The following is a 55074-nucleotide window of genomic DNA, read 5'->3' as shown; positions in this document are numbered from 1 at the left end:
AGATTTGAATGAAAAAGGGCGCCATTGGCGCCCTTTTTCATGTCACAAAGACATCCGCTCATATCATTTCCAGCGGCATTTTTCTGCCCGGTGGCGGGAAGGCTTGGTCGAGGATTGCCAGATCCTCCGTGGTCAGCTGGACCTCGACGGTTGCCCGGTTTTCGCGCACGCGTTCCGGCATTGCGGTCTTGGGGATGACGATGACACCGGGGTTGCGGATCAGGAAGGCAAGGGCGACCTGTGCGACCGTTGCCTGATGGGCCTTGGCGATGTGGATGAGGTCGGGATGGCGCATCAGCCGGCCTTCGTCGAGCGGCGAATAGGCCATGAGCGGTATGCCGCGCGCCTGATTGTCCTTCAGGAGGTCATATTCGATGCCGCGGCGGGCGAGATTGTAGAGCACCTGGTTGGCGGCGACGTTGCCCCCGTCGGGCACATTGAGAAGCTCCTCCATATCGTCGGCATCGAAATTGGAGACACCCCAGGCACCGATCTTGCCGGCCTGGCGCAACGCCTCGAAGGCTTCGACCGTTTCCGCCAGACGGTAGCGGCCGCGCCAATGCAGGAGATAGAGATCGATATGATCGGTGCCGAGCCGCTTCAGGCTGGCTTCGCAGGCCTTGATTGTACCGTTGCGGCTGGCATTGGTGGGCAGCACCTTGCTGACGATGAAGGCGTCATTCCTGCGGCCCTTGATAGCTTCGCCGACAATCCGCTCGGCACCGCCATCGGCATACATTTCAGCGGTATCGATCAGCGTCATGCCGAGATCAAGCCCGTGGCGCAAGCACTTGGCTTCCTCGGCGGCGCTCGCCTTGCGCTCGCCCATATGCCAGGTGCCCTGGCCGATCACGGGGATGGACGTGCCCGAAGGGAGGGATGTGGTGGGAATGGTGTCTTGCATCGGTATCCTCTTTCGGCGGCATGTCGGACCAACCGTAGGAATGGTCGATGTCTCATTTAAGGCGTATCGTGGTTGGGCAAAGGCCCAATGTCAAAAACTCTGTCGCGAAGGGGTCCTGTTCTTGTCACCCTGACAAGTTTCGGGTGGTCTTTGGAGATAGGTCAATTATCCTGACCTAAATATCGGGAGGACTTCATGCAGGCCGACACGCTTCTGGCGTTGTTTCTTTTTGCGTTCACCACATCCATCACGCCGGGGCCCAACAATATGATGCTGTTTGCATCGGGCGTGAATTTCGGTTTCGTCCGCACCATCCCGCATATGCTCGGCATCGGCATCGGCTTCTTGTCGCTGCTGGTTGCGGTTGGCCTTGGCCTCGGTGCGCTGCTGCATTCCGTGCCGATGCTCTACATCGCGCTGAAATTCGCTGGCGGCGCCTATCTCGTCTGGATCGCCTGGAAGATCGGCACGTCGCGGACGATGTCGGAGGGCAAGGCGGGCGCGGTGCCGATGACCTTTCTGCAGGCGGCGGCATTCCAGTGGATCAATCCGAAGGCCTGGGTCATGGCCGTGACGGCCATGGCGACCTACACGACCGAACAGAGCTATATCACCAGCGTGCTTATCGTCGGTGCCATCTTTGCGATCGTCAATGTTCCCAGTGTCTCGACCTGGGCGGGGTTCGGCTCGGCGCTCAGGCAATGGCTGTCCGAACCGGTGCGGCTCAAATGGTTCAATATCACCATGGCGGTCTTGCTCGTTCTTAGTCTTTGGCCGATGCTGCGCTAACGCGGCCGGTTTCGCGGCGGATGGGAGGCCAGCATGCCGGGCTTGGTTGTCTTGATCATTGACGGACTTGCTTTCGTGGCCGGCGCGCTTGTGATCGTCTTCGGCAGCTATTTTGCGGCGCGAAAATGTCTCAACCCTGGAGTGGAAAGCGACCGGACCCATGACGCGGCGGCGACCATTGCGGTACGGATTGCTGCCTTGCATGGTTTGATCCTGGCGTTGGTCTATGCCCAGGCGCTCGGTGACTACAAAGGCATTCGCAACAACCTGATGGAAGAAGCGGTGGCGATATCGGATGTGTTCAATGATGCCGGCCGCTACGGCGGCCCGGTGGTTGCTCCGGTCCAGAAGGAGCTGGCGAGTTATGTCGTCACCGTTGTCGGCGAGGAATGGGACATGCTGGGAAAACGGCAGGGCCTCTCGCCGAAGGCCTGGGCGCTGTGGAACGATGTTTATGAACACCTGCTCGACCTGGAGCCGCAAACCGATCGTCAACGCTTTCTCAGCAACAGGATGCGCGACCGGGCGGCAGCGATTGCACGCTTTCGAGAGATCCGCGAGCAAACGGCAGCCGGCGGTTTTGAAGGGATGTTCTGGGCACCGGCGGTGATCGGGCTCTGCCTTCTTTCCATCCCGTTCTATGTCTATCGTCCGAACCGGACACATCTGTTTCTGCTATCGATTTTCGGCGCCTATTCAGGCGTCGTCCTCTTCTTCATTTTCGCTTTTTCCAATCCGTTCGGACAACCGGGAGGGCTTGATCCCGTAGCCTTCCAAAGCCTGTTGCGCGGGGACATGGGCAACGGCCTGCCACCGGCTGCAACGAACTGAGAAACCAGACCGCGATATTCGAGGGTAGCATGCACGATCACGACCACGACGACCATGATCACCACGACAATCATTTTTCCGCCATGCAGGCGCGGGTGAAGGCGCTTGAAACGGTGCTGACCCAGAAGGGGCTGATCGATCCGGCGGCGATCGATGTGATCGTCGACACCTATGAAACGAAGATCGGCCCGCGCAACGGCGCTCGCGTCGTCGCCAAGGCGTGGAGCGAGCCGGACTTTGCCGACTGGCTGCGCACAGACGCTACGGCGGCGATTGGGAGCCTTGGCTATACTGGCCGTCAGGGCGAGCATATGCGCGCCGTGTTCAATACGCCAGAAACCCACAATCTTGTCGTCTGCACGCTGTGCTCCTGCTATCCGTGGGCGGTGCTTGGACTGCCGCCCGTCTGGTACAAGGCGCCGCCCTATCGCTCACGCGCAGTCATTGATCCGCGCGGTGTGCTTGATGAATTCGGCGTGACGCTGCCGCAGGGCCAAAAAATCCGGGTTTGGGATTCGACGGCGGAGCTGCGCTACATCGTCATTCCAGAACGTCCCGACGGCACCGATGGTCTTGATCAGAAGTCGTTAGCCGATCTCGTGACACGCGATTCGATGATCGGCACGGGACTGGCAAAATCGTCCGGAGATGTGCGATGAACGGCGCACAGGATCTCGGTGGGCAGCATGGCATGGGACCGGTGGCGCCGGAAAAAGACGAGCCGTATTTCCATGCCGAGTGGGAAAAACGGGCGCTCGGCCTGACGCTTTCCTGCGGTGCCTTCGGCGCCTGGAATATCGACGAGAGCCGGCATGCCCGCGAAAGTTTGTTACCGGCGACCTACCTGTCGGCCAGCTACTATGAAATCTGGACCCGTGGCCTGGAAACCCTTTTGAAACGGCATGGCTTCGTTTCAGCCGCCGAACTGGCCGCAGGCCAGATGCTGGATAAGGGCAGGGAGCCGAAGCGCATCCTGACGGCGGACATGGTGCCCGGCGTGCTTGCCAAGGGTGGGCAATGCGACCGGCCGGTTTCTGACCAACCGGTCTTTGCAGCCGGTGACCGGGTGCGCACGAAGAATTTCAATCCCGAGACCCACACGCGGCTGCCGCGTTATGCCCGCGCCAAGCACGGTATTGTCGAGGCCGTGCAGGGCTCGTTCGTGTTTCCGGACGACAATGCCCATGGCAAGGGCGAGAACCCGCAATGGGTCTATACCGTGGTTTTCGACGGGGAAGAAATCTGGGGTGAGGGCGCAGACCCGATGCTGACAGTGTCGATTGACGCCTGGGAGAGCTATCTTGAACGCGTTTGAACCCACCCTTAGCGGATCTCCGGGGCTGCCCAAATCGAACGAAGGCGATCCGGTTTTTTCGGAGCCCTGGCAGGCGGAAGCCTTTGCGATGACGGTGCGCCTGCATGAAAAGGGCGTGTTTTCCTGGAGCGAATGGGCCGAGGCCTTGTCACATGAACTGTACAAGCCCGGCCGGCGCGCGGATGCCAGTGACTATTTCGATTGCTGGGTGGCTGCACTGTCACGCCTTGTCACCGAACTGTCGATCACCTCGCCGGACCATCTCGAGCAACTGACGCAAAGCTGGCACAGGGCCGCAGAGGCGACACCACACGGCCAGCCAATCCTTTTGGAAAACGACCCGCAACGCTGAATTTGGGCACCGTGTTGATGAGGCCAGGCTGTTTTCGCAGCCTGCCCTTTCTTTGAAAGCGCGTCAGGTTTCGAACTGCCGGTAACATTCCTCGGCGATTTGCTGCAGCTTGGCGCGGCTGACTTCGCCGGTGACGGCGTAGCCGATGCTGCCGTCGATCCAGTAGAAGGTTTCGAGAGAGCCTGCAGATTCGAAGCGGAAGCTGGTTTCGGCGTTTTCCGGGTTTTTACCGAGAAGAACGGTCAGGCGCTGGCCAGCCGTATCCTGATACATCAGCATCGCTCCCGCCCTGCCGTTGACGGGCAAGAGCCTGCCGCCGACCAGCGAAAATCCAAGACCCTTGAGGTCCGGAGCAACCAGCTTGTAATCCAGCCGTTTGCCGAGCCAGGTGACCAGATGGTCTTCCTGATCAGCGCCGACTTCGACGGGGTGGCGCTTTTCGCTGGCATAAACAAGAAATGCTGTTTTCGATTGAGCGGGCAGGCTGTCGAGTGCGGCAGCAGTTTCGATCGTCACGGGGGGTGCCAGCAGTCTCTCGCCATAGACACCGGCCGCTGCGCCCGACAGGAAGAGTGTCAATGAAGCGGCGATGAGGGCACCTCTGCGCCACCAGGAGGGCGATGATGTTACCGCCGGAGAACTCAAGAGTTTGCGGTCGTTTTCGCTTGCCTGCGCGTAGCCTGACAATGCAGCTTTCATCTCTGCTGCCTGTACTTGCCATTGGCGGACCTCGGCTTCTTGCTCCGGATGGCCGTTCAGCCAGAGATCTACCTCGCGCCGGCGTTCCTCGTCGAGAAAACCATCAACATAGGCGTGCAGTTCAGCTTCGGTGACCGGTTTGTGGTCGTCTGTCATTTCGGTCTCCGCAGTGCCACGATGTTGTTTTCGGCTAGGTGTGCTGCCATCTGACGGCGAGCGCGCGACAGACGGGACATGACGGTGCCGATCGGGATCGCCAGCATGTCGGCGACATCCTGATAGCCATAACCCTCGACGACGACGAGCATCAGCACCGAACGATGATCCGGGCTCAGTGCATTCAGCGCGTTCTGCAGCCGGGTCTTTTCGAGTGGATCGCCAGAAACATCCTCGGCCATCAAGCCGAGCGTGTCATCGAACTCGACGGATGGATGCTGGGCATAGCGGCGGTGCCGGTCGCGGTAGAGATTGGTCATGATGGTGAATGCCCAGGCACGCAGGTTGATACCGCGCCATTGGCTGCGGCGCACCAGCACTTTCTCGACGCAATCCTGCAGCAGGTCTTCGCCGTCGCTATCGGATTTGGCGAGACTGCGGGAATAGCGCCGCAAGGACGGCACCAGCGATAGGATCTGGTTTTCGAACGTATCCGCGGAAGGGGGATGTGCCCCCTTCACACGGGTGTCCTGATCAGGGGCGTACGGCATCCCAGACCTTTCCTACACCGTCGCCGGTGGCGTCGCCCTTTTTCGCGTCCTTGACGAAGAAGTAGAGCGGCATGCCCTTGAGAGCCCATTGTTTCTTGCCATCCTTGCGCTCGACCAGCATATAGTCGCCGTCGGCCTTGGCGGATGCATCGCCGAGGTAGGGCGGCCAGTTGGTGGCGCATTTATCATAGCAGTAGGATTCGCCCTTTTCATCCTTCTTGTAGGTGTAGAGCGTCATGCCATTTTCGGCGGCGACAACCTTGCCCTTGCCGGTTTCGACCGTCTGGACTGCTGGGGCGGCGAAAGCGGAGACGGCGGATATCAGGGAGAATGCGGTAACGAGCGGAAGAAATCTCATGGGATGTGTCCTCTCTGGAATTGTCTGAACGAACCGCTGTTTCAGCTGGTTCGAACGTAAGACACATGAGGGCCGCTTCTTATTCCCGGTTCGTGCAAAAACTTATCGCGGCGAGATTGCTTTGGAGGCGACGAAGCGGGCAAGCGAGGGACCTATCGCCATGATCATCAGCAACCGGGCCGTCTGCAACGCCATCACGAAGGGCACGTCGACATTGCTGGAGGCGGCGATGATGGCGATCGAATCCATGCCGCCGGGGCTGGTGGCAAGATAGGCCGTCAGCGGATCGATGCCTGCGGCGTGCACCAGGATATAGGCCAGCAGCCCGGAAAAGCCGATTAGCACGAGAATCGAAATGATCGTCGGCACCAGCGCGCGACGGGCATGGGCAAGGATCGGGCGGGTAAAGCCGAGCCCGATATTCCAGCCGAGCATGGCATAGCTTAGCGCCAGCAGCCATTCGGGAATTTCGATGACCAGCAAGCCGCTGACGCTGAGGGCCGAGCCCAGCAGGAACGGCACCAGAAAGACGCCAGCCGGTATGCGCAGCCATTTGCCGAGGCAGCCGCCAGCAAGGGCAAGGGCGAGCGTCTCTAGGAACGGGACAAGGTGGATTGGCCCGAACCAGACAATTTCGGGTCCGGGTCCTTCGATCCCGGCCCAATAGCGCGCGACGATCGAGGCCGCGGCGGCGACAAAAACGACACGCAGATATTGCATGAAGGCAACCAGCCGGACATCGGCGCCATAGGCATCGGCCATCACCAGCATCGAGGTGGCAGCCCCTGCCGAGGAGCCCCAGATCGCTGTGGTGCCGGGCAGGATGTTGAGCTTACTGATGACGAAGCCGCTGAGCGTGCTCATGGCGATGACCGACAGCACGATGGCGAGGAACAGCGGCCAGTTTGAAAAGAAGGTCGTCAGAATACCGGGGCGGATGGTTTCGGCGATCATCGTGCCGATCAGCGCCTGGGCGCAGAGAAAGGCCGGGCGCGGTAGCCGGATGGTGCCACCATTCATGCCAACAATGGCGCCGGCCACCATCGGCCCCATCAAAAGGGCTGCCGGAATGCCGGTGAGTTCGAGCCCGCCGGCAAGGATTGCAGAGATGAAGAGCAGGAATCCCCATTGCATCGGGGCAGACCAGCGGCCGATACCCGAGGCCACGGGAGCGGACGGGTCTTCGGAAGGTTCAGGCGTCACGTTGGGCACTTTCGAATTGCAGAAGAGGCAGCGCTTGGGAGGCGGGCGGAGAAACTATTATCACGGGTTGTAGCCCGGCGATACGCGATAGGTGTGGGAGTTTCTTGTGGTATCCGGCACTTGCGAGCGAAAATGTGATGCGCACGGCGCAACGGCGAACCGTCGATCAGCGCTGCAGGACGCGACAGGCAGCCCCGAATCGGGCAATAGAACAAACATGGAATTCGCACCGCAACAGGATGAGGCCCTCAAGGCCGTTTCGCGCTGGTTGAAGGAAGGGCGTTCGCCGCTGTTCCGGCTGTTTGGCTATGCAGGAACCGGAAAGACAACGCTTGCCCGGCATTTCGCCGAAAATGTCGAAGGCGAAGTTCTCTTCGCCGCCTTCACCGGCAAGGCGGCGCAGGTGTTGCGCTCGAAGGGTGCAAAGAACGCCCGGACCATTCATTCGCTGATCTACCGGCCGCGCGGCGAGGAAGAGGTGTCGGACGAAGAAACCGGCAAGACCTCTATCGCCCCGATGTTTTCGATCAACCGGCAGTCGCCCGTCGCCAAGGCGGCGCTGATCATCATCGATGAATGCTCGATGGTCGATGAGGCGCTGGGCCGCGACCTGATGAGCTTTGGCACGCCGATCCTGGTGTTGGGTGATCCAGGCCAGCTTCCACCGGTCTCGGGTGGCGGTTATTTCACCAATGAGGAACCGGATTATCTGCTGACCGACATTCATCGGCAGGCGCGCGATAATCCGATCATCCAGCTTGCCATGCATGTGCGTGAAGGCAAGGAGATCATGCATGGCGATTATGGCTCGACGGCCAGGATCATCTCCAAGAACGAGGTGACGCAGGACCTGGTGCTCGGCGCCGATCAGGTTCTGGTCGGTACCAACAAGACGCGGCGCCGCTACAATACGCGCCTGCGCGAACTGAAGGGCTTTACCACCGAATATCCGCAGTCTGGCGACAAGCTCGTCTGCCTGCGCAACGACCCCGCCAAGGGCCTGCTCAACGGCTCGCTCTGGCAGGTGATGACCTCGTCGAAGGAAACGGTGAAGCCCGGCATCAATCTGATGATCCGCCCGGAAGACGACGACATGGATCGAGGTGCAGCCAAGATCAAGCTCTTGAAAACCGCCTTTGAAGATGTTGAAGGTGAAATTCCGTGGACGACGCGCAAGCGCTACGACGAGTTCGACTATGGCTACGCGCTGACGGTGCATAAGGCACAGGGCTCGCAGTGGAACAATGTGGTTCTGTTCGACGAGAGCTGGGCGTTTCGCGATACGCGCGAGCGCTGGCTCTATACCGCGATTACGCGCGCGGCCGAGACACTGACGATCGTGCGCTGACGTCTATTCGGCGGAGACAAATCCCAACAGCACAGCTTTGGCGACCGCCTGGAAGCGGTTGTGGCCGTTGAATTTGCGGATGATGTCGGATTCCAGCGTCAGGACCGCCGTCAGGTCCATATCCATCATCGTGGCAATCCGGTTTGCCGGATAACCCTCCGCCATAAATACAAGGCACTTTGTCTCGATCGGCGAAAGATGGATGGGCGGCAGAGCGGTGCGCCCGGGGTTGTCGCCGTCGGCAGCTGATTCCAGCAGTTCGCTAATTCGCTGCATCTGGCGCCGCAGGATGGATTGCTGGGCTGCGAGTTCCCGTTTTCGCGCATGCAACGCATCCTCGAAGATCTGCGCTGCATCGTGTTGGCTGGTCGCGGTGCTGAGGGCTGTCATCAGGTCCTGGATGGCGGCGATCGGCATGTCGATCTCACGGCAGGCATTGATGACGGTCATGCGCCGGATGTCGTCGAGCCCGTAGACCCGCATCGGCCCCATTCTATCGGCCGAGAGAAGGCCCTTTTCCTCATAGAAATGCAGCGTCCGGTGGGTAACGCCGAAGGCATCCGCCATATCGGCGATACCGACATGGTTATCCGCTATGGTTCCCGGCAAGGGCAGACGGGGAAGAAAACCCGACGGTTGCCGGCTGCCGGGTGGAGAAGGATGTGGTTTTCCCTGTTCTGGCATACTTTGACATAACCCCGCTGGTTAACCTGCGGAAGACATATCCCGGAGACGGCAATCCGCCTGTGGCGCATCAAGATGCGCCGCGTGTCTCCTCGGGCTGCTCCTCGATGTCATGCACGCCATCCCGGCGGGAAGGATACTCGCAACCATCGTGCTTGCCTGATGAGCGACCAGGCTTTCTCCCACTTGCGTCATTAGAATACACGTGTGGCGTGAAGATGAAAAGCTAGTAACTTTGGGGATGAAAACTAAGATTTTTCAACAGTTTCTGCCGTTTCGCGTTTGGGAATACTATTTTCCGACGCGATTTATCGCAGTATTTGTTGCGTTGACCGCAGTCGTTGCTCAAACTAGCGAATAAGGGTCAGAGGCAGGGCGCCGGCATTGATCACGAATTTCAGCTTGCGCTGATGGTTGACCGACAGTTTTTCCTGACAGGATTTTGCCTGCTGGAAGGCCTCGCGGGTCTGCTCGTTCCGGTATGCGTCAGTCAGTACCATGCACTCCATCAGCGGGCTGTCGATCTTAGCCTCGCTGGCATAGCGGAAAATATTGCCGTCCGAAGCCAGCACCTTGGCCGCAAGTGCCAGGCTTTCATAGAGAATATCTGCTTCGCTCGCCAATTGCGCGCCATCGATGAACTGGTCGTGGAGGATGTCCGACGACATATCGTTCTTGATCAGGACACGAAGGCCTGCCGGTGATTTCTGTGGCAGCACGGAAACGGTAAAAGCCAGCGGATCGGAAACCGGGCGCACCGGCCGTTTCCACAGGACGGCGCCGGGCACGGCGGCGATGGTGCGGTAATGCGAGGCGGCATTGCGAAACGCGTCCGCAAAGCGCGCCGCTGTTCCGCTGCGTGGCCATTGCGAACGCACGGTTATCTTCGGCAGATCATCGGCAAACTTGCGTTCAAGCACTGCGCCGTGCAGGCTGGATTGCGCTGGAATGTTGACGCTCATGGCCGGTGATGACAACGGAACGAAGATCAAAAGCGGCAGCACCGACAAGACTGCCAGTGGTGAAGACAAGGGAGCGGGCAACCAGGCGAAACGTCTTTTTGCAGGCCGGCGCGGAGACGCTACGGCCAGGGCTGCGTCTGCCGTCTGTGCCGCTGAAATCCCCTGGCGCCTGTACTCGGGCACATAGGTGCCCTTGGGGATATCGATGCGCCAGAGGTCCTGCGCGCCTTCATCGGCGTAATAGGCCGCCAGCAACTTGCGCAGCTTGCCGGCATGGACACGTACCAGGGGATCGCTGTCGGCATTGAAGGCCTGTGGCCGATCGAACACGTCAATGCCGATCGTATAGCCCTTCAACTGGTGCCCCGTGCCCTCCATCTCCTTGTCGACAACATATTTCAGAAAGGCGCGCAGCCGCTCGGAGCGGGAAAAAAGAGCACTCGACAGCACACCGTCAAGGGATTGACGGATTGCCTGGTCGTCTGGTCTCTCATGCTGTGCCATTACTGCGTCATCCCCGAAAACACCATCGAGATCAGCGCTTCCCTATCAGGAGCGGGTGGCGATTGGATGGAGTCGGGGCAAAAACGAGGGTTCATCGGTTCCGGCTTGATGATTCTATGGGTTTCCAGCACTGCCGCTCACCGTTCGGGAGTGCATGGCATGTACTATGAGTCTCTATTAAATCGAAGTTTTATCAGTTTGTCAGGTGCTGCATTCATTTAACGTGAGTTTTGTCTGAAATAAAGGCGTTGAACGGTCTGCGGACGATTATTGTAACGGAGACACTTTCTGTGCTGCAGATTTGTTGCGGGGTAGCAGATGAACCGCTAGAAAGAGCGCCATAACGACGGCGGTATCCTTGGAAGGTGCTGAAATGGCTGCGAAACTCTCGGTAAATCTGAATGCGATCGCGATGCTGCGCAACCGCCGCGATCTTCCCTGGCCGTCCGTTACCGGACTTGGGCAGATTGCGCTCGATGCAGGCGCGAGCGGCCTCACCGTGCATCCACGCCCCGACCAGCGTCATATCCGTTTTTCCGATCTGGCACCGATCCGCGCGCTGATTGACGATCTCTGTCCGCAGACCGAATTCAACATGGAGGGATTTCCCAACGAGGAATTCTTGCAGCTTGTCGAGCGCCATCAGCCGGAGCAGGTAACGCTGGTGCCGGACGATCCCGCTCAGGCAACGTCGGACCATGGATGGGATTTCCGCAAGAACCACAATCTGCTCGGCAATGTCGTTGGACGATTGAAGAAGGGCGGTTTTCGCGTGTCGTTGTTTGCCGACGGCGATCCGGATCTTGAGGCACTGACGATTGCCAGGGAAACCGGTGCCGACCGGATCGAGCTTTACACCGGCCCTTATGGTGGCTGCTACGACGATCCCGAGCGCGGCGCGGTGCTGCTGGAGGAATTGGGCCAGACCGCCGATCTTGCCGCGACTTTGGGGCTCGGAGTGAATGCCGGTCATGACCTGACTGTTGCCAACCTGCCGGCGCTTGCGGCGCGGATTTCCAATCTTGCCGAAGTCTCGATCGGTCACGGTCTGACGGCGGATGCACTGGAGTTCGGCATGGCGGAAACCGTCCGCCGCTTCTGCCGCGCCTGCGGGCAGGATATTTGATATCACATGAGCACATAAAAAAGGGCTCCGTTTAGCGGAGCCCTTTGTCGTTTAACCGAGCAGTACTGATTTGCTGGCGGCCAGGAAATCTTCGAGCGAAGTCAGTTTCTGACCCGAAAGCTTGCCTGCATCGGCCGTCACCAGATCGATATGGCCCTCGCGGGTGTTGGTGTCGAACGAGACGACCACAGGGATGATGAAGTCGGGGAGGCCAGCCGCTTTCAGGCCGCCTGCGAGCTGCTCGTCGGAGACATGGACAACGTCCAGCGGCTTGCCGGTGACTTTTGCGGCAAGGGCTGCGACCTCGTCCGTCGTATGCTTCGTTTCGCCGGTCAGCGTGTAGGTCTTGCTTTCGGTTGCGCTTGACGCAAGGGCGTTCGCCGTCGCCTTGGCGATGTCGGAGCGGGCGATATGGGCAAGCTTTCCGTTGCCGGACGCACTGTACCATTTGCCTTCGGAAAGCGCATGCGGCAGGCCCATGAACAGGTTTTCCATGTACCAGCCGTTGCGCAGGATGGTGTAGGCGATGCCGGTTGCCTTGATCGCATTTTCGGTGCCGAGATGGTCCGGCGCGAACGGGATGACCGAGGTTTCCGGGTTCGGCATCGACGTATAAAGGATATGCTTGGCACCGGATTTCTTGGCGGCGGCAACAGCTGAGAGATGCTGGCGCAGGCGCTTGCCCGGTTCGTCGAGGGCATCGGTGGAGATGATCAGGATGCGGTCAGCGCCCTTGAAGGCGGCATCCAGCGATGCGGCATCGTCAAAATCGGCCGCCCGGGTCTGAACGCCCTTTGCCGCATATTCGGCAAGTTTGTCCGTGTCGCGGCTGGTGGCGATGATATCGGAAGGCGCGACTTTGCCGGAGGCGAGCAGTTCGTCGAGGACGAGGCGGCCGAGCTTACCGGTGGCACCGGTGACGAGGAGGGTTTCAGACATGATGGTTCCTTTGTTCAAATGATGCCGGTTTGTTGCCGAAGCATCCCGTTTGAGATATGGTTCCGAAATGAGACCTTCTCTTATTTCGTTATCTGGAAACGGATGTAAAGGAGGCAGTAATTTCTCTGGTGGTTACGTGAAGGGAACCAGCCTATGAACACAGCGGCAGGAAAAACAGAGGGCGAGCAAGTGACCGTCTTTGCGGGCATGGTGTTCACGGGGCAGGATTGCCCGGTGCGCGACGTCGTCGATAATATCGGTGGCAAGTGGAACACCCTGATGATCCTGGCGCTGGCCGATGGCCCGATGCGGTTTTCCGCGTTGCGGCGCCTGATCCCGGACATTTCCCAGCGCATGCTGACCCAGACGCTGCGCGACCTGCAGCGCGATGGTTATATCGGTCGGCAGGTCTTTCCGACCCAGCCGCCGAGTGTCGAATACAGCCTGACTCCGCTTGGCCAGTCCTTTCTCGTTTTGGTCAAGGGGCTGGTGGATTGGTCGGTCGAGCATCATCAGGCGATCAGGGCTGCCCGCGTCGCGTATGACGCAGCTGCCTGACACCGTTCCGGCTTTTATCGGCTGGACGGTTCGTTGTTGTCGCTGGTAGAGATGCAGCCGGGACGATATCCGGATAGGCATTGATGAAACAGCTCGATATTGGCGTGGTGGGGGCGGGTCCGGCGGGACTTGCAGCGGCTCTTTTCCTGTCGCGCGCCGGTCATCGTGTCGAAATCCTCGAACGCTTCGAGACGGCAGCACCGGTTGGTTCCGGACTGTTGATGCAGCCGACGGGGTTGACAGTCCTTGCGGCACTCGGCCTGTTCGATACCATTCAAACGCTTGGAAACCGCATCGACCGGCTGCATGGCGCTGATGCCGTCAGCGGCCGGACGGTGCTGGACGTGCGCTATGATGCGGCACCCGGAGGTCGCTATGGGCTTGCCGTGCAGCGGGCGGCTCTGTTCAACACCTTGCATGATGCCGCCGTTGCCGCCGGCATCACCATTCGCACCGGGATCAATCTCACCACGACAATGCAGCGCGCAGATCGCGTTGTGTTGAAGGATCAGGCACTACGCGATGCCGGTGATTACGATCTCGTCATCGATGCGAGCGGTGCACGCTCGCTGCTGGCCGCTGGCTCCACCTCGGCGCCAAACATTCGTGATCTGAACTATGGCGCCTTCTGGGCGACGCTGGATGGCGAAGGCGCGGTCTATGACCGCGCGGCGCTGTCGCAACGTTACGACAAGGCGAAGGTGATGATCGGACTACTGCCCGCCGGTCGCGCCACTTTGGGCGATCCGGACAAGGTGGCGTTCTTCTGGAGCCTGAAGATTGCCGATGTCGAGGCGGTCAAGGCGGCCGGGCTTGAGCGGTGGAAGTCTGTCATTCGCGACTACTGGCCGGACTGTCAGCCGTTTCTCGACCAGATCGATGATTGGGACCAGCTGACACTGGCACGCTATGCCCATCGGACTGCGCTGCCGCCTTACTGCGGCAATGTGGTGTTCATCGGCGACAGTGCCCATTCAACCAGCCCGCAACTGGGGCAGGGCGCCAATATGGCCCTGCTCGATGCGGCGGCGCTCAGCCAAGCGCTGGCAAGTTCGACCGATATTGCCTCTGCTCTGGCCACCTATGCACGTGCCCGGCGCAATCATGTGCGGCTGTTCCAGATCCTGTCGCTTGCCTTCACGCCGTTTTACCAGTCGGATTCGGCCGCGATTGCCTGGGTGCGTGACCGGCTGGTCTCCACCATTGCCAAAGTGCCGCCGATGCCCGGGCTACTGGCTGCGATTGTCGCAGGCACCGTGATCAATCCCTTCAAATCCGCCGGTTTGGCGGAGCAGGACTGGCTTTCGCCGTCACCTCAGACCGATGGAGCCCTTGCCTGAGCCTGCCGCCGTCAGGTCCAGGGCCCAGATCTGACCGGTCAGGTCCTTGCCGAATGAATGGTGGGCCTCTTCCTTCTCCAGCGTGAATCCGGCCGCGATGTAGATACGGCGGGCAGAGACGAGGATGTCGTTGGTCCAGAGTTCCAGCCGCCGGTAACCGGCGCTTTTGGCAAAATTGATACATTCGGTGACCAGCCGCGTGCCGAGGCCTTGTCCGCGTGCGGCGCTATCGACGTGGAGAAGACGCAGCTTGGCGGTCCCTTCGCTGTTGCCCTTGACGAGAAAAATGCTGCCGAGGAACGTGCCGTCGCGTTCAGCGATCCAGCAATGTTCACGGGCGGGATCGAAATTGCGGATGAAGGCGGCGCAGATTTCTGCGACCAGCGCCTCGTACTCGCCGTTCCAGCCGTAGGTTTCGGTATAGGCCTTTGCCTGGCTGGAGATCACGATGCCCATGTCGCCGATCCGGTGCGGCCGGATGGTGATCGGGGCGGTGGTGCTCTTGCCGCCGGACAACAGCGTCTGCACCGACGCCATGGCCACACCGAGATCGCGGCGATCGTCTTCGCTGATCGGTTCCAGCAGCGCGGCGATACGCTGGCGTGACCGTTGTGCCAGATCGGTGGCAACGCCGCGGCCACGCAACGTCAACTGCAGCAGACGACCACGGCCATCGGCCGGGTCTCTGGTGGTTTCGAGCAGGCCGGTATCGGTGAAGGATTTGAGCAGGCGGCTGAGATAGGCCGGATCGAGCGAAAGCTCTTCCGTCAGCCGGGATGCCGACGTGGTGCCGTGTGCTGCCAGCTCATAGAGGACGCGCGCTTCGGTCAGCGTATACGGCGTGTCCATGAAGGCGCGGTCGAGTACGCCGATCCGGTTGGTGTAGAACCGGTTGAAGGCGCGGATCTGCTCGATCTCGTCATCGCCGATTTCGGCAAAGGCCGGATGTGACAGTGATTTGGGTGACATGGCATTCTCCTATGAATGCCATGATCACAATTTATTTGACTGAGTCAAGTATCTTGAGCTGCCTTCAGGCCGCCTGCTTGCCACTCTGCGACACACCTTCAAGCGCAAACGCGACGGCGGCATCGGCATGGATCGCGGTGGAATCAAAGCCGGGCAGCGGCAGGTCCTTCGGATCGAGAATCAGGCAGATTTCGGTGCACCCGAGGATGATGGCGTCGGCGCCCTGGTTCTTTGCCCGCTCGATGACGGCCATCAGTGCCTGCCGCGAGCTGTCGAGGATGATGCCAGCGCAGAGCTCGCTGAAGATGATGTCGTGCACGAGAGTGCGATCCTCGGCATTCGGCACCATGACATCGACGCCATCGGCGGCCATGCGGTTGGTATAGAAGCCGTGTTCCATCGTGTAGCGCGTCGCCAACAGTAGTGGACGCTTGACGCCGGCGGCCTTCATCGAGGCTGCCGTTTCATCGATAATGTTGATCAGCGGCACGGTGATGGATGCCTGAACCTGGTCGGCGATTAGGTGCATCGTGTTGGTGCAGATCAAAACGCAGGAGGCGCCGGACGCTTCCAGTCCCTGCGCAACCTCGGACAGGCGCTTGGCAGCGTCGTCCCAGCGGCCGGCCTTCTGCATATCGACGATGGTCTGGAAATCAACGGAATGCAGCATGACTTCGGCGGAATGCAAGGCCCCGAGCCGTTCGCGCACGGCCTCGTTGATCATCCGGTAATAAACTGCCGAGCTTTCAAAGCTCATTCCACCGATGAGGCCGATCTTGCGCATGATGCTGTTCCTGTTCCGCTGTGTTTTTTGATGCAGTAATTGTCACCGATGTCTGGCGGAAAGAGTTCGCTTTGTTGGATGACATTGCGATCGTTTACGCGTATTTTTTGCATGATTTAAATTTTTAGCGCAAATATTTATTGAGTGCACAATGGTACCGGGGAGAACAGGGCGTGCTGGACGAAAGAGACCGGAAGATTCTATCATTGCTGCAGGAGGATGCCAGCCTGTCGGTCGGCGATCTCGCCGACAAGGTCAGCCTGTCGATCTCTGCCTGTTCGCGCCGCATCCAGCGGCTGGAAGAGACCGGCTATGTCGCCCGCCGGATCGCGGTTCTCGATCGCGACAGGATGGGAGTGCCGACCACGGTCTTTGCGCTGATCAAGACGGCGCACCATTCCGACGACTGGATCGACGTCTTTCGCAAGGTGGTTGCCGATATTCCCGAAATCGTCGAGGCGCACCGGCTGACCGGCAATTACGATTATATCCTCAAGGTCGTGCTGCCGCGCGTCGAGCACTACGATGTCATCTACAAGCAGATCGTCCGCAAGGTCGAGCTGTTCGATGTCTCTGCCTCGATCTCGATGGAAATCCTGAAGAGTGGCATGTCGGTGCCGGTGGAGTATGCCCGTTAAGGAAGGTATCGGAGCCGTGTAGCCTTGTGCACGGGTGCCATGCCGAAAGCGCAGTTGTCTATCGGTGCCGAAGCGTAGAAGTTGTACGCAAAACAGGAGATACGATCATGCCGCAGGATAACCTTCACCATGTCGTCGTCGTCGGCGGCGGGTTCGGCGGCCTGCAGCTGGCCAAGGATCTCAAAGGCGCTCCCGTCAGGATCACCCTAATCGACCGGCGCAACCATCATCTCTTTCAGCCACTGCTCTATCAGGTGGCAACGACGCTCTTGGCGACATCGGAAATTGCCTGGCCGATCCGGAGAGTGTTTCGCGACCGGCCGGAGGTCACGACGCTTCTGGCGGAGGTCGATAACGTTGATACGACGGCCAAGACGCTGGCACTGGATGGCGGCGAGACCATTGGTTATGACACGCTGGTGCTGGCAACAGGGGCGACCCACGCCTATTTCGGCCATGACGAATGGGAGCCGGTGGCACCGGGCCTGAAGACGCTGGAGGATGCCACCACAATCCGCCGCCGGCTGCTGCTTGCCTTCGAACAGGCCGAGATGGAAACCGATCCCGAGGTACGGGCTGCACTGTTGACCTTCACCATCGTCGGGGCGGGTCCGACCGGTGTAGAGCTTGCCGGGATCATCGCCGAACTGGCGCATGTCACCCTGCCGCAGGAATTTCGCAATATCGATACCCGCAAGACCCGGGTGGTGCTGGTAGAGGCGGGGCCACGGGTGTTGGCAAGCTTTGCCGAGGAACTGTCGGTCTATGCCCGGAATGCGCTCGAAAAGCTCGGTGTTGAGGTGCACATCGGCGAGCGGGTGACGGAGTGCACGGCGCAAGGCGTGATGATCGGCGAGCGCTTCATCGGCAGCCGGACAATCGTCTGGGCGGCCGGCGTTCAGGCCTCTCCGGCCGCTGAATGGCTCGGCGTTGCTGCCGACAGGGCAGGCCGCGTCATCGTCGAAAAGGATTTGAGCGCACCGGGTCTGCCAAATGTCTTCGTCGTCGGCGATACGGCCTCTGTGATCCAGGAGGACGGCAAGCCGGTGCCGGGAATTGCGCCCGCCGCCAAGCAGCAGGGCGCTTATGTGGCAAAGGTCATCAAGGGACGGCTGGCGCAGAAGCCGGCGCTGCCGCCCTTTCGCTACCGCCATCAGGGCAGTCTTGCGACCATAGGCCGGCGGTCGGCCATCATCGATTTCGGCCGGTTCAAGCTGAAAGGCGCCCTGGCCTGGTGGATCTGGGGCATTGCCCATATCTACTTCCTGATCGGCACGCGCAGCCGGTTCGTTGTCGCCTGGAGCTGGCTGTGGATCTATCTCAGCGGCCAGCATACCGCCCGGCTGATCACCCAGAAGGAAACGCTGCAGGCCACTCCGCCGGATGGCGGTAAGGGCGAGTAACCGCATCACTATGGGTGCAGCATTTGCAGCCATCCGGTACCGGCTGGTTCAGCTTGCTGGCACAGTCATTTTTTCACCATTTTGCAGTATTTCGGAAACTGTGCGATTGCCAACACCTCCGTCATTCCCGTGCTTGTCACGGGAATCCAGCCAGCTCAAGCCATTGAGCTGAAAGGGGCTCTTGACCCGACGGACGTCGGGTCGCTGTATCCCCGCCACAAGGGAGAGGATGACGGAGAGTGGGGTGCCGCTCTCGTCAGATGATGGTATTCAGGGTTCCAACATCCATCCGCCACTGCTTCGTCAAATCCTTTTCCTATGGAATGATCTTCTGTGCGCGCATCTCGCGAAACACTGACAGGAACATCTCGTCGGTCTGCACATAGTCGTGGAACCCAAGCCGCCGTGCCTTGGTGCCATCGGCGAAGAAATCATAGTTCCAGCTGAACACTGCATCGCCGAAACCCCAGGACGAGACGGCCTCGTACGGGTGGTCGGCGAGCCCGTATTTCTCCTTCATCTTCGACCAGAGCGCGGCCTTGTCCGCCATCACGACATTGAGCGACATCGGCAATGGTGCAGCCGTCTCCATTTCAAAGAAGCGGGCGATCTTCGGCCACATCTCGTTCCAGCGGAACAGGTCGCCATTGGTGATGTTGAAGGCCTGGTTGGCGCATTGCGGATTGGTCGCCGCCCAGACGGTCGCCCGTGCCAGAAGGCCGGCATCGGTCATCTCAAGCAGCGTATCGTAGGCACCCTGCTTGCCGGGGAAGCGCAAGGGGAGCCCGAGTTCCTTCGACATCGAAGCATAGAGACCGATGACCATCGCAAGGTTCATCGGATTGCCGGTGGCGACACCGACGACGACGGAGGGCCGCAGGGCCGACCAGGTCCAGGATTTACCTTTCTGCTGGCTTTGCAGAAAGGCCTGCTGGTCCATGTTAAATTCCGGCGGCATGTGATTGTCTTCGTCCTCGCGCGCCGGTGTCTTGAAGGGGCCGAGATGGGCGCCATAGACCTTGTAGCCCTGCATCAGGCTGACATGGGCAAGGTTCGGCGCTACCCGTTCGATGGCGGTGACGACATTGACGAGCATGGCGAGGTTGGGCGCGACCAGCTCCGCCCAGGTCGGGCGGTCCTGATAGGCGGCATAGAAAATGTGAGTCACTTCCGTAAGATCGGCGAGTTTGTTGAAGCAATCTGCCGGATCGAGCAGATCGACGGATATGTGCCGGATCTTCTCCGTCGCGGTGCCGCCGCGCCGGGAAAGGCCGATGACCGACCAATCCTCGAGTGTTTCCAGATAGCGGGCGAGATTGCCGCCGATGACGCCCTGTGCGCCGACGATGAGAGCGGTTTTGTGCTGGTTCATGGCAGTCTCCTCTGTGTCGATAGATGAGATATGGACGCGCGCCGATTTGAGAACTAGACAACGATAAGGCACAGGATTTGTGAGATGGAGGCACAATGGGGCGGCTGGATATCAATCGCTCCGGCGAGATGGAAGTGTTCGTGCGGGTGGTCGATCTCGGCGGCTTCTCGGCCGCCGCCCGTGATTTCGCCATGACGCCCTCGGCTGTGAGCAAACTGGTGACCCGGCTGGAAACCCGGCTGAATGCGCGGCTGGTCAACCGCTCGACGCGCAAGCTGCAGCTAACGCCTGAGGGCTGCCGATATTACGAACATGGCGTGCAGGTTCTCGCCAATCTCGATGAAGCGGAGCGGGCGGCCGCGGCTGCCGACAGCCCGAGCGGGCGCATTCGCGTCAGCGCCAATGTCCCTTTCGGCCGCCACATGCTTTTGCCGGTCCTGCCGGATTTTCTAGCGCTTTATCCGGACGTTTCGCTCGACCTGTCGCTGACAGATCATATCGTCGATCTGCTGGAGGATCGTACCGATGTCGCCGTGCGGGCCGGGCCGTTGAAGAGCTCTGCATTGATGGCGCGAAAGCTGGGCACAGTGAAACTGCATATCGCCGCTGCACCGGACTATCTCAAGCGCAAGGGCATGCCAAAACATCCGGATGATCTGGCCGGGCACAATATGCTCGGCCCGAACTATGTCCGCGCCAGCGGCGGCTGGCCGTTTTCCGTTGATGGCGCGGATGTGACGATCAAGCCGGCCGGCAGCGCCCAGGCGAGCGATGGAGAAGCGTTGCGGCAACTGGCGCTCGCAGGCGCGGGGCTGGCGCGGCTTGCTGATTTTCAAGTGCGCGGCGATTTTGCCCGTGGCGCGCTGGTGCCGGTGCTGGAAAGTTTTACGGCATCAGACAGCGAGGAGGTTCACGCGATCTTTCTTGGCCAGGGCGGCCATATGCCGGCGCGGGTGCGGGTGTTTCTCGATTTCCTCGCCGAGCGCTGCCGCGTCAGTTGAACCCTATTGCGGTGCCGACAGGTTGCTGTCGTTTTTGCATGTCGACAGAGCCAGCTGCCGGAACGACAGGATCCTGGTGATCGACCCTTCATTATCGTCGGTCTCGACCGAGAGGCAGGCGCAGGCATAGCCGTAATTGCCGTTGGTGCGGACATAATCGCGTTCGGAAATATCCGGGATCAGGTCCATTCCGGGAGGTCCTTCGCCGCCGCCTTGCGACATGATGGTCCAGCTGCCATCGGCATCATCCAGCCACCAGTTGGCTGGTGTCGGGTTCTGCAGCCAGCCGCAGCGGGTTTCGGCTGCGAGCAGCGGTGAGGCGGCGGCGATACCGATCAGTAGTGTTGCGATGGCGAGCTTCACGGGTAAGTCCTTTGCCTTGCAGGCAGCAGAAGTTCAGGGTTTCGGGCGCTTGCAGTCAAACGCGTCGCCGCTTGCCATCGACAACCATTGCATCGACGTTTGCGTGACGCTCGACAGGCCGATCTGGTAGTTGCCGTCGAACGACAGGATGTAGTTTCCATCCTGCTTTTCGACCTTGCGGATCGGCATCGGCCCTTCGCCGGCATCATAGGTATCCTTGGTGAAGCTGAAGGTGGCAACACCACAATCCCAACTGCCAGCGTAGGGTGCGTCATCGCCGGCAATGCCTGGCGTCGCCGTTGCGAGGGCAATGACGGCTGTGACCACAATGACGTCAAGACGCATGATTTTCCCCTGCCGATTAGTTGTTGATGCTGATCACGGCCCAATGGGATGAACTGCAATCGCCATTGTCGCAGACATTGCTCATCCAGACCGCACCATCCGCCAGCATCACGCCGTCGCTGTTGACGAACAGCTGGCCGAAGGTCTGTCCGGCAACGGCATCGCGTGTGTCCTGCGTGACCAGCGTGTCGAAATTTTCGATGAAATCGTCGGCGCTCTGGATCTCGTAGCTTTCGCCATTGGCCGCCACCCGCAGCGGATATTCGGCAAGCCCGGCGATCGTTGCCGCATCGTCGCTCCCCATCGCTTCCACCAGGCTCAGCAACGGCTCGCTCAGGTCTCCGGCATTGCCATGCAGGGATTCGATCCGGTTATAGACGTCTTCATCGGATTGAGCGGCAGCGGCTATTGGAAAAAAGGCAAGCGTGGCTGATAGGAGCAGGGCGAATGTAGGCAGGCGGGGCATGAAAACTCCGGGATATGGGGTGTCTAAAGCTGCACACTAGCCGACCACATTCTGAAACGGAACGGGATCGGATTGCATGGACGTGTCCATTTTTGGTGCTGGTATTCATTATTTTCTCAACGTTTGGCAGGCTGCTTATATTCGCGATGCGCCAGGTTGTTTTTGTGCGTCGTCTTACCTCAAAAACCTTTGCCAACAGGCTTGACCGGTTCCCGTCTTTGCGACATAAGCAGCGAACCGTACCGTACGGTACTGTGAATGGAGATGATGTCTTGCAGCTTGCCGCCCACCCACACCAGCCGGACTATTCGCCGCGCCAGAACAATGTTCTGGACAGCGCGTTGCGTCTGCTGGTCGATGGTGGCGAAAAGGCGCTGACGACGGCGGGCGTGGCGCGGGCTGCCAATTGCTCGAAGGAAAGCCTGTATAAATGGTTCGGCGATCGCGACGGTCTGCTGTCGGCGATGATCGGTTTTCAGGCCAGCAAGGTCCGAACCTTCGACGATACCGCCGAAACGCTGACGGCCGCGACGCTGCAGGAGCATCTGGTGCTGTTTGCGCGCGACCTGCTGGAGGTTCTGGCCGGCGATGTGTCGCTGGCGCTCAACCGGCTGGCCATCGGACAGGCGAGCCGGGATGGCTCCAAGCTCGGCTCGATGCTGCAGGAGCGCGGCCGCCGCCAGATCGGCAAACGGGCAGGGGCGCTGCTAGAAGCTGGGCGCGACGCCGGACTTCTGGTGTTCGAAGACCGCGACGACGCCTATGATACGCTATACGGCCTGATCGTATCCGACCTGCATCTGCGGATGCTGCTCGGCGAGGACAGTGCCCGTTTGGTCAAGGATTTCGGCCGTAGGGGAGAGAAGGCGGTTTCAGCCTTCCTTCGCCTCTACGGCAGTGAAAAGAGTTCGGCACAGTCCTGAGGGCGGCCGGAAGAGTTTAAAACAGACAAGCAAAGGGAAGGAAATTACAATGCGCGTCTATTACGATCGTGATGCTGATCTCAACCTCATCAAGTCCAAGAACGTCGTTATCGTCGGTTACGGTTCGCAGGGCCGCGCCCATGCGCTGAACCTGAAGGACAGTGGCGCGACCAACGTCGTCATCGCGCTCAAGGCCGGTTCCGCCACGATCAAGAAGGCCGAAGCTGATGGCTTCAAGGTCATGACCGTTGCAGAAGCCGCCAAGTGGGGCGACCTGTTGATGATGGCGACGCCGGACGAACTCCAGGCCGACATCTATCGCGATGAAATCGCCGGCAACATCCGTGACGGCGCTGCCATCGCTTTCGCGCACGGCCTCAACGTGCATTTCGGCCTGATCGAGCCGAAGTCGACACTTGACGTCGTCATGATCGCACCGAAGGGCCCTGGCCATACGGTTCGCGGCGAATACCAGAAGGGCGGCGGCGTTCCCTGCCTCGTTGCCGTTGACAAGAATGCATCCGGCAACGCGCTTGATCTCGCTCTCTCCTACGCCTGCGGCGTCGGCGGCGGCCGTTCGGGCATCATCGAAACCAACTTCAAGGAAGAGTGCGAAACCGACCTCTTCGGCGAACAGGTCGTTCTGTGCGGCGGTCTCGTTGAGCTGATCCGGGCCGGTTTCGAAACGCTGGTCGAAGGCGGTTACGCGCCGGAAATGGCCTATTTCGAGTGCCTGCACGAAGTCAAGCTGATCGTCGACCTGATCTATGAAGGCGGCATCGCCAACATGAACTACTCGATCTCCAACACGGCTGAGTGGGGCGAATACGTCTCGGGTCCACGCATCATCACGGCTGAAACAAAGGCTGAGATGAAGCGCGTCCTGACCGACATCCAGACCGGCAAGTTCACTTCCGACTGGATGCAGGAATACCGTTCGGGTGCTGCCCGCTTCAAGGGTATCCGCCGCATGAACGACAACCACCAGATCGAGGAAGTCGGCGCCAAGCTGCGCGGCATGATGCCTTGGATCGCCAAGAACCAGCTGGTCGACAAGGCCAAGAACTAGTATTGCTGCAGAGCAAAATTAGCGTATTGCACTTGCGTAATACTGAAGAGGCCGGGATATATCTCCCGGCCTCTTTCGTTTTGTAAGTAATATTTGGAAAATAATCGGTTCTGGAGTATTCTATTCGTCAGGAGGATACTGCAATGACAACGTTCTTCTATCATTTCGCCATTTTCGATGCTTTCATCGTCGGTGCCATTGTGCTCCTCGTTGGTTTGAGCATGTTCGGGCACCACGAAGCCTGAGCGGTGGCTTGCGGAATGGATGGCCTTTCGGAAGGTCGTCCTAAAAGGCAATGACGAAGCGGCCGGCAGCCTTGCCTTGGTCTAGGTCCCGTAGTGCGCCTGAAACGCCGTCGAGCGTAATCGGCACGATGTCATTCTCCAGCGGTTTTACCGCATGAATCTCCACGACTTCGCGCATCTCTTCCCGTGTTCCCACGCTTGTTCCCGTGATGACGACGCCGGTTGCGGTTAGCCATTCCTGGCTGACGGGAACCGGGTCCGGCACCAGTGCTGCCGCAACGATACGGCCGCGCGGCCGGATGGCAGCGATTATCGGCGCCCAGGTTGCGGCAGTGGGGGCAAAGTTGATGCAGACATGGCTTCTGTAGGGTTCAGTGCTCAGCTTTTCCGTGAGTGTGTCATCAGCCAGGAGTGTTGCCGCGGCGCCGTAGCGGCGAGCAAGCGCGAGTTTGGCCGGGTCGCGGTCAATGGCGATAACGCGGGCGCCGAGCCGGGCGGCAATCTGGACGGCATAGAGACCAAGGCCTCCGCAGCCGAAAATGGCACAGGTTTCGCCGGCGCGCAGGGCAGAGCGCTTGACGGCGCCATAGGCGGTGACACCGGCGCACATGATCGGCGCCAGTGCTACGGGATCGAGACCATCCGGCAACGGCACCGCGTAAGCGGCGTCTACCACTACATATTCGGCAAAGGCGCCCGGGATGTTCAAGCCGTGCGCCCGTTGGTTCTGGCAAAAGGATTCCATGCCATCTGCGCATTCGTCGCAATGGCCGCAGGTATCGTGCAGCCAAGGCACGCCGGCACTGGCACCGATTTCCCAGCCGGTCACATCCGGCCCGGTGGCAAGGACGGTACCGACACCCTCATGGCCGAGGATGAAGGGGACGGGATCGGATGGCGGGCGGACATGCCCCTTCCATATATGCACATCCGAGTGGCAGACGCCGCACGCCTTCAGCCTGACGAGGATCTGGCCGGGGCCGGTTTTTGGCACAGGGACTGCGCGCTGTTGCAGTGGCGCGTCGTAGGTTTCAAGCACCGCAGCGTTCATGAAATCCTGAATGACGCTCACGGCTGAAGACCCAAAGCTGCCTGAACGGCGGGAAGGGCGGGCGAGCCGTCGAACGTGGTGACGCCAGCAAGCCAGCTGTCCAGCTTTTGCGGGTGGTCCTTGATCATCTGCCTGGCGGCGTCTTCGGCAGACAGTCCCTTGTTGGAAATCATGTCCATGCCGATATTTTCATACGTCAGGTCGAACACCAGGTTGGTAAACAGCTTGGCTGCATTCGAGCACTCCGCCGCATAACCGCTGCGGGCGATTGTGCGCACCGTCGCGCCGCCGAAATTCGGGCCGTATTCCTTGTCGCCACCGGAGAGATAGGTGAGGTCGTACATCAGGTTCATCGGGTGAGGCTCCCAACCGAGGAACACCACCCAGTCCTTCGTCTTCGTGGTCTTGGCCACCTGCATCAGCATCGCCGCTTCGCTGGATTCGACGACTTCCCAGCCCGCCAGCTGGTGGTTACCGGCGGTGATCATATCGAGCAACGGCTGGTTCGAACCCGGCTCGATACCGTAGATTTTCCTGTCGAATTTGTCGGCATGGGCGGCGAGGTCGTCATAGGATTTTACGCCGGCGTCCGCGACATAGGTCGGCACGGCGAGGGTGAACTTGGCGCCCTCAAGGTTGGTTGCCAGCGGCTCGACGGACTTGTCGTCGAAATAGGCCTTGAACTGTTCGTCCTGAACCGGCCGCCAGTTGCCAAGGAAGATATCCAGCTGTTTGCCCTTGAGCATTTCATAGGTGACGTTGAGGCCAAGCAGTGTTTGCGTGGCCTGGTAGCCGAGCGCCGTCAGGATCACCGACGCTGTGGTGTTGGTCAGCGATATATCCGTCCAGCCGAGATCCGACATGCGAACCGTGCGACAGGATTCTGCATCTGCGGCATTGGCTGCGAGCGGCAACAGGGTTACGCCGAGCGCGGCGAGGGCAAGCTTACATGCATTCATATCCATTCCCGTTTTTTTTGGTATTTAGCGAAACGATAGGTCAACAATGTTTTTTGTCAAAATAAAAATTTGTTAGAGCGTACAAAAAATCTTTCAGGTATTGAAAATGCATGACCGTACAACCGAAAAAACAGAAGAAACGCATCGAGGAAATCCGCCGGATCGAACTGATCGAGGCCGCCCACCGGATCTTTATCCGGGATGGATTGAAGGGGCTGACGACCACGCGGATATGCAATGAAGCCGGCATGTCGCAGGGGATTCTTACCTATTATTTCAAGGATAAGGACGAGGTCCTTTTCGAAATGGTCCGCCATGCAAACCGCATTCTGATGGATGAAGTCGTCATGCGGCTTCGCGGTGCCCGCACGCGCTGGGACCGGATCATCGCCGTGATCGACGGCAATTTCCCCGAGACCCGTTTTGAGCGCAACACCGCCAACGCCTGGGTGTCGTTTTACGCCGAGGCGGCACACAATCAACGCTATGCGCGGCTGCAGCGGCTGTTTTACCGGCGGCTCCATTCCAATCTGGCGTCGGCACTGGTGCCGGCCGTGGACAGGGCGGACATCGATCCGTTCGTGCTTGGCTTTGCCGCCATGCTCGATGGCATCTGGCTGAGGCGCGGTCATTCGGATGCGGACATTTCGCTGGCGCAGGGCAAGCAGTTGCTTACCCGCTACACGGAGAATAGTCTGGGAGCCGCAATTGTCGGCCGCCTGCAGTCACTACTCGCTGCCGAATAATCCAAGAAAGTGCATCGGTGTGTCGAAGTATAGGTCAGCATTGTTGACTTAATAAGCGCGGCGTGATGTGCTCTAAAAAAAGCATAATCTGAGGAAACTTCCATGCTCAATTGGGAAAACATCTTCGCGACGCGGTCTTCACGGATGCGCGCCTCGGAAATCCGCGAACTGCTGAAACTTCTGGACCGGCCGGACATCATCTCCTTTGCCGGTGGCATTCCGGATCCGGCGCTGTTTCCGGATGAAGAATTCAAGGCTGCCTATGCCGACATCTTCGGTGGCCCGACGGTGAGTGCCGCGCTGCAATATTCGGTCAGCGAAGGTTATCTGCCACTGCGCCAATGGCTGGCTGGCCGCATGGCCGCGATCGGTATCCCTTGCGAGCCGGAAAACATCCTGATCACCTCGGGCTCGCAGCAGGCACTCGATTATCTCGGCAAGCTGTTCCTGTCGCCCAATGATACGGCTCTGGTCACCTGGCCGACCTATCTTGGCGCGCTGCAGGCCTTCAATGCCTATGAACCTGCCTACGACCAGCTGTCGCCTGCCGGCAATCGTACGCCGCAGACTTACCGGGATGTCGCGGCGGAAGCGGGCGGCCGGGTGAAGTTCGCCTATATGTCGGCCGAATTCGCCAACCCGACCGGCGAAACGCTCGATCTTGCCGCGCGTGAAAAGGTTCTCGATCTGGCCGAGGAACTTGACATCGCCGTTATCGAGGACGCCGCCTATCAGTCGCTGCGCTACGATGGCGAAGCTGTTCCACCGATGCTGGCGCTGGAAATTGCCCGCAAGGGTTCGATCAACGAAACCCGGACGATCTATTGCGGCAGCTTTTCCAAGACACTGGCGCCCGGCCTTCGCGTCGGTTTCGTGGTCGCGGCTATGCCGATCATCCGCAAGCTGGTTTTGATGAAACAGGCGGCCGACCTGCATTCTTCGACCATCAACCAGATGGCCATCTGCCATGTTGCCGAGCGCGGTTTCGATGCGCAGGTGAACAAGATCCGCGCCGTCTACAGCAAGCGGCGCGATGCGATGTTGGCAGCACTTGGCAAATACATGCCGAAGGGCGTCAGCTGGACGGTTCCGGAAGGTGGCATGTTCGTCTGGCTGACATTGCCGACCGGCATGGACGGAGCTGATCTTTTGGCAAAATCGCTGGTCTCGGCAAAGGTCGCTTTCGTCCCAGGCAAGGCGTTCTTCGCCGATGGCTCCGGCGCCAACACACTGCGCGTCAGCTTCTCCTGCGCCGACGAGGCGATGATCAAGGAGGGGATTTCCCGCCTCGGCAACCTCATCGGCCAAGAAGCAGCGGCGATTGCTGCCTGACTAACCTTCATCTACGAGGCAGGCGATCGCCGCCTCGTAGATCACGTCGGGCAAGACCTCGAACGTATAGGGCATATGAACGCGTTCCCATTTCTGATGGTAGTCGCGCCCCCATGGTCCGATATTGACCACCGGATAAGAAAACAGTCCGTCCGGTGCGTGATCGACGAAGGCCGAGCAGGGCGTGTTGTCGGATAGAAGCTGCGTCTGTCCGATGGCTGGGCGATGGCCGAAGAAGCTCATGTCCGAAATGCCGGCAAAGAACTGTTTTGCCTTGATGCTTGTCCCATGCCGTTTTGCGCAGGTTTCGGCAGCGGCCATGATGTTTCGTTCGAAGGTTTTTCCCATATCTCCGGCACTGTCCAGGTGGACACGCGGGTAGTGCAGGGTCGAAAAACCGGTGATCACCAGCGGGCCTTCGAGACCGGCCTCGGCGAGCGTGGCCGCGACGATCTGGCGGGTAATCAACAGCGGATCTTCGCCGTTCGACAGGGACTGATCGAGCGCCTTCAGACGTTCGGCTGCAGCCTGTCCGCCATGGGAGACGGCAAGCGCGTGCAGCTCGGCGTAGGTGAGGACCTGTCCCGCATGGGATTCTGCACGGCCTGAGCCCTGGCGCTCGAAGAAGGCCTTTGCATTCTGTGCCTGAGTGTCGAGCGCTGCTTGCATGGCGGTTGCCGCAAGCGCGCTGAATTCGGTCAGCACGTCTTCCGGTGTGCGCCTGTGCGTCAGCCAGTTGAACGACAGCCAGACGTGAGCGGGTGTCGTGACTTCATATCCGTGGCGCACGTCCTTGGCTTCGAGGCAGACCGGTGCCGGCGAAATCTCGCCATGGGCCTCGTCGCAAAGCGCGCTGTTCATCTCCATGGCGCGCATGATTTCGGCGCCGATCAGATGGGCGCTGATGCCGTCGAAGGCATAACCGGCATGGGTGGGCCGGCCTACAACGAAGGCAAATGGTGAAAATTTGCCGACAGATCCGAGATAGACGGCGCGGCCTTCCTCGCCGTCACCATCATCGCCGCTGGCATCGAGGTTGATGCCGCCAACAATGTCCAGATCGAACTTTTCGGCGATTGCGGGCAGTGCGTCGCGTAGGGATCGCATGCCGCGCGAGCGGTTCTCTTCATCCGGCGTGGCGACAAACAAAAGGTTTCCGGGTGGTTCGTCCAGGTCGGCGAAACGTTCCAGTGCGGCGATCCCGGCGGCAAGGCCGCTCTTCATGTCGAGCAGGCCACGGCCGGCCAGGAAATCGCCGGTTATCAGGTCGGCAAGCGCCTTGTCTTCGGCAGGATTGCGGCTTTTGGCCGTCAGTTCGTCAATCAGTGCCTGGGTAAGGGCTTCCGGTTCGCAGGCGAGCGATATCAGCGAGCTGTAATTGGCAATCGAGACGGTATCGAAATGACCTGCCAGAACCAGGCACCGCCGTCCCTTGCCGCGTACCAGCGCCAAAACGTTTTGCCGGGCGGGCGTGCCATGGCTGCCGAGCGCCAGCAGATTATCCGGGTTCTTGCGGAAATAGGGCGTCTCGCCGAGAAGCTCTATCAACCGGCCGGAGAATGCGGCTTCGCCATCGCTTTCCGTGACACTTGGCCACCGGGTCATTTCGATGGAAAGCTCGCCGGTGCGCGACAGGGAATTGCGGAGAGATGGGCGGTCGGCAGACGGCATTTGGGGCGATCCTCTCGCGATTCGAATAGGCCTCTGTGACGAGGCTCGCGAACACTAGCGAGCGGCTGCATAAAGCGAAATGGCAATTTTATGGAAATTTGCTTGATATTTCGAGCAAAATGACAGGGTATGTTGGCGTAATGATCAGAGGCCTCATGTCATGGACAATACCGACCGGCGTCTGCTGGCAATTCTGAGAGCCGATGGCCGGGCTTCGATTTCGAAGCTGGCCGAACTCTTGAAGATATCGCGCGGCACGGTGCAGAACCGGATCGACCGGTTGACCGCCGATGGTGTCATCGCCGGCTTCACGGTGCGGATCGCTGCAGCGGAAGACCCGCATGCTGTCCGCGCTGTCATGCTGATCGAGATCACCGGTCAGAAAACTGTCTCGGTGGTCAAGACCTTGCGCGGCATTCCGGAAATCCGGGCGCTGCACACCACCAACGGCGCCTGGGATCTCGTGGCTGAAATCGAGACCGAAAACCTCGCCGAATTCGATCGGGTGCTCCGCCACGTCCGGGCGCTGGAAGGCGTGTCCAAATCGGAAACCAGCCTGTTGCTGACGACGATCTGAGGCCTTGCCTTTCGGTCAGGTATGCGGCCCCAGTAGCGACAGGTCGGCTTCGCCCAGCCTGTCCTTGGCGGTTCGGACCTGATGCCAGTAGGGATAGAGGATCGGCGGGGCGCTGACTTTGTCGAGGCGTTCGCGCTCTTCCGTGGTCAGGACCAGGTCCGCGCTGGCGAGATTGTCCTTGAACTGCGCTTTGGTGCGGCCGCCGATAATGACGGAGGTGACGGCTTTGCGGCCGATCAGCCAGGCGAGTGCAACCTGCGCGCCCGAGACATTGCGGCTTTCGGCGATATCAACGAGAGTATCGACGATGTTCCACAGGCGGTCCTCATTGCGGATCGGCGGTTCGTCCCAGCCGGCCAGTTGCCGCGAGCCTTCCGCCGTCTTGTCGCGCCGGTGTTTGCCGGAAAGCAGGCCGCCGGCCAGCGGGCTCCAGACAAGCACACCGAGACCCTGATCGATGGAGATCGGCAACAGTTCATACTCGGCCTCGCGGGCTTCGAGCGTGTAGTGGATCTGCTGGCTGACGAAGCGCTGGCGATGCTCCGTCGCACTGACGCCGAGCGCTTTCATGATATGCCAGCCGGAGAAATTGGAGCAGCCGATGTAGCGGACCTTGCCCTGGCGCACCAGCATGTCGAGCGCTTCCATCGTTTCTTCCAGCGGTGTCTGGCCATCCCATTCATGCAGCTGGTAGAGGTCGATAACGTCGGTTTTCAGCCTCTTCAGGCTGGCCTCGCAGGCGCGCACCAGATGGTGGCGCGAGGATCCGGCATCGTTCGGGCCGTCGCCCATCGGGAAGCGGGCCTTGGTTGCGATCAGCACGCCGTCCTTGCGATTTGCACCAAGAATCTCGCCGATAATTTCCTCAGAAACGCCTTGCGAATAGACATCCGCAGTGTCGATCAGATTGACGCCGGAATCGAGAGACATATCGACAAGTTTCTTGGCCTCCTTGACGCCGAGGTCACCGACGGTCTTTGCCCAGCCCTTGCCGCCAAAAGTCATGGTGCCGACGGTCAATGTCGAAACCTTGAGGCCGGAGCGGCCGAGAAGACGATATTCCATGATGATTTTCCCGATTCGGTTGACGTACGCGGCGTCAGCTAAGCTAGTCTCGGACAATCAAAAAGAAAGGGGCTGCTGGAGGGCCACCCCTTGATTTTGCGGGTTTCGGTCAATCCTTTGCCAGCACGATGACCCGGTCGGCGGTGCTGTAGAGTAGTTTCTCGGACTTTGACGGATTGACGGTTACGCCACCAAGCCGGCGCTGGTCCTGATCCTCGTCGCGCTGGCGGCGGTAACCGATTGCCACTTCGCCGCGCCGCAGGGCGGCAAGGCAGATCGTGTAGAAGGTGACGGGTTCGTCGATGGCGACATAATCGCTGACCGGACGCATGTAGATTTCCGATCCATCCTCGTCGAGAAGTTCGTCGAAGATTGCGGCCATGCGCTCGTTTTCGGAGGCCTGTGCCAGCATCAGGCTGACCAGCTTGTTGCTGACGACGAAATCGTCGGCGCGGGTGACTTCGGCAAGCTCGCGGTTGCGCACATCGGTCATTTCGCTGACGACGCTGATATGGCGGCCGGCCTGTTCGGCGATCTTGCGCAGCTGAAGCAGCGTCACCAGCGTGCGGGTGTCGGCCGGTTGCGGCGCCATGTGGTCGCTATAGCCGAGAACGAGCACGTGATCGTAACTTGGAATGTCCAGCGCATCGAGCTCGGCGCGATTGCTGGTGTCGATGACGCGGTAATCGACGGCCATGTTGCCGTTGGCGACCTTCAGGGCAGCGATTTCATCCTCGAGTTCCGGCGTGTCGGCGGCAATCGTCAGCAGGGAGCCAGGTGCGACGTAACGCGACAGTTCGAACGAGATGATCGAGCCACGACGGTTCCAGCCGAGAAGCAGGGTCCGTTCCGGGCCTTGTTCGCGCACCTCAACCGGAAGAATGGCGTCCTTCTCTATATGGATTTCGTTGCCCCCGGATTTGATCGCGGCATCGTCCTCGGCGATGATGACGGCGCTCTCTCCCGGCTTGAAGATACGGCCGGGTGGTGGGTTGAGATGCACCTTGCCGTCCTCGTCGCAAAGACCGATCAGCGTTGATGTCTCGTAGGCCATCACGGCTGCGGCAAAGCTCTTGCCGGTGATATCCGGCTGTTCCAGCGTGTAGATTTCGCAGCCGTCGAAATCGAGAAGTTCGGAATAGACGGCGCTCAGGCCCGACTGGCGGCTGGAATGCACGACGATCCGGGAAATCAGGTCATCAGCCAGAATGAGCTGCAGCTCCTTGCCACCGACGATGCGGGCAACCTCGGCGTTCTTGCTGTCGCGGATTTCCGCAGCGATCTGGTATGGCTTGGCGCGGCGGTTGGGGGCGTTCACCAGCGCCAGCACGCTCTTGATCACCTGCGAGTCCGGGTCGTCGCCTTCGGGCGATAGCACGATGACGGAGCGCGAGGTTTCCGGATTGACGATGTTCAGGTCGTAAAGATCGGTCGGGTCACCGCTGCGGCAGATGATCTTGGTGTTCTTGAGGTCAGCCACCTTCGTGGCGATTTCGTCTTCCATCTCCACCTTGTCCTTGTGGGCCATGATGACGATGCGCGGCTTCTTGCGGCTGGTATTGGCGATGACCAGTTCGGAGATCACGTCGAAGATCGAGGGCGACCAGTTCAGAATGATCGTGTGGTCGTTCTCCAGCACCTGCGAGCGGCCCTTGCGCAGTTCATCCAACTTGTTTTCCAGGCCTGAGCTCAGAACACCGATCAAGGCCGAGAAGACGAAAATGCCTGCGACCGTGACGAACAGCGACACCCCGCGAAAGCCCCAACCGGTATCGCCACCCATCGTGCCGGCGTCGAAGGTCCGCATGAGCGATTCCCATGTGCCTTCGATAAAGCTGACGGGCTCGCCACCTTCCGGTGCGATCTGGGTGATGGCGAGAAAGGCGCCGGCGACAACGATGACGATGAGCGAAATGACTGTCAGCCAGCCGATCAGCGCGATTGCGCCTCCGGCCATGCTCTTGTCGAACTCATAGCGCAACCGCGCGCTCCATGTCGTACTCTTGCTCATCGATTTTCCCTTGGTCCCGCCATACGCGCTTCGCTCGGATCGCAGATATTTCTAATATATTCAACAGGTTTAGGCGGCCGAGCGGCGATGCACCCAGTAATGTTCATTCTATCATCCGGCTATCTATCCACATCACGCTTGTGGCGGGCTGTTTATTCTCCACGTGCTGCGCCGGCAGTGTCATATGCCTGTCAATTGCCGCCACTATCCATCGGTCCATCTGTTCACTTGGGATGAAGACCGATGAAGACGTTGCTTGGTGCTTTCACCGCACTTGTTGCCGCCAGCCTGATTGCCGTTTCGGCGCATGCTGAAAACCTGGTGCTCTACACCAGCCAGCCGAACGAGGACGCGCAGGCGACCGTCGATGCCTTCAAGGCCGCCAATCCGGGTGTTGATGTGGAGTGGGTACGCGACGGCACGACCAAGATCATGGCCAAGCTGATGGCCGAGATCGAAGCCGGCAATCCTGTTGCCGACGTGCTTTTGATCGCCGACACCGTGACGCTGCAGCGGATGAAGGAAGTCGGCCAGCTTCTGGCCTACAAGTCGCCGGAAGCCACCCACTACGACGCAGCGCTCTATGATGCTGATGGTGCCTATTACTCCACCAAGATGATCACCACCGGCATCATCTACAACACGTCCGCCACGATGAAGCCGGCCGGCTGGAAGGATCTGGCCAAGCCGGAAGCCAAGGGCCTGACGACAATGCCAAGCCCACTGACCTCGGGTGCCGCCCTGATCCATGCGCAGACGCTGACCGGCATCGATGGTTTCGGCTGGGGCTATTACAAGGCGCTGGCTGAAAACGGCGCCACCGCTTCGGGTGGCAATGGCGGCGTGTTGAAGGCGGTCGCCACCGGCGAGAAGGCCTATGGCATGGTTGTCGATTTCATGGCGATCCGCGAAAAGGCCAAGGGCGCACCGGTCGAGTTCGTCTTCCCGGCCGAGGGTGTCAGCGCGGTGACCGAACCGGTTGCCATCCTGAAGACTGCCAAGAACGTCGACACGGCAAAGAAATTCGTTGATTTCCTCCTGTCCGAACAGGGCCAGCAGGTTTCCGTCAAGCTCGGCTATATCCCGGCCCGCAATGGCGTTGCCCTTCCGGAAGGCTTTCCAGCACGTGACAGCATCAAGGTTCTGCCAATCGATGCGGCCGCAGCTGTGAAGAACTCCGAAGGCGACCTGAAGACGTTTTCCGGCATCTTCGGTACCAACTGATCGGTTCCCATGCCCAGACTATCTGCCAGTCGAAGCAGCCAGCCCGCCTGGCTGCTTCCTTTCGTCATCATTGCCGTCTGCCTGTTGTGCGGACTGCCGTTGGCACGGCTGCTTTATGCCGGATTGCGGTTTTCGATCGAGGGTAGGGCGACCGGCCTTTTCTCTGAACTTTCCACCTGGTTTGCCATCCGCAACACGCTGACCACCGCGACCGCAGGCATGGTGATTTCCGTTCTGCTCGGCGCGACCTTTGCCTTTGTCGTGACGCTCACCGACATCCGCGCAAAAGGCTTCTTCAGCTTTGCCTTCGTGCTGCCGATGATGATCCCGCCCCAGGTGACGGCGCTGGCCTGGGTGCAGATGTCGGGGCCGGCCAGTCCGCTGTTGAAGACGCTCGGCATCGCGCCGCCGCTCGGCAGTCCACAGCCGCTCTATTCGCTTGGTGGTATCGCGCTGCTGCTGGGTGTCCAGCATGCACCGCTGGTGTTTCTGGCTCTAAAGGCTGGCCTTGCTGCGCTACCGCGCGATGGCGTCGAGGCGGCGCGTCTGGCGGGGGCCTCGCCGATGCGGGTATTTCGCGACATCATTCTGCCGCTGGCCGTGCCGGGCTTGATAGCGGGTGCGGCAATTGCCTTCGTTTCCGGCGTCGGCAATTTCGGTATTCCGGCAATCCTGGGAATCCCTGCGTCGATCTTTGTTCTGCCCACGCTGATCTACAGCCGTCTCTCGAGTTTCGGGGCTGGCACTTTCGCAGAGATGTCGCAGCTTTCCATGGTGATCGCCGTCATCGCCGGGCTCGGCCTTGTGATCCAGCAACGGGCGCTGAAGGGCAGGGATTATCGCATCATCGGGCTGTCGGGGCAAAATGCGGCATTCTCGCTCGGGCCATGGCGTCTGATCGCTGAAGTCGGTTTTTCACTGGTGCTGTTCTTCGTTCTCGTTGCTCCACTCGCAGCTCTCGTCGCCAGTTCATTGGTCCCCACTTACGGCGTGCCGTTGAACTTCCAGACCATGTCGCTCCATGCCTATAGCGAAATCCTGTTTCGCCAGTCCGTGACGCTGACGGCGTTTGCCAATTCGCTGTTCCTGGCCGGGACGACGGCCTGCGGGTTGCTGCTGTTCACCGTTCTTACCGCTTATCTGCTCTCCCGCCGTCCGGGAAAGTTGGCCAATATCATCACCGGCCTGATTGAAATTCCGTATGCGCTCCCGGGCATCGTGCTGGCCGTGGCCTTCATCCTGCTGTTTGCTGCACCGCTGCCGCTGGTGAACGTCTCGATCTATGGAACGATCTGGATCATCCTGATCGCCTATTTCTCCAGTTTCCTTGCCGTCAGCCTGAAACCGGTGGCCAGCGCCTTCCTGCAACTCGATCCGTCGCTGGAAGAGGCTGCCCGTCTTTCCGGCGCAGGCTTTGGCCGCCGCATGCGCGACATTCTCGTTCCGCTCATCGCACCGGCGGCGGGGGCGTCCGTCATTCTTGTCTTCCTGATTGCCTGCAGCGAACTGACGGTGTCCGCGCTGCTCTGGTCTGCGGGTACCCAGACGCTCGGCGTGGCAATCTTCAATCTCGACGACAGCGGCAGTTCCGATCTGGCTTCGGCGCTCTCCGTGCTTGTCGTCATCATGGTGGTCATCCTGATGCTCATCCTGGAACTTTTGGCGAAACACCTTCCGAGAGGCGTGCTGCCATGGCGCAACTGATTCTCAATCATCTGAGCAAGGATTTTGGCACCGGCCGGGCCGCCGTCTCGGACGTTTCGATCACCGTGCGCGAGGGCGGTTTCCTGGCTCTGCTCGGGCCATCCGGTTGCGGCAAGACAACGGTGCTTCGCATGATCGCCGGTTTCGAGCAGCCGACCGATGGCTCGATCGTGCTGGGGGAACGCACGCTGGCGGACGCCAGTGGCGCTTTGCCACCGGAAAAGCGGAACATGGCGATGGTGTTTCAGTCCTATGCGCTCTGGCCACATATGTCGGTGGCTGAGAATATCGGTTATCCGTTGAAGGTGCGTGGCATCACCGGGGACGCATGGCAGGCGCGCGTCAAGGATGCGCTTTCGGTCGTCCAGCTCGAAGAGTTCGCCGATCGCCGTCCCGCTGATCTTTCCGGCGGCCAGAGGCAGCGTGTGGCACTGGCCCGCTGCCTAGTGACGTCACCGGACGTGGTACTGCTGGACGAGCCGCTGGCCAATCTCGACCGTCACCTGAAGGCGGCGATGGAGGAAACCTTTCGCGCGTTCCATGCCCGGTCCGGTGCGACGATGATCTACGTGACCCACGATCAGGGCGAGGCAATGGCGCTGGCGACCGACATTGCCGTGATGTCCGAGGGGCGGTTGATGCAGGTCGCATCGCCGCAGGAGATTTATGCCCGGCCCGAAGGCCGCGTCGTCGGCGGGCTGGTCGGGCAGGGCGCTATTCTTGATCTGGCACTGCCTGACCACGGGCCGCGCCTGCTGCAATGGCCAGCGCTGGAAATGGCCTTCCGGCAATCGGCAGGCCCGAGTCATCCCGTCCTCGTGCGCCCCGAACATGTGGTTGCCGATCCCGCCGGCATCATGCTGCAGGTGACATCCTGTGTGTTCGAGGGAGAGCGGTTTGCCCTGTCGCTTCGCACGGCAGGCGGACAGAATCTCAGAGCCTATTCCACGCATGTCCTGGATTGCAGTATTCTGCAGCCGTTCGTGATCCGCCAGGGATGGCTGCTCTGAAGTGTCAGTTCGCGCCGGAACATTGCCAGCGGATCAACCGGCAGCTGTCGGAATGGTTCGAACAGGATGCGAGCGCTGCACGTTGCGCCTGCCTGCGTCCTGCCGCCCAGTTGGCGCCCCAGCCGCCGTCGGCCCCGCGTGCCACCGCTCCACAGCCATTCTTGAACCAGATGGCGGTGCGGCAATCGCCGGCATTCCTGTCGCAATGCGACTGCGCCACCTCTTCAGCCTCCCAGCGCGAGTTGTAATCGTGTGACCAGCCGGTGGCCCCGGTTTCGGGCGACAGCGAGATCGCCCCGAAACTGTCGGCGTGGGCGATCACCGCGCTGACGCTGAGGAAAGCCAAAGCCGATATTGCCGCTTTGGCGTTGCGTTTCCAGTTCGACATTCCGTTCTTCTCCCTATGCCGGCACCCGTCCGGCTGATCTTGCGAAGGAGAAACGGCCGATCAAGATCGATTATTCTCAAGGATTGGATGACCCCAAAAATGGCGCCGAAGGAGCCCGTTACGGGATGGGGAAAAGATGAGGAGAAAGACATTCGACTTTTGCCCCCGATTGGCTAAAGTCGCCTCAATTGCATTCGGAAACTGTTGATGACCCTTCGCCTTGCCACCTTCAATATCGAAAACCTGATGAGCCGTTTCGATTTCTCCGGCTTTCGCAACCACCTCAAGCAGGATCGTGTTCTGAGGCTCTTCGACGTCAAGAACGAGGCGGAATACCAGCGGCTGGAGGAAGCCCGCACCATTGCCTATACCGATGATACGCGGCAGATGTCGGCGCTGGCGATCGCCGATTGCGACGCCGATATTCTTTGCCTACAGGAAGCCGACAACATGGCGGCGCTGCAGGCGTTTGAGTACGGCTATCTGTTTCGCATGGTCGGCAATGGCTACCGGCAGAAATACCTGATCGAGGGCAATGACAGCCGCGGCATCGACGTCGCAGTTCTGGTGCGCGAGCAAACCCGCGACGGCCAGAAGATCGAGTGCGTCGATGTCAAATCACATGCCGGCGTCACCTATGCCGATTTTGATCTGTTCAACGATGCCTTGGCGTCAACCAACGTGCCTGGCGACCGCATTTTCAAGCGGGATTGCTTGGAACTCGATTTCCGCATTGGCGGAAGGCCGTTCACGCTGTTCGTCGTGCATTTCAAGTCGATGGGGCCGGCGCGCGACGGGCTGGACGGGCGCACGTCGACCATGCCGGTGCGGGCAGCCGAAGTCGCCGCCGTCCGCCGCATCATCGAGAATCGCTTTGGCGCGGATAATCTGGATGGCGAGATGTTCGCCATCTGCGGCGACATGAACGATTATCAGGAACGCGTCGATGTGCTGGGCGACCGCCGCAACGGCTATAGCTTCGTGCCGCAGCAGGAGGCGCTGAGCGCGCTGGATGTGCTCAGCCGCGACGGCTTCGTCGAAAACGTCATGCGACGGCGCCCGGAACTCGACCGCTGGACCCTGTTTCACAGCCGTGGACCGGATGAGCGGCACCTTTGCCAGCTCGACTATATCTGGCTGTCCAAGGCCCTTGCCGAGCGCAATCCCGCCAGCGTGCCGGAGATCATTCGCGGTGGTCAGCCCTACCGGACGATTTTTCCAAAGGGGCAGGAGGTCGAGCGCTATCCGAGAACCGGCTGGGACCGGCCGAAAGCCTCGGACCATTGCCCGGTCGTCATCTCCCTCAACGTTTGAAATTCCCGAGGCAGTATTCCATGTCGCAACTGATCCGCAACATTTCCGAATGGCCCGATGAAGGCGTGATCTTTCCCGTCACCAGCATCGACGTGCGCGTGAGCGCCGAGCCGCATCCCTATCTCCTTTCTCACACGGCCGAGGTCGCCGCCAACTGGGAGCAGGAGGTTGCCGCCAATCCTGCTCTGTTTGACGGCCGCATGCTTTTGATGCGGTCGCTTGAGATGCGCGATGAAGCGATTTCGGGCGAATGCCATATCGTTCCGTTCTCGGCGTTTTTGCTGTGGCGTAAAACCCGGCCTGCCGGCGGCGCCCTCCATCTGTTCGGCCTGCCGGTGATTGTTTCTTCCGACGGCGCCGTGATCGCTATCCGCATGGGGCAGCACACGGCCAATCCCGGCCGTGTCTACTGTGCGGCAGGCTCGCTCGATCCGGATGATATCCGCGACGGATATTGCGATATCGACGGCAACATGGCCCGCGAGGTGATGGAGGAGACCGGGCTGTCGCTGTCGGATGCCAACAGCGTGTCCGGGTTTCACGGCTGGCACGGCCAGAATGTCGTCACGCTTTTTCGTGTCTATCATTTTGCCAAAACGGCTGCGGAACTGATCGCGCTTGTCGATGCCCATATCGCGGCCGATCCGGAGCCTGAAATCGACGCTGCCCTTGCCATTCGGACCGCCGATCCGAAGCAGCATGCTTATCCACCCTTCATGCCGCCGGTCCTCGAATGGGTTTTCAACACGATACGGTGACGCTTTTGCGCTTGCCGCCAGCTATCTGCCATGCAAGGTCTGAGGGCGGAAACAGCAAAGGGAGATGCTTGTGGCGCGTCGCTATGCAATCTACGACGTTTTCACCGCCAACAGGCTGGAGGGAAACCCGCTCGCCGTTGTGTTTGACGGCGACGGCCTGAGCGATGCGGCGATGCAGGCGATTGCCGTCGAGTTCAACCTATCGGAAACGGTATTTTTACAGCAGCCGCAAAAAACGGGGCATGCTGCGAAGCTGAGGATTTTCACCCCGGGCTATGAGCTGCCCTTTGCCGGTCATCCGACCGTGGGGGCGGCGATCGCGCTGGCCGAGGACGGGCGTTCCTCTGAAGGCGAAGACTATGACCTCGTGCAGATGCTTGAGGAAAATGTCGGCCCGGTGCGCTGCGCCGTGCGTGGCAGGGCAGGAGAGGCAACCTTCGCCGAATTCGACGTGCCACGCAAATCCATCCGCCTCGATGCCAAATTCGACAGGCAGGCGATTGCCGACGCTTTCAGCCTGAAGGTAACGCAGATCGGCTTCGAAAACCACGTGCCGTCGTTCTGGAGCGCCGGCGTTCCCTTCGTCATGATCCCGGTTCACGATGTCAGTGCGGCCGCTGCCGTGGAGTTTGATGCGGCGCTCTGGGAGCAGATCACCCCGATCGCGGAAGGACGGCTCGCGGCGGCCTATATCTATTGTCGTGGCGGCGTCAATCATGTTGCCCGCTTCCACACCCGCATGTTCGCCCCGGCCATGGGCATTGTCGAGGACCCGGCGACGGGTTCAGCGGTCGCTGCCTTTTCCGGCGCGATCCACAGTTTCGACCAGCTGATTGACGGGCATCATCCGTTCCTGATCGAGCAGGGGGTGGAGATGGGGCGCGCATCGTTGCTGCACCTTCATATCGACGTCTCCGGCGGTGAAATCAGCATGGCCCGGATCGGCGGGCAGGCGGTGAAGATTGCGGCCGGTGAACTTTATCTTTGAAAAACAGCCTCTAAACAGCCCACACACATTTTTTTGAGAAATCCGAAAGAAAATCACCCGAGGAACTAGACAAGCCCGGCGAAGCCCATTATACGCCGCATCACACCACAGCAATGTGGTTCTAGAGGCCGCAAACGAAGCGGTTCTGGCGGGTGATTAGCTCAGTTGGTAGAGCAGCTGACTCTTAATCAGCGGGTCGTAGGTTCGAACCCTACATCACCCACCATTCTCTTTTTCTCTTCAAAGAGATAAAATTCCTACTCACATAAAAACCAAACCAAAGATGATTTTTATCTGGTTGCTGTTGCCGACCGGGTTTTCGAGCGACTGCACGCCGCTCTTCCCTTTGATCGTCGTATCATCGGTTGGAGCCGCTGGTTTTCAGCCAGCGGCGGAGTGGAAAAAATCGTGATATCGCTCAGGACGCGACGTGCACGATCAGTTTGCCAAAATTCTTTCCATCGAGAAGGCCAATGAAGGCACTTGGCGCGTTTTCCAGCCCTTCGACGATGTCCTCCCGGTATTTCAGCCGGCCGTCGGAAATCCAGGCTGCGGCCTCGCGGTAGAAATCGGGACGCTGGTCTGCGAATTCGCGCTGTATAAAGCCTCTGATATTCAGGCTCTTGCGCAGGATCGCTCGCATGACGGCTGGCAGCTGATCGTGGGTGCCCTCACCGGAACGATCTTCGTTGTAATGTGCGATCAGGCCGCAGACAGGGATGCGGGCAAAATCGTTGAGTAAGGGAAACACCGCGCTCCACACGTGGCCGCCGACGTTTTCGAAATAGACGTCGATGCCATTCGGGCAGGCGGCTGCGAGTTCCCCGGCGAAATTGTTGGAGCGATGGTCAATCGCCGCGTCAAACCCAAGCTCACCCCGCACATAGTCGCATTTCTCACGGCCACCAGCGATGCCGACAGCGCGGGCGCCAAAAACCCTGGCGATCTGGCCGACCGCCGAGCCGACAGCACCGCTTGCGGCGGCGACCACAACGGTCTCTCCGGCCTTCGGTTTTCCAATATTGCGCAGGCCGGCATAGGCCGTGAAGCCGGGCATGCCGAGAATGCCGAGCGCGGTTGTGACGGGGGCTTGCTCGGGGTCGAGTTTTCGCAAGTCGCTGCCGTTCGAGATTGCATGGCTCTGCCAGCCGGAATGGGACAGGACGATATCGCCCGGATCGAAAGCGGCGTTACGCGAGCGCAGAACCCTCGCCACCGTTCCTCCTTCCATGACCCCGCCGATCTCGACCGGTTTGGCATAGGATTTCGCATCGTCCATGCGCCCGCGCATATAAGGGTCGAGGGAGAGGTAGAGGATCTGGAGAAGAACGTCGCCGTCGGCGATATCGCCGACTGCCTGTTGCTCGAGTCGAAAATTTTCCGTTACCGGCCGGCCGGAAGGACGTGAAGCAAGGACGATGCGGGTCGAAATTGGTTGGTCAGACATGGGCTATCCTTACATTTCCGGATTTCAGTTGTTTGTTTTCAAGCGTTTAGCGGCTTGCGATCGTACCGTTGATTGCTTCGCAGGCGAGGTGAGTTTTTCTCCATACCTCTCGCCAAAAAGAATGGCGTTCCTTATAAATCATTTTATCTACTGATTTTATAGACTAAGTTTTGCAACTTAGCGAAGGGATCGGTGGCTTATGCCCTACCTCCTCAGTCTCCTGGACAAAAGCCCGATCGAAGAGGGCAGCACCGCCGCAGATGCGTTGCGCGCAACGGTCAAGCTCGCTCAAAAGGCGGAAGAGCTTGGCTACCACCGTTTCTGGGTCGCCGAACATCATAGCATGTCCAATCTCGCAAGTTCAGCACCGGAAACGCTGATTGCGTATCTTCTGGCCAAGACGGCAAGGATCCGCGTTGGCTCAGGCGGCGTCATGCTGCAGCATTACAGTGCCTACAAGGTTGCCGAGACCTTCAATCTGCTGGCGTCGCTGGCACCTGCCCGTGTTGATCTTGGCGTCGGCAAGGCGCCGGGCGGCTTTCCGCTCTCGACCCGTGCCCTTCAGGTGGGCAGCGACGGAGCCAGAAAGCCGGACTTTGCCCAGCAACTGTCCGACATCAATACCTATCTCGCTGCCGATCCCGCTCACGAAGGTCCGCATGCGACCCCGTTTCCGCCGGCAGCACCGGAACGTTTCCTGCTCGGCGCCAGCGTTGACAGTGCTCAGCTTGCCGCAGCCAAGGGCTGGCGGCTGGTGTTTGCCGGTCAACTGAACGGCGACCCGGAGAACCTCAGCAAGACATTCGACGCCTATGCCCGGGCTAGCGGCGGCAAGACGCCGATCCTGGCGCTTGCGGCCTATGCCGCCGAAGACGCTGTCGTTGCGCGCAAGGCTATCGGCGATCTGCGCATCGTCAAGGTTTTCCTCACCGACGGCAGAAGCGTCAATGTCGGCACCGAGGAGCAGGCCGCCGAATACGCACGTCAGGCCGGTGTTGCCATCGAACGTCTCGAATCCAAGGCGCCGAGCGTTCTCCACGGAACGGCCGCCGAGGTTCGGGGGCAACTGGATGACCTGCACAGTCGCTACGGCATCACCGAGTTCATCATCGAAACGCCGGCCGTTGCCGCTGCCGAGCGCTTTGCTTCCATCGAACGCCTCGCCAACGAACGGCTGTCGCTCGCTGCCTGATATCGACAAAAAGGATTTCTCCGATGGTTCAAAAACACATTCCGTTCGGTATCATGCTGCAAGGCCCCGGTGGCCATATGAACGCCTGGAAACATCAAAGCGGCCCTGCTGACGCCAGCGTCAATTTCGAGTTCTTCGTCAATACGGCGCGCCGGGCGGAAGCCGCAGGCATTGCTTTCGCCTTCGTTGCCGACGGGCTCTACATCAACGCGCAGTCGATCCCGCATTTCCTCAACCGGTTCGAACCGATCTCCATCCTTTCGGCCTTAGCGGCCTCGACGTCAAAGATCGGCCTCGTCGGCACGGTTTCCACGTCCTATAGCGACCCGTTCACCGTTGCCCGCCAGTTTGCCACGATCGACCAGATCAGCGGCGGCAGGGCAGGCTGGAACGCCGTGACGACGCCGCTCGAAGGATCGGGCCGCAACTACAGCCGCGAGCACCCGGACCACGAGCTGCGCTACGAGATCGCCGACGAGTATCTCGATGTCATCAAGGGGCTTTGGGATTCCTGGGATGACGATGCCTTCGTCCGCAACCGGGAAACGGGCGTCTATGCCGACAAGTCGAAGCTGCACACGCTCGGCCACAAGGGCCGCTTCTTCCGCGTCGAAGGCCCGCTGAACATCGGCCGTTCGAAACAGGGGCAACCCGTCGTCTTCCAGGCGGGGGCGTCGGATTCCGGTATCAAGCTCGCCGGCAAGCATGCCGATGCCGTCTTCACCAATGGCGGGCCGATCGAGGATGCAAAGGTCTTCTACAAGCAGGTCAAGCAAAGCACGATTGCGCAAGGGCGCCGCGCCGCTGAAATCGGCCTTTACCCCGGCATCGGACCTGTGGTCGGCGCAACGGCGGAAGAGGCGGAACAGAAATACCAGGCGATCCGCAACCTCGTTACAATCGACGAGGCACTGCTCTATCTCGGCCGTTTCTTCGATCATCACGATTTCAGCATCTATCCGTTGGACGAAACCTTTCCCGATATCGGCGATATCGGCAAGAACAGTTTTCGCGCGACGACTGACCGGATCAAGAAGACGGGGCGTGAGAAGAACCTCACACTGCGCGAAATCGCCCTTGATGCGGCAACGCCGCGCACAGCGTTTATCGGTACGGCTGAGCATATCGCCGACGAGATCATTCGCTGGGTGGAGGAGGGCGCTGCTGACGGTTTCATTCTCGGCTTCCCGGTGATTGCCGAAGGGCTCGACGATTTCGCCACCCATGTCCTGCCGATCCTGGAACAGCGCGGCTATTTCAATCCTGTGCTCGAGGGGGAGACCCTGCGCGATCATCTCGGGCTGGAATACCGGCAGAGCCGCTATGCAGCCCCCGCCGAAGACGTTGAGCGCGGAAAGGCGGTCGGCGCTTAGGCGCCGGGAGCCGGCTATGAACATCATCGCACAACCCCAGCGCCTGAATGATCCGGTAGAGCGCGGCATCGCCGCATATCTCGACGAAATCGTCGCCCTTCGCCACGACCTGCACCAATATCCGGAACTTGCCTTTCAAGAGCGCCGTACCAGCAAGCTGATTGCCTCCCATCTTTCTTCCTGGGGTTATGAAGTGACCACCGGTATTGCCGGAACGGGTGTTGTGGCCACGCTGAAGCGCGGCGATGGCGAGCGCCGGATCGGCATCCGTGCCGATATGGATGCACTGCCGATCGAGGAAGCCACCGGGCTTTCCTATGCCAGCAACAATCCAGACGTCATGCATGCCTGCGGCCACGATGGTCATACCTCTATCCTGCTCGCCGCAGCCCGTTATCTCGCCGAAAGCGGAGCGTTCAATGGCACGCTTCACCTGATCTTCCAGCCGGCCGAGGAAATCGGTGCCGGTGCGCGAAAGATGATCTCGGATGGGCTGTTTGAGCGCTTTCCTGTCGATGCGATCTTCGGGCTGCACAATTGGCCGGGTGTTCCGTTGGGTCAGTTCGGCTTTGTCGCCGGGCCGGCGATGGCCTCCGTCGATCAGGCAAAGATCCGCATCGTCGGCAAGGGCGGCCATGGGGCTGAGCCGCATCGCGCCGTCGATCCGGTGCTGGCGTCTGCGTCCTTCATCACAGCGCTACAGAGCGTCGTATCACGCAATGTCGATCCGCAGGAAGTGGCGGTGGCAACGGTCGGGTCGATCCATGCGGGCTCGGCCTCCAACGTCATCCCGGAAAGTGTCGAGCTGAAGCTCACCATGCGCGCTTTCACGGAAACTGTCCGGCAACAGCTGCAGGAACGCATTCCGGCGCTGGCGCGGGCGCAGGCGGAGAGTTTTGGTGCAGTGGCTGAGGTGGACTACCGGCTGGGCTTTCCGGCGCTGATCAATAACCGCGCAGAGACGGATTTTGCCCGGAGTGTCGCGCTCGACACGTTTGGCCCTTCACGGGTCGAGGAAGGTTTCAAGCCGCGTACGGCAAGCGAGGATTTCGCCTTCATGCTGCAGGAAAAGCCGGGCAGCTATCTGTTCGTCGGCAATGGCGACACGGCGCCTCTGCACAGCGCCCATTACGATTTCAACGACGCAATCATCGCGCCCGCTGCCCGCTACTGGGTGCGGCTGGCGGAAACCTTTCTCAACTGAAGACATCAACAGACCACCTTCAGCAGGCCCGGTCTCAACAGGAATGGCGAACATGAGTGATACGTTTGTCTACACCACGCCCCTCGATCCCCGCGCAAAGCCGCTGATCGACGAACTGACCTACGAATACGACAGCCGTTACGGCTCGTACTTCAGCGAGGCTGGTGCAGCCGAAGAGATGAACCGCTATCCGGCCGAAGCTTTCGCGCCGCCATACGGCAATTTCCTGCTGCTCGAGCGTAACGGCGAGACGATCGGTGGCGGTGCTTTCAAGCACTATGACGAGCGCACCGCCGAGTTCAAACGCATCTGGACACGCTCCGACCTGCGCCGTCAGGGCCTTGCTGTCAAAGTCCTGCTCGAGCTTGAGGTACAGGCAGCCAAGCAGGGTTACTCCCGCATCTACCTGACCACCGGGTTTCGCCAGCCGGAGGCCGTCGGCCTCTATCTGAAGTACGGCTACACCGCCCTGTTCGACATCCATGCCGATCCGGAAATCTACAAGTCGCTGCCTTTTGAAAAAGAGATCGGCCACCTCGCGACCGTTGGGCTGCCCGGAGGCGTGTCTGCACAACAGCCGTTGCAGCGTGCGGTTGGACAGCGCTGAGCGATCAGAAACTTCATCGTTTTTACCAGGGGTCACACATGGCGCTCACGACAGATTTTGCAGGCATCGAGCCAAGCCGTAGGGCGGCTGAGCACAGCCAGGACTATTCGCGCTACCGGATCATCCCTGCGCGTCATCCCGGCCGTCTGGTCGGTACGGTGTTTGCCGGCCTCGTCATCGCCGCCGTGCTCTATTCGACCTTCACCAATCCCCGATGGGGCTGGAATGTCTTTGCCGAATGGTTCTTCTCCGAGCCCGTTCTGGCTGGTCTCGGCAGGACGCTGCTGCTGACGGCGCTGGCCACCGTGTCGGGCTCGGTTCTGGGCACGGGATTGGCGCTGGCCCGGGTGTCTAAGTCACCGCTGCTGTCCGGCCTCTCATGGGGCTATGTCTGGCTGCTGCGATCGATCCCGTTGATCGTGTTGCTGCTGGTCCTCAACAATCTCGGCTACCTCTATGAGACGATCCGCATCGCCGTGCCGTTCACCAATGCGGTTCTGCTGGATTATCCGACAGTGCAACTGCTGACGCCGTTTGCTGCCGCGTTCCTCGGCCTGACGCTGAACCAATCGGCCTTCTTTTCGGAAATTGTCCGTGGCGGCATTCTGTCGGTCGATCAGGGGCAGCTCGAGGCCGCAGCCGCCCTTGGCCTGCCGCGGCGGCGCCAGGTGTTTCGCATCGTCCTGCCGCAGGCCATGCGCTCGATCCTGCCGACCGGTTTCAACGAGATCATCGGTCTGGCGAAAAGCACCTCCATGGTCTACGTGCTCGCCTTGCCGGAACTGTTTTACACGGTTCAGGTGATCTATCGCCGCAACCTTGAAGTCATCCCGCTGCTGATGGTGGCGACGGCCTGGTATCTGGTGATCATGACCGTTTTGTCGGTCGCTCAGTATTATATCGAGCGGTACTTTTCGAAGGGCGCGGTGCGCAATCCGGTGCCGCTGCCTTTCCAGTCCTTTTTCAACCGTTTTCGCCAGCCGCTGCCGCTGCAGACGGCTGTGACAAGCAGCCAGGCTGTCCGCAAGATCGGCTTTCGTGACGCGCCCTTGGTGCGTGCTGGTGCTCCCGTGCGCATCCACGGCATTTCCAAGAGTTTTGGTGCCCTGAAAGTGCTGGATGCGATCGATCTGACCTTGCCGGCAGGCAGCGTCACGGCCATCCTTGGCCCGTCCGGTTCCGGCAAGTCGACCTTGCTGCGCGCCATCAATCATCTCGAGCGTGTTGATAGCGGCTTCATCTCCGTCGATGGCGATCTCGTTGGCTACCGCCAGAATGGCGAGACGCTCTACGAACTGAAGGAAAAGGATATCCTCAAACGCCGCGCCGATATCGGCATGGTTTTCCAGAACTTCAATCTCTTTCCGCATCTCACTGTGCTGGAAAACCTGATCGAAGCACCGATGCAGGTCCGGGGGACGGATCGCGCTGCGGCCGTCGAGCTGGCGCGGGAACTTCTCGCCCGTGTCGGCTTGACGGACAAGATCGATGCCTATCCCCGCCAGTTGTCGGGTGGCCAGCAGCAGCGTGTTGCCATCGCGAGAGCCTTGGCGCTGAAGCCGAAGGTGCTGCTGTTCGACGAGCCGACATCGGCGCTTGACCCGGAACTGGTGGGTGAAGTGCTCGATGTGATCAAGGAGTTGGCGCGCACCGGCACGACACTGGTCATCGTCACTCACGAAGTCGGGTTTGCCCGTGAAGTCGCCGATACCGTCGTGTTCATGGAAGGCGGCCACATTCTGGAAGTCGGCCCACCGGCCCGGGTCTTCAGCCAGCCGAACCACCCGCGTACCCGCGAATTCCTCGCAAAAGTTCTCTAGCAAATTCCCGGCCGCCTGAGCGGATGGGATGGGACTAACATCAACTACAACCTTAAGATGAAAATGGAGACGGGATACATGACATTTTTACACAGTGCTAAACTTCTGATGGCAGGCGCCGTGACGATCGCGGCCCTCGGTTTGGGCTCCGCGCACGCCGCCGAGAAATTTGATTTGAGCCCGGATATTTCCAAGCGGGTTCGTGCCGAGAAGGACGATGCGGCGGTCAAGGCGATCTCAAGCGACTTCAAATTCGTGACGCCGGGCAAGCTCACTGTTGCCATCAATGCCTGGGATCCGCCGATCGCCACCTACGCTTCGGATGCAAAAACACTGGTTGGCGCCGATCCGGACCTCGCTTCGCTTCTGGCGGATTCGCTGGGGCTGGAGCTAGAACTGGTGTCCGTTGCCTGGGCAGACTGGCCGCTCGGCGTCGCGTCCGGCAAATATGACGCCGTCATCAGCAACGTCACGGTCACTGAAGAGCGCAAGGAGAAGTTCGATTTCTCCACCTATCGCAAGGATGTGCTCGGCTTCTACGTCAAGGCCGACAGCAAGACCACAGAGATCAAGGAGCCGAAGGATGTCGCCGGGCTGAAGGTCATCACCGGTGCCGGCACCAATCAGGAAAAGATCATTCTCGAATGGGACCGGCAGAACGTTGCCGCCGGCCTGGCACCGATCGAGGTGCAATACTATGACGACCGCGCTGCAAGCGATCTGGCGATCCAGTCCGGCCGCGCCGATGTTGAGTTCAATCCGAACGCAACGCAGGCCTATAGCGCCTCGATCAAGAACCAGACCAAGCTCGTTGGCATCGTCAGCGGTGGCTGGCCTCTGGCAGCCGACATTGCAGTTACCACCCGCAAGGGCGCCGGTCTTGCCGACGCGGTCACCGTCGCGATCAACGACCTGATCAAGAGCGGCAAGTATGGCGAGGTGCTGAAGCACTGGAGTCTCGAAGCCGAAGGCGTCGATCAGTCCTTTACCAACCCAGCCGGCTTACCGAAAAGCGGTTCGTAAGGCGGCACGAGGCGGCCCGGCGCTGTTCTGGCGCCGGGCCGGGTATTTCCACGGAGATGATGACAATGACTGACAGACCGGCTTTCCGAACTTTACTGATCACAGCACTTGCTTCGACGCTGACCTTTTTCGGGACGGCTCAGGCGGACGAGGTGTTCGACCTCAGCCCAGAACAACCAGCCCGTATCCGGGCGGAAAAGAATGATGCTGCCATTGCGGCAATCTCCAAGGATTTCTCCTTCGTTTCGCCCGGAAAGTTCACGGTCGCGGTCAGTCCCGGCGGGCCGCCGCTCGCCACCTATGCGACGGATGCAAAGACCGTGGTTGGGGCCGATCCGGATTACGCGTCTGCCGTTGCCGATAGCCTCGGGCTCGAACTGGAACTCGTTCCTGTCGCCTGGATCGACTGGCCGCTCGGCCTGGTATCCGGCAAGTACGATGCAGTCATTTCCAATGTCGGTGTCACCGAACAGCGCAAGGAAAAGTTCGATTTCTCCACCTACCGCCAAGGCTTGCACGGCTTCTTCGTCAAGTCCGACAGCCCGATCAGCGTGATCAAGGAGCCGAAGGATGCTGCGGGCCTGCGTATCATCGTCGGCGCCGGCACCAACCAGGAGCGCATCCTGCTTCGATGGAATGACGAAAACGTCGCCGCCGGGTTGAAGCCGCTGGAACTGCAATATTATGACGACGAGGCGGCAAGCCTTCTGGCTGTCTCTTCGGGCAGGGCCGAGGTTATCGTCCAGCCGCATGCGCAGCTCGTCTACATCGCCGCGCGCGACCACAACATCAAACGTGTCGGCACCTTGAGCGCGGGCTGGCCGGATCGCTCCGACGTGGCCATCACCACGAAAAAGGGCAGTGGGCTGGCGGATGCTCTGACCGTCGCTACCAACGGGCTGATCGAGAAGGGCGTCTACGCCAGGGTTCTCGACCATTGGCATCTGAGCGAGGAAGCCCTGCCGAAGTCGGAAACCAATCCGCCCGGCCTGCCGAAATCCTGAAGTCAAAATTCTGAAGGAAGAAGACACGATGAGCAGCATCGCCATCAACCATATCGGCTTTTTGACGCCCGGTAATTATCCCGCTGACGATCCACTGTCCGGATTTGAAAAGACACTGAAACTCCTTGAATACGGGGAAGAGCTCGGCCTTCAAAGCGCTTGGGCACGCCAGCGGCATCTGGAGCCCGGCATCTCGTCGGCAACGGCCTTTCTGGCGGCGGCAACCCAGCGCACGAGCCGCATCCAGCTTGGCACGGCGGTCATCCCGATCGGCTATGAAAGCCCTTACAGGCTCGCTGAAGATCTCTCGACTGTCGATGTTCTCTCACGCGGACGCCTGAACGTCGGCTTGAGCGCCGGGCGGCCGCTGCATGCCGATCTGATCGCACCACTGGTCTTCGATGGCGATTGGGAGGGGTATGATTTCTCCCACGAGCGTGTCCTGCGCTTCGTCGACAATTTGAAGAGCAAGCCTGTGGGGGATGAGACAACCTTTATCAAAACGCCCTTCGGACCGCAGCGACCCCGGTTGCAGCCCCACGCGAAGGGGCTGACCGACCGGATCTGGTACGGCGGCGGGTCGTTGCGGTCTGCCACCTGGGCTGGGGGTAACGGTTTCAACCTTCTGATCGGCAATGTCACGACCGGCGAGGACACGGATGATTTTTTCGTTGCCCAATCGCGGCAGCTGGCGGCCTACCGCGCGGCCGGCGGGGCGGGGAGGCGGGTTGGGCTAGGGCGCGTCATCGTGCCGACCGACAGCGCCGATGCGCAGACCCGCAAGCGTTATCTCGACTACGCGGCGGGGCGGAATGAACGGACGCTGACGCCGCAAGGCGAGCGCCGAACGCTTTATGCCCGCGATATCGTCGGCACGTCTGCGGAAATCCTGGAGCGTTTGTTTGCCGACCCGATCCTGCCGCATGTCAGCGAACTCAGGCTGGAGCTTCCCTATGAATTCGAAGACGCGCAGTATCGCCAGATCATCCACGACTTCGCCACGCTGATTGCGCCCCGGCTCGGCTGGATCAACGGTGTTGACCGGCAAAAGCGAACGGCCTGATCAGGCCCGGGGCTTCCTTTCCATATCAATATCCGCAGGAATGACAGGCATTGACCAAAATCGTTGAGTATTTCTTCTCCATCGGCTCGCCGTGGTCCTATATCGGCTTTGACGCATTTATCGACCTTGCGGAAAAGAACGATGTCGAGATCAGACCCTATCTGACAACCGTCGTTGAAGAGAATGGCGGGATCTTTTCGCGCAATCGCCCGCAAGTCCGGCGCAGCTACTGGATGCGCGACCTGAAACGCTGGGCGGGTGTGCGTGGCAAGACGCTGATCCTTGAAAACCGTCCGGAACTGAGCGATCCGGCACCAGCTTCGCTGATCATCATTGCCGCCTATCTCGACGGCAGGGATTGGATCGGCCTGACCCGTGCCCTGCAACAAGCCTTCTGGGGCGAGGCAAAGGATATCGGCCAGACGCATGTCCGCGAAGCGATTGCAAATGCGGCGGGTTTTGATGGCGCAAGCCTGCTGAAACGGCAGGGGGACGAGGACGTCAGGGCCAAATGGGCTGCCGACCGCGAGCACGCGCTGGAAAGCGGCGTCTTCGGTTTCCCGACATTCCTGTACGACAGCGAGATTTACTGGGGGCAGGACAATCTGCCGTTCCTGGAGCGTCACGTCGCCGGCGACCGACCTTAACCCGCCATTCGAATTCGGACTGGGTAAGAATTGCACCCTTCATATCGGGCCGATCAGTGCCGAAAACGGCGCAATCCGCAGGGGGCGCCGTCAAAGAAATGCAGGACACTATGAGCGACAACGACCGCACACCAACGACCATCGGCCCCAACACGCAGTTGGTCCGGACGGGATATGACCCCGTCGATTATCACGGCTTCATCAACCCCCCGGTGGTCCGGGCATCGACCGTGCTTTTCCCCAATGCGCAAGCGATGGAAACACATAGCCAAAAATACACCTATGCAACGCGGGGCACGCCAACGACCGATGCTCTGTGTCAGGCTGTCAATGAACTGGAAGGTGCTGCAGGCACGATTATCGTGCCGTCGGGACTTGCCGCCGTCACTCTCGCATTCCTGGCGTATCTGACGCCGGGCGACCATGCCTTGATCGTCGATTCCGTCTACGGCAACGTCCGGCATTTTTGCGATACGATGCTCAAACGTTTCGGTGTCGAGGTCGAATATTACCATCCGTCGATTGGAGTCGGGATCGAAGCAATGCTCAAGCCGAATACCAAGCTTGTGCATCTGGAAGCGCCGGGCTCGAATACGTTCGAGATGCAGGACGTTCCCGCGATCGCCGCTGCCGCACACAGTCAGGGAGCGGTGGTGACGATGGACAATACGTGGGCGACGCCGTTGTTTTTCAGGCCGCTCGATTTCGGCGTCGACGTTTCCATTCAGGCCTCGACCAAATATCCGGCTGGCCATGCCGATATTCTGCTGGGGACCGTTTCTGCCAATGCCGACCATTGGAAACGTCTGAGGCAGGCGAATGGCGCGCTCGGCATTTGCGGCGCTGCAGACGATGCCTATCAGGTCCTGCGCGGTCTCCGTACCATGGGTCTGCGTCTGGAACGTCACCAGGCCAGTGCGCTGGAGATCGCGCAATGGCTGGAAGGCAGGGACGATGTGGCGCGCGTTCTCAATCCGGCTATGCCGAGTTTCCCCGGCCACGATATCTGGAAACGCGACTTCAATGGTGCAAGCGGCGTCTTTTCCTTCGTGTTGGCGGTCTCCCGCCCGGAGGACTTCAAAAGGAAAGCGCAGTCATTTCTCGACGCTCTCTCGCTGTTCGGGCTTGGCTATTCGTGGGGCGGTTTTCCGAGCCTGGCGCTGCACGTCAACCTGGACGAGCGGCACATTCTGCAGGCTCCGACAGAAGGCCCGGTGCTGCGTCTTCATATCGGGCTTGAGGACGTGATCGATCTCAAGGCTGACCTGGAAAAGGGTTTTGCCGCCGCACACGCGATCTGATTCTGCATCACGTCCGCTCAATGTGTCCGGCCGCGCCGGTTCGAGGCTGTCCAGATACTGGAACGGCCTTCTGCCGTTTCCCCAGGTCTGGGGAACTGCGACGGTGCTATTTCGCCGATCGCCACGTGTGGCTTGGATAAAGCTTCATTTTTAAGACAAGTTTTCGCTCGCAAGCTTGTTGTTCGCGGATAACTGGCTAAAAGGAGCGGGACCGACCAAGGGCGCTTGTCTTGAGAGACGATAGCGCCAATTCCCGTATCCGGCTGTTCGCTTTGCGGTTGAACGCCGACCAAGGACCCGACATCATGCGCGATCTCGTCGCTCGCTTCTTTTCCTATTACCGGCCGCATCGGCGTCTTTTCCTGCTGGATTTCTCCTGCGCGGTGACGTCAGGCCTGCTGGAGCTAGGTTTCCCGATTGCCGTCAAGCTGTTCATCGACGTGCTGTTGCCGACAGGGCAGTGGGGCTATGTGACGGCAGCATCGGCTGGCCTGATGGCGATCTATCTCATCAATGGTGGGTTGATGGCAATCGTCACCTATTGGGGCCATATGCTCGGGATCAATATCGAGACCGAGATGCGGCGCAAGGCCTTTGATCACCTGCAGAAACTCTCCTTCGGCTATTTCGACAATCAGAAGACTGGCCATCTGGTGGCCCGCTTGACCAAAGACCTGGAGGAGATCGGCGAGGTCGCTCATCACGGACCGGAAGATGTGGTCATTGCCATCATGACGCTGATCGGCGCCTTCCTTTTGATGTTCTCGGTCAACCCGAAGCTGGCGATGATCACAGCACTGGTGCTGCCACTGACGGCGTGGCTGACCACTCGCTACGGTGGCCGGATGACCCGCAACTGGCAGGCGCTCTACAATCGCGTCGGCGATTTCAACGCCCGCATCGAGGAAAATGTTGGCGGCATCCGTGTCGTGCAGGCGTTTGCCAATGAGGATCACGAGCGCGGATTGTTCGAGCAGGACAACCAGCGCTATCGCAAGACCAAGCTCGATGCCTACCGCATCATGGCCGTCTCGACGACGATGAGTTATCTCTCCATGCGTCTCGTCCAGATGGTCGTGCTGGTGGCCGGCAGCTATTTCGTTCTGAGCGGTGAACTGACGCCTGGCGGTTTCGTCGGGTTCCTGCTTCTGGTTGGCGTATTCTTCCGCCCGGTCGACAAGATCAATTCGGTCATCGAGACCTATCCCAAGGGCATTGCCGGTTTTCGCCGCTATATCGATTTTCTCGATACGCGCCCGGATATCGCCGATAGACCGGATGCCCGTGATGTGTCCGGGCTGAAGGGCAATATCCGCTATAACAAGGCTTCATTCGGCTATCGGGAATCGAAGGCGATCGTCAAGGATCTGAACATCGATATCCGTGCCGGCGAGACGG

Annotated in this window: 55 protein-coding genes and 1 tRNA gene (1 of these 56 cut by a window edge); 35 read left to right on the top strand and 21 right to left on the bottom strand. The window is 59.9% G+C overall.

Annotated elements, in window-relative coordinates; genetic code table 11:
* Nucleotides 1-58: 58 nt before the first annotated feature.
* Entirely contained in the window at nucleotides 59-904 is an 846-nt protein-coding gene (locus ACQY8Q_RS25250) for an aldo/keto reductase (protein WP_428429213.1), read from the bottom strand.
* Nucleotides 905-1099: 195 nt separating this feature from the next.
* On the opposite strand from ACQY8Q_RS25250, the gene ACQY8Q_RS25245 reads away from it, so the two are divergent.
* Genes ACQY8Q_RS25245 through ACQY8Q_RS25225 form a run of 5 tightly spaced genes read left to right on the top strand, consistent with a single transcriptional unit; the run spans nucleotide 1100 to nucleotide 4191 of the window.
* Nucleotides 1100-1693 (top strand): LysE family translocator, encoded by a 594-nt coding sequence (locus tag ACQY8Q_RS25245; RefSeq protein WP_428429211.1) that lies wholly within the window; start codon nucleotides 1100-1102, stop codon nucleotides 1691-1693.
* A 33-nt stretch (nucleotides 1694-1726) separates the two neighbouring features.
* Nucleotides 1727-2524 carry a hypothetical protein gene (locus ACQY8Q_RS25240; RefSeq protein WP_428429209.1) on the top strand — a complete coding sequence of 266 codons (798 nt, stop codon included), beginning with the start codon at nucleotides 1727-1729 and terminating at the stop codon, nucleotides 2522-2524.
* Nucleotides 2525-2553: 29 nt separating this feature from the next.
* Complete coding sequence (nthA, locus tag ACQY8Q_RS25235; protein WP_428429208.1) at nucleotides 2554-3183, top strand: nitrile hydratase subunit alpha; 630 nt, start codon at nucleotides 2554-2556, stop codon at nucleotides 3181-3183.
* A complete protein-coding gene (nthB, locus tag ACQY8Q_RS25230; RefSeq protein WP_428429206.1) occupies nucleotides 3180-3839 on the top strand; it encodes a nitrile hydratase subunit beta in 660 nt (219 codons plus the stop codon). The genes nthA and nthB overlap by 4 nt, the downstream gene beginning before the upstream one ends.
* A complete protein-coding gene (locus tag ACQY8Q_RS25225) occupies nucleotides 3826-4191 on the top strand; it encodes a nitrile hydratase accessory protein (RefSeq protein WP_428429205.1) in 366 nt (121 codons plus the stop codon). Before nthB ends, ACQY8Q_RS25225 begins: the two co-directional genes overlap by 14 nt.
* Before the next feature lie 63 nt (nucleotides 4192-4254).
* Here ACQY8Q_RS25225 and ACQY8Q_RS25220 read toward each other — a convergent pair whose 3' ends face one another.
* The 4 genes from ACQY8Q_RS25220 to ACQY8Q_RS25205 form a co-directional block, all read right to left on the bottom strand.
* On the bottom strand, nucleotides 4255-5046 hold the full coding sequence (locus ACQY8Q_RS25220) for an anti-sigma factor family protein (protein WP_428429204.1): 792 nt from the start codon (nucleotides 5044-5046) through the stop codon (nucleotides 4255-4257).
* Nucleotides 5043-5597, bottom strand: a complete 555-nt coding sequence (locus ACQY8Q_RS25215; protein WP_428429203.1) for an RNA polymerase sigma factor — start codon at nucleotides 5595-5597, stop codon at nucleotides 5043-5045. Before ACQY8Q_RS25215 ends, ACQY8Q_RS25220 begins: the two co-directional genes overlap by 4 nt.
* Complete coding sequence (locus ACQY8Q_RS25210; protein ID WP_428429202.1) at nucleotides 5581-5955, bottom strand: COG4315 family predicted lipoprotein; 375 nt, start codon at nucleotides 5953-5955, stop codon at nucleotides 5581-5583. The genes ACQY8Q_RS25215 and ACQY8Q_RS25210 overlap by 17 nt, the downstream gene beginning before the upstream one ends.
* Before the next feature lie 102 nt (nucleotides 5956-6057).
* The gene (locus tag ACQY8Q_RS25205; RefSeq protein WP_428429201.1) at nucleotides 6058-7158 is read right to left on the bottom strand and encodes an AbrB family transcriptional regulator; all 1101 of its coding nucleotides are present in this window, start codon (nucleotides 7156-7158) and stop codon (nucleotides 6058-6060) included.
* Between the two features lie 217 nt (nucleotides 7159-7375).
* Between ACQY8Q_RS25205 and ACQY8Q_RS25200 the strand changes: the two genes are divergently transcribed.
* Entirely contained in the window at nucleotides 7376-8506 is a 1131-nt protein-coding gene (locus tag ACQY8Q_RS25200; protein WP_428429200.1) for an ATP-dependent DNA helicase, read from the top strand.
* 3 nt (nucleotides 8507-8509) lie between these two features.
* On the opposite strand, the gene ACQY8Q_RS25195 is transcribed toward ACQY8Q_RS25200, so the two are convergent.
* Complete coding sequence (locus ACQY8Q_RS25195; protein WP_428429199.1) at nucleotides 8510-9190, bottom strand: MerR family transcriptional regulator; 681 nt, start codon at nucleotides 9188-9190, stop codon at nucleotides 8510-8512.
* 350 nt (nucleotides 9191-9540) lie between these two features.
* Nucleotides 9541-10656, bottom strand: coding sequence for a hypothetical protein (locus ACQY8Q_RS25190; protein WP_428429198.1), 1116 nt, complete (start codon nucleotides 10654-10656; stop codon nucleotides 9541-9543).
* A gap of 373 nt (nucleotides 10657-11029) precedes the next feature.
* Between ACQY8Q_RS25190 and ACQY8Q_RS25185 the strand changes: the two genes are divergently transcribed.
* The gene (locus tag ACQY8Q_RS25185; RefSeq protein ID WP_428429197.1) at nucleotides 11030-11782 is read left to right on the top strand and encodes a pyridoxine 5'-phosphate synthase; all 753 of its coding nucleotides are present in this window, start codon (nucleotides 11030-11032) and stop codon (nucleotides 11780-11782) included.
* Nucleotides 11783-11833: 51 nt separating this feature from the next.
* On the opposite strand, the gene ACQY8Q_RS25180 is transcribed toward ACQY8Q_RS25185, so the two are convergent.
* Nucleotides 11834-12721 carry an SDR family oxidoreductase gene (locus ACQY8Q_RS25180; protein ID WP_428429196.1) on the bottom strand — a complete coding sequence of 296 codons (888 nt, stop codon included), beginning with the start codon at nucleotides 12719-12721 and terminating at the stop codon, nucleotides 11834-11836.
* Between the two features lie 153 nt (nucleotides 12722-12874).
* On the opposite strand from ACQY8Q_RS25180, the gene ACQY8Q_RS25175 reads away from it, so the two are divergent.
* Nucleotides 12875-13279, top strand: coding sequence for a winged helix-turn-helix transcriptional regulator (locus ACQY8Q_RS25175; protein WP_428429195.1), 405 nt, complete (start codon nucleotides 12875-12877; stop codon nucleotides 13277-13279).
* Nucleotides 13280-13362: 83 nt separating this feature from the next.
* A complete protein-coding gene (locus ACQY8Q_RS25170) occupies nucleotides 13363-14619 on the top strand; it encodes an FAD-dependent oxidoreductase (RefSeq protein WP_428429194.1) in 1257 nt (418 codons plus the stop codon).
* On the opposite strand, the gene ACQY8Q_RS25165 is transcribed toward ACQY8Q_RS25170, so the two are convergent.
* Nucleotides 14590-15588, bottom strand: coding sequence for a bifunctional helix-turn-helix transcriptional regulator/GNAT family N-acetyltransferase (locus ACQY8Q_RS25165; RefSeq protein WP_428429193.1), 999 nt, complete (start codon nucleotides 15586-15588; stop codon nucleotides 14590-14592). The two genes, ACQY8Q_RS25170 and ACQY8Q_RS25165, sit on opposite strands and share 30 nt — an antisense overlap.
* 64 nt (nucleotides 15589-15652) lie before the next feature.
* Nucleotides 15653-16372 (bottom strand): aspartate/glutamate racemase family protein, encoded by a 720-nt coding sequence (locus tag ACQY8Q_RS25160; RefSeq protein ID WP_428429191.1) that lies wholly within the window; start codon nucleotides 16370-16372, stop codon nucleotides 15653-15655.
* Between the two features lie 173 nt (nucleotides 16373-16545).
* Between ACQY8Q_RS25160 and ACQY8Q_RS25155 the strand changes: the two genes are divergently transcribed.
* On the top strand, nucleotides 16546-17010 hold the full coding sequence (locus ACQY8Q_RS25155; RefSeq protein ID WP_426122937.1) for an Lrp/AsnC family transcriptional regulator: 465 nt from the start codon (nucleotides 16546-16548) through the stop codon (nucleotides 17008-17010).
* Nucleotides 17011-17117: 107 nt separating this feature from the next.
* On the top strand, nucleotides 17118-18413 hold the full coding sequence (locus ACQY8Q_RS25150; RefSeq protein WP_428429190.1) for an NAD(P)/FAD-dependent oxidoreductase: 1296 nt from the start codon (nucleotides 17118-17120) through the stop codon (nucleotides 18411-18413).
* 316 nt (nucleotides 18414-18729) lie between these two features.
* Here the strand turns inward: ACQY8Q_RS25150 and ACQY8Q_RS25145 are convergent, their stop codons facing one another.
* Nucleotides 18730-19785 carry an SDR family oxidoreductase gene (locus ACQY8Q_RS25145; protein ID WP_428429189.1) on the bottom strand — a complete coding sequence of 352 codons (1056 nt, stop codon included), beginning with the start codon at nucleotides 19783-19785 and terminating at the stop codon, nucleotides 18730-18732.
* 95 nt (nucleotides 19786-19880) lie between these two features.
* Between ACQY8Q_RS25145 and ACQY8Q_RS25140 the strand changes: the two genes are divergently transcribed.
* The gene (locus ACQY8Q_RS25140) at nucleotides 19881-20786 is read left to right on the top strand and encodes a LysR family transcriptional regulator (RefSeq protein ID WP_428429188.1); all 906 of its coding nucleotides are present in this window, start codon (nucleotides 19881-19883) and stop codon (nucleotides 20784-20786) included.
* Between the two features lie 3 nt (nucleotides 20787-20789).
* Here the strand turns inward: ACQY8Q_RS25140 and ACQY8Q_RS25135 are convergent, their stop codons facing one another.
* From ACQY8Q_RS25135 to ACQY8Q_RS25125, 3 genes are read right to left on the bottom strand one after another with little or no spacing between them, the layout of a single operon-like run.
* Nucleotides 20790-21149: a DUF4087 domain-containing protein gene (locus ACQY8Q_RS25135; RefSeq protein WP_428429187.1), complete on the bottom strand. Its 360-nt coding sequence runs from the start codon at nucleotides 21147-21149 to the stop codon at nucleotides 20790-20792.
* 33 nt (nucleotides 21150-21182) lie between these two features.
* Complete coding sequence (locus ACQY8Q_RS25130; protein WP_428429186.1) at nucleotides 21183-21494, bottom strand: hypothetical protein; 312 nt, start codon at nucleotides 21492-21494, stop codon at nucleotides 21183-21185.
* Between the two features lie 16 nt (nucleotides 21495-21510).
* Nucleotides 21511-21960: a hypothetical protein gene (locus tag ACQY8Q_RS25125; RefSeq protein ID WP_428429184.1), complete on the bottom strand. Its 450-nt coding sequence runs from the start codon at nucleotides 21958-21960 to the stop codon at nucleotides 21511-21513.
* Between the two features lie 272 nt (nucleotides 21961-22232).
* Between ACQY8Q_RS25125 and ACQY8Q_RS25120 the strand changes: the two genes are divergently transcribed.
* Together ACQY8Q_RS25120 and ilvC are read left to right on the top strand one after the other, a co-directional pair.
* Nucleotides 22233-22883 carry a TetR/AcrR family transcriptional regulator gene (locus ACQY8Q_RS25120; RefSeq protein WP_428429183.1) on the top strand — a complete coding sequence of 217 codons (651 nt, stop codon included), beginning with the start codon at nucleotides 22233-22235 and terminating at the stop codon, nucleotides 22881-22883.
* Nucleotides 22884-22932: 49 nt separating this feature from the next.
* The gene (ilvC, locus tag ACQY8Q_RS25115; protein WP_113316701.1) at nucleotides 22933-23952 is read left to right on the top strand and encodes a ketol-acid reductoisomerase; all 1020 of its coding nucleotides are present in this window, start codon (nucleotides 22933-22935) and stop codon (nucleotides 23950-23952) included.
* Between the two features lie 285 nt (nucleotides 23953-24237).
* On the opposite strand, the gene ACQY8Q_RS25110 is transcribed toward ilvC, so the two are convergent.
* Both ACQY8Q_RS25110 and choX read right to left on the bottom strand, forming a co-directional pair.
* The gene (locus ACQY8Q_RS25110) at nucleotides 24238-25269 is read right to left on the bottom strand and encodes an alcohol dehydrogenase catalytic domain-containing protein (RefSeq protein WP_428429182.1); all 1032 of its coding nucleotides are present in this window, start codon (nucleotides 25267-25269) and stop codon (nucleotides 24238-24240) included.
* Nucleotides 25266-26207, bottom strand: coding sequence for a choline ABC transporter substrate-binding protein (gene choX, locus ACQY8Q_RS25105; protein ID WP_428429181.1), 942 nt, complete (start codon nucleotides 26205-26207; stop codon nucleotides 25266-25268). Before choX ends, ACQY8Q_RS25110 begins: the two co-directional genes overlap by 4 nt.
* Before the next feature lie 110 nt (nucleotides 26208-26317).
* Between choX and betI the strand changes: the two genes are divergently transcribed.
* Both betI and ACQY8Q_RS25095 read left to right on the top strand, forming a co-directional pair.
* The gene (betI, locus tag ACQY8Q_RS25100; protein ID WP_428429180.1) at nucleotides 26318-26953 is read left to right on the top strand and encodes a transcriptional regulator BetI; all 636 of its coding nucleotides are present in this window, start codon (nucleotides 26318-26320) and stop codon (nucleotides 26951-26953) included.
* A gap of 102 nt (nucleotides 26954-27055) precedes the next feature.
* Complete coding sequence (locus ACQY8Q_RS25095; protein ID WP_428429179.1) at nucleotides 27056-28285, top strand: PLP-dependent aminotransferase family protein; 1230 nt, start codon at nucleotides 27056-27058, stop codon at nucleotides 28283-28285.
* Here the strand turns inward: ACQY8Q_RS25095 and ACQY8Q_RS25090 are convergent, their stop codons facing one another.
* The gene (locus ACQY8Q_RS25090) at nucleotides 28286-29956 is read right to left on the bottom strand and encodes a M20/M25/M40 family metallo-hydrolase (RefSeq protein ID WP_428429178.1); all 1671 of its coding nucleotides are present in this window, start codon (nucleotides 29954-29956) and stop codon (nucleotides 28286-28288) included.
* A gap of 160 nt (nucleotides 29957-30116) precedes the next feature.
* On the opposite strand from ACQY8Q_RS25090, the gene ACQY8Q_RS25085 reads away from it, so the two are divergent.
* A complete protein-coding gene (locus tag ACQY8Q_RS25085) occupies nucleotides 30117-30533 on the top strand; it encodes an Lrp/AsnC family transcriptional regulator (RefSeq protein WP_428429176.1) in 417 nt (138 codons plus the stop codon).
* A gap of 15 nt (nucleotides 30534-30548) precedes the next feature.
* On the opposite strand, the gene ACQY8Q_RS25080 is transcribed toward ACQY8Q_RS25085, so the two are convergent.
* Nucleotides 30549-31598: an aldo/keto reductase gene (locus tag ACQY8Q_RS25080; RefSeq protein ID WP_428429175.1), complete on the bottom strand. Its 1050-nt coding sequence runs from the start codon at nucleotides 31596-31598 to the stop codon at nucleotides 30549-30551.
* 109 nt (nucleotides 31599-31707) lie between these two features.
* Nucleotides 31708-33609 carry a CASTOR/POLLUX-related putative ion channel gene (locus ACQY8Q_RS25075; protein ID WP_428429173.1) on the bottom strand — a complete coding sequence of 634 codons (1902 nt, stop codon included), beginning with the start codon at nucleotides 33607-33609 and terminating at the stop codon, nucleotides 31708-31710.
* A gap of 243 nt (nucleotides 33610-33852) precedes the next feature.
* On the opposite strand from ACQY8Q_RS25075, the gene ACQY8Q_RS25070 reads away from it, so the two are divergent.
* The 3 genes from ACQY8Q_RS25070 to ACQY8Q_RS25060 are packed head-to-tail and all read left to right on the top strand — an operon-like array spanning nucleotide 33853 to nucleotide 37547.
* Nucleotides 33853-34833 carry an ABC transporter substrate-binding protein gene (locus tag ACQY8Q_RS25070; protein ID WP_428429172.1) on the top strand — a complete coding sequence of 327 codons (981 nt, stop codon included), beginning with the start codon at nucleotides 33853-33855 and terminating at the stop codon, nucleotides 34831-34833.
* 9 nt (nucleotides 34834-34842) lie between these two features.
* Entirely contained in the window at nucleotides 34843-36537 is a 1695-nt protein-coding gene (locus tag ACQY8Q_RS25065) for an ABC transporter permease (RefSeq protein ID WP_428429171.1), read from the top strand.
* Complete coding sequence (locus tag ACQY8Q_RS25060) at nucleotides 36525-37547, top strand: ABC transporter ATP-binding protein (protein ID WP_428429170.1); 1023 nt, start codon at nucleotides 36525-36527, stop codon at nucleotides 37545-37547. Before ACQY8Q_RS25065 ends, ACQY8Q_RS25060 begins: the two co-directional genes overlap by 13 nt.
* A 4-nt stretch (nucleotides 37548-37551) precedes the next feature.
* Here ACQY8Q_RS25060 and ACQY8Q_RS25055 read toward each other — a convergent pair whose 3' ends face one another.
* Nucleotides 37552-37935, bottom strand: a complete 384-nt coding sequence (locus tag ACQY8Q_RS25055) for a DUF4189 domain-containing protein (RefSeq protein ID WP_428429169.1) — start codon at nucleotides 37933-37935, stop codon at nucleotides 37552-37554.
* Between the two features lie 207 nt (nucleotides 37936-38142).
* On the opposite strand from ACQY8Q_RS25055, the gene ACQY8Q_RS25050 reads away from it, so the two are divergent.
* From ACQY8Q_RS25050 to ACQY8Q_RS25035, 4 genes are all read left to right on the top strand, one after another.
* The gene (locus tag ACQY8Q_RS25050) at nucleotides 38143-39249 is read left to right on the top strand and encodes an endonuclease/exonuclease/phosphatase family protein (RefSeq protein ID WP_428429168.1); all 1107 of its coding nucleotides are present in this window, start codon (nucleotides 38143-38145) and stop codon (nucleotides 39247-39249) included.
* 20 nt (nucleotides 39250-39269) lie between these two features.
* On the top strand, nucleotides 39270-40007 hold the full coding sequence (locus ACQY8Q_RS25045) for an NUDIX hydrolase (protein ID WP_428429167.1): 738 nt from the start codon (nucleotides 39270-39272) through the stop codon (nucleotides 40005-40007).
* A 70-nt stretch (nucleotides 40008-40077) separates the two neighbouring features.
* A complete protein-coding gene (locus tag ACQY8Q_RS25040) occupies nucleotides 40078-40995 on the top strand; it encodes a PhzF family phenazine biosynthesis protein (RefSeq protein ID WP_428429165.1) in 918 nt (305 codons plus the stop codon).
* 150 nt (nucleotides 40996-41145) lie between these two features.
* Nucleotides 41146-41221, top strand: a tRNA-Lys gene (locus ACQY8Q_RS25035).
* Nucleotides 41222-41413: 192 nt separating this feature from the next.
* Here the strand turns inward: ACQY8Q_RS25035 and ACQY8Q_RS25030 are convergent.
* Nucleotides 41414-42442 (bottom strand): NADP-dependent oxidoreductase, encoded by a 1029-nt coding sequence (locus ACQY8Q_RS25030; protein ID WP_428429164.1) that lies wholly within the window; start codon nucleotides 42440-42442, stop codon nucleotides 41414-41416.
* A gap of 199 nt (nucleotides 42443-42641) precedes the next feature.
* On the opposite strand from ACQY8Q_RS25030, the gene ACQY8Q_RS25025 reads away from it, so the two are divergent.
* The 11 genes from ACQY8Q_RS25025 to ACQY8Q_RS24975 all read left to right on the top strand — a co-directional run.
* A complete protein-coding gene (locus ACQY8Q_RS25025; protein WP_428429163.1) occupies nucleotides 42642-43634 on the top strand; it encodes an MsnO8 family LLM class oxidoreductase in 993 nt (330 codons plus the stop codon).
* A 23-nt stretch (nucleotides 43635-43657) separates the two neighbouring features.
* The gene (locus ACQY8Q_RS25020; protein ID WP_428429162.1) at nucleotides 43658-45007 is read left to right on the top strand and encodes an LLM class flavin-dependent oxidoreductase; all 1350 of its coding nucleotides are present in this window, start codon (nucleotides 43658-43660) and stop codon (nucleotides 45005-45007) included.
* 16 nt (nucleotides 45008-45023) lie between these two features.
* A complete protein-coding gene (locus tag ACQY8Q_RS25015) occupies nucleotides 45024-46211 on the top strand; it encodes a M20 aminoacylase family protein (protein WP_428429160.1) in 1188 nt (395 codons plus the stop codon).
* A 52-nt stretch (nucleotides 46212-46263) separates the two neighbouring features.
* The gene (locus ACQY8Q_RS25010; RefSeq protein ID WP_428429158.1) at nucleotides 46264-46818 is read left to right on the top strand and encodes a GNAT family N-acetyltransferase; all 555 of its coding nucleotides are present in this window, start codon (nucleotides 46264-46266) and stop codon (nucleotides 46816-46818) included.
* 38 nt (nucleotides 46819-46856) lie between these two features.
* Nucleotides 46857-48638, top strand: a complete 1782-nt coding sequence (locus ACQY8Q_RS25005) for an amino acid ABC transporter permease/ATP-binding protein (protein ID WP_428429157.1) — start codon at nucleotides 46857-46859, stop codon at nucleotides 48636-48638.
* Nucleotides 48639-48716: 78 nt separating this feature from the next.
* Nucleotides 48717-49661, top strand: coding sequence for an ABC transporter substrate-binding protein (locus ACQY8Q_RS25000; RefSeq protein WP_428429156.1), 945 nt, complete (start codon nucleotides 48717-48719; stop codon nucleotides 49659-49661).
* Between the two features lie 59 nt (nucleotides 49662-49720).
* Nucleotides 49721-50665, top strand: a complete 945-nt coding sequence (locus ACQY8Q_RS24995) for an ABC transporter substrate-binding protein (RefSeq protein WP_428429155.1) — start codon at nucleotides 49721-49723, stop codon at nucleotides 50663-50665.
* A gap of 28 nt (nucleotides 50666-50693) precedes the next feature.
* Entirely contained in the window at nucleotides 50694-51728 is a 1035-nt protein-coding gene (locus tag ACQY8Q_RS24990; RefSeq protein WP_428429153.1) for an LLM class flavin-dependent oxidoreductase, read from the top strand.
* A gap of 50 nt (nucleotides 51729-51778) precedes the next feature.
* Complete coding sequence (locus ACQY8Q_RS24985) at nucleotides 51779-52375, top strand: 2-hydroxychromene-2-carboxylate isomerase (protein WP_428429152.1); 597 nt, start codon at nucleotides 51779-51781, stop codon at nucleotides 52373-52375.
* 110 nt (nucleotides 52376-52485) lie between these two features.
* Nucleotides 52486-53676, top strand: coding sequence for a cystathionine beta-lyase (locus ACQY8Q_RS24980; RefSeq protein WP_428429151.1), 1191 nt, complete (start codon nucleotides 52486-52488; stop codon nucleotides 53674-53676).
* A 305-nt stretch (nucleotides 53677-53981) separates the two neighbouring features.
* Nucleotides 53982-55074: the 5' portion of an ABC transporter ATP-binding protein gene (locus ACQY8Q_RS24975; RefSeq protein ID WP_428429870.1), read on the top strand. Its footprint extends 629 nt past the window's final position; the window shows 1093 of its 1722 coding nt (coding positions 1-1093); it begins with the start codon at nucleotides 53982-53984; its stop codon lies beyond the right edge, outside the window.

It is taken from the genome of Pararhizobium sp. (genome assembly GCF_965279435.1).
In the GTDB taxonomy this organism is placed as follows: Bacteria; Pseudomonadota; Alphaproteobacteria; order Rhizobiales; family Rhizobiaceae; genus Pararhizobium.
Note: the sequence above shows the minus strand (reverse complement) of the source record. Positions and strands in the feature narration are given on the sequence as shown.

Excerpts from the sequence above, each read along its gene's own strand:
- ACQY8Q_RS25045 (WP_428429167.1), top strand. The coding sequence starts at position 39,270 with ATGTCGCAACTGATCCGCAACATTTCCGAATGGCCCGATGAAGGCGTG.
- ACQY8Q_RS25145 (WP_428429189.1), bottom strand. The coding sequence starts at position 19,785 with ATGAACCAGCACAAAACCGCTCTCATCGTCGGCGCACAGGGCGTCATC.
- ACQY8Q_RS25185 (WP_428429197.1), top strand. The coding sequence starts at position 11,030 with ATGGCTGCGAAACTCTCGGTAAATCTGAATGCGATCGCGATGCTGCGC.
- ACQY8Q_RS25065 (WP_428429171.1), top strand. The coding sequence starts at position 34,843 with ATGCCCAGACTATCTGCCAGTCGAAGCAGCCAGCCCGCCTGGCTGCTT.
- ACQY8Q_RS25245 (WP_428429211.1), top strand. The coding sequence starts at position 1,100 with ATGCAGGCCGACACGCTTCTGGCGTTGTTTCTTTTTGCGTTCACCACA.
- ACQY8Q_RS25090 (WP_428429178.1), bottom strand. The coding sequence starts at position 29,956 with ATGCCGTCTGCCGACCGCCCATCTCTCCGCAATTCCCTGTCGCGCACC.
- ACQY8Q_RS25240 (WP_428429209.1), top strand. The coding sequence starts at position 1,727 with ATGCCGGGCTTGGTTGTCTTGATCATTGACGGACTTGCTTTCGTGGCC.
- ACQY8Q_RS25180 (WP_428429196.1), bottom strand. The coding sequence starts at position 12,721 with ATGTCTGAAACCCTCCTCGTCACCGGTGCCACCGGTAAGCTCGGCCGC.
- ACQY8Q_RS25220 (WP_428429204.1), bottom strand. The coding sequence starts at position 5,046 with ATGACAGACGACCACAAACCGGTCACCGAAGCTGAACTGCACGCCTAT.
- ACQY8Q_RS25060 (WP_428429170.1), top strand. The coding sequence starts at position 36,525 with ATGGCGCAACTGATTCTCAATCATCTGAGCAAGGATTTTGGCACCGGC.
- ACQY8Q_RS25130 (WP_428429186.1), bottom strand. The coding sequence starts at position 21,494 with ATGCGTCTTGACGTCATTGTGGTCACAGCCGTCATTGCCCTCGCAACG.
- ACQY8Q_RS25195 (WP_428429199.1), bottom strand. The coding sequence starts at position 9,190 with ATGCCAGAACAGGGAAAACCACATCCTTCTCCACCCGGCAGCCGGCAA.
- ACQY8Q_RS25175 (WP_428429195.1), top strand. The coding sequence starts at position 12,875 with ATGAACACAGCGGCAGGAAAAACAGAGGGCGAGCAAGTGACCGTCTTT.
- ACQY8Q_RS25140 (WP_428429188.1), top strand. The coding sequence starts at position 19,881 with ATGGGGCGGCTGGATATCAATCGCTCCGGCGAGATGGAAGTGTTCGTG.
- ilvC (WP_113316701.1), top strand. The coding sequence starts at position 22,933 with ATGCGCGTCTATTACGATCGTGATGCTGATCTCAACCTCATCAAGTCC.
- ACQY8Q_RS25055 (WP_428429169.1), bottom strand. The coding sequence starts at position 37,935 with ATGTCGAACTGGAAACGCAACGCCAAAGCGGCAATATCGGCTTTGGCT.
- betI (WP_428429180.1), top strand. The coding sequence starts at position 26,318 with ATGACCGTACAACCGAAAAAACAGAAGAAACGCATCGAGGAAATCCGC.
- ACQY8Q_RS25025 (WP_428429163.1), top strand. The coding sequence starts at position 42,642 with ATGCCCTACCTCCTCAGTCTCCTGGACAAAAGCCCGATCGAAGAGGGC.
- ACQY8Q_RS24990 (WP_428429153.1), top strand. The coding sequence starts at position 50,694 with ATGAGCAGCATCGCCATCAACCATATCGGCTTTTTGACGCCCGGTAAT.
- ACQY8Q_RS25005 (WP_428429157.1), top strand. The coding sequence starts at position 46,857 with ATGGCGCTCACGACAGATTTTGCAGGCATCGAGCCAAGCCGTAGGGCG.
- ACQY8Q_RS25080 (WP_428429175.1), bottom strand. The coding sequence starts at position 31,598 with ATGGAATATCGTCTTCTCGGCCGCTCCGGCCTCAAGGTTTCGACATTG.
- ACQY8Q_RS25070 (WP_428429172.1), top strand. The coding sequence starts at position 33,853 with ATGAAGACGTTGCTTGGTGCTTTCACCGCACTTGTTGCCGCCAGCCTG.
- ACQY8Q_RS25050 (WP_428429168.1), top strand. The coding sequence starts at position 38,143 with ATGACCCTTCGCCTTGCCACCTTCAATATCGAAAACCTGATGAGCCGT.
- ACQY8Q_RS25170 (WP_428429194.1), top strand. The coding sequence starts at position 13,363 with ATGAAACAGCTCGATATTGGCGTGGTGGGGGCGGGTCCGGCGGGACTT.
- ACQY8Q_RS25210 (WP_428429202.1), bottom strand. The coding sequence starts at position 5,955 with ATGAGATTTCTTCCGCTCGTTACCGCATTCTCCCTGATATCCGCCGTC.
- ACQY8Q_RS25075 (WP_428429173.1), bottom strand. The coding sequence starts at position 33,609 with ATGAGCAAGAGTACGACATGGAGCGCGCGGTTGCGCTATGAGTTCGAC.
- ACQY8Q_RS25150 (WP_428429190.1), top strand. The coding sequence starts at position 17,118 with ATGCCGCAGGATAACCTTCACCATGTCGTCGTCGTCGGCGGCGGGTTC.
- nthA (WP_428429208.1), top strand. The coding sequence starts at position 2,554 with ATGCACGATCACGACCACGACGACCATGATCACCACGACAATCATTTT.
- ACQY8Q_RS25200 (WP_428429200.1), top strand. The coding sequence starts at position 7,376 with ATGGAATTCGCACCGCAACAGGATGAGGCCCTCAAGGCCGTTTCGCGC.
- choX (WP_428429181.1), bottom strand. The coding sequence starts at position 26,207 with ATGAATGCATGTAAGCTTGCCCTCGCCGCGCTCGGCGTAACCCTGTTG.
- ACQY8Q_RS25000 (WP_428429156.1), top strand. The coding sequence starts at position 48,717 with ATGACATTTTTACACAGTGCTAAACTTCTGATGGCAGGCGCCGTGACG.
- ACQY8Q_RS25190 (WP_428429198.1), bottom strand. The coding sequence starts at position 10,656 with ATGGCACAGCATGAGAGACCAGACGACCAGGCAATCCGTCAATCCCTT.
- ACQY8Q_RS25020 (WP_428429162.1), top strand. The coding sequence starts at position 43,658 with ATGGTTCAAAAACACATTCCGTTCGGTATCATGCTGCAAGGCCCCGGT.
- ACQY8Q_RS25015 (WP_428429160.1), top strand. The coding sequence starts at position 45,024 with ATGAACATCATCGCACAACCCCAGCGCCTGAATGATCCGGTAGAGCGC.
- ACQY8Q_RS25125 (WP_428429184.1), bottom strand. The coding sequence starts at position 21,960 with ATGCCCCGCCTGCCTACATTCGCCCTGCTCCTATCAGCCACGCTTGCC.
- ACQY8Q_RS25095 (WP_428429179.1), top strand. The coding sequence starts at position 27,056 with ATGCTCAATTGGGAAAACATCTTCGCGACGCGGTCTTCACGGATGCGC.
- ACQY8Q_RS25165 (WP_428429193.1), bottom strand. The coding sequence starts at position 15,588 with ATGTCACCCAAATCACTGTCACATCCGGCCTTTGCCGAAATCGGCGAT.
- nthB (WP_428429206.1), top strand. The coding sequence starts at position 3,180 with ATGAACGGCGCACAGGATCTCGGTGGGCAGCATGGCATGGGACCGGTG.
- ACQY8Q_RS25250 (WP_428429213.1), bottom strand. The coding sequence starts at position 904 with ATGCAAGACACCATTCCCACCACATCCCTCCCTTCGGGCACGTCCATC.
- ACQY8Q_RS25160 (WP_428429191.1), bottom strand. The coding sequence starts at position 16,372 with ATGCGCAAGATCGGCCTCATCGGTGGAATGAGCTTTGAAAGCTCGGCA.
- ACQY8Q_RS24980 (WP_428429151.1), top strand. The coding sequence starts at position 52,486 with ATGAGCGACAACGACCGCACACCAACGACCATCGGCCCCAACACGCAG.
- ACQY8Q_RS25215 (WP_428429203.1), bottom strand. The coding sequence starts at position 5,597 with ATGCCGTACGCCCCTGATCAGGACACCCGTGTGAAGGGGGCACATCCC.
- ACQY8Q_RS24995 (WP_428429155.1), top strand. The coding sequence starts at position 49,721 with ATGACAATGACTGACAGACCGGCTTTCCGAACTTTACTGATCACAGCA.
- ACQY8Q_RS25030 (WP_428429164.1), bottom strand. The coding sequence starts at position 42,442 with ATGTCTGACCAACCAATTTCGACCCGCATCGTCCTTGCTTCACGTCCT.
- ACQY8Q_RS25085 (WP_428429176.1), top strand. The coding sequence starts at position 30,117 with ATGGACAATACCGACCGGCGTCTGCTGGCAATTCTGAGAGCCGATGGC.
- ACQY8Q_RS25010 (WP_428429158.1), top strand. The coding sequence starts at position 46,264 with ATGAGTGATACGTTTGTCTACACCACGCCCCTCGATCCCCGCGCAAAG.